The sequence below is a fragment of the Acidovorax sp. KNOB132 genome, from assembly GCF_057541515.1.
This window is the reverse complement of sequence record NZ_BAAJYT010000017.1, coordinates 1-45794: the sequence shown is the minus strand read 5'-3', so window position 1 is coordinate 45794 and position 45794 is coordinate 1. Positions and strand designations below refer to the sequence as shown.

The following is a 45794-nucleotide window of genomic DNA, read 5'->3' as shown; positions in this document are numbered from 1 at the left end:
CCGCCAGCCCGCGCGGCATCACGCCGCAACGCGCCGCAGCCCTGGCCCGCAGGCTGCCTCCGTTCGTGACGCCGGTGCTGTTGTTCGTGAATGCCAACGCTACAGAAGTGATAGCAGCCTGCACAATGATTCCGTCGGCAACGGTCCAATTCCATGGGGATGAATCGCCACAAGACTGCTGGGCGGCAACTGCGGACGGCGCGCGGCCGTTCCTGCGAGCGGCACGCATTCCCCTTGGCGACGGTGCGGCGCGGTTCGACCTCGTACAATTCGCGGCAACCCACTCCCGCGCCCAGGCCATCCTGCTCGACGCCCATGTCGAAGGTTATGGCGGAGGCGGCAAGGCATTCAATTGGTCACTTCTACCTCCAAGCGTCGGCTCTCACCTCGTTTTGTCTGGTGGACTCACGCCTGCAAACGTGACCGATGGCATCTTGCAGGTGCGGCCGCGCGGCCTGTCGCTCGCGGTTGACGTCAGTTCCGGCGTGGAAGCCGATGGCCCCGACGGCAAGCCGTTGCGGGGCATCAAGGACGCCGGCAAGATCCAACGCTTCATCGCCGCCGTGCAGGCGGCCGATGCGCAATTTGCAAAGATTCATTGATGCTTTCCTACCAGCAACCCGACGCCGCCGGCCATTTCGGCCCCTATGGCGGTAGTTTCGCGAGCGAAACTCTCACCCACGCCCTGACCGAATTGCGCGAGGCCTATGCCCGCTACCAGAACGATCCGGAGTTCCTGGCCGAATTCCATTCGGAGCTGAAGCACTTCGTGGGGCGCCCCTCCCCCGTCTACTACGCGGCACGCATGAGCCGCGAGATGGGCGGCGCGCAGATCTACCTCAAGCGCGAAGACCTCAACCACACCGGCGCCCACAAGATCAACAACGTGATCGGCCAGGCGATGCTCGCCCGGCGCATGGGCAAGCCGCGCATCATCGCCGAGACGGGTGCAGGCCAGCACGGCGTCGCCACGGCCACCATCTGCGCGCGATATGGCCTCGAATGTGTGGTGTACATGGGCTCGGAAGACGTCAAGCGCCAGAGCCCCAACGTGTACCGCATGAAGCTGCTGGGCGCGACCGTCGTGCCCGTCGATTCGGGCAGCAGGACGCTCAAGGACGCGCTGAACGAAGCCATGCGCGACTGGGTGGCCCATGTGGACGACACCTTCTACATCATCGGCACGGTGGCGGGCCCGCACCCCTACCCCATGATGGTGCGCGATTTCCAGAGCGTGATCGGCACCGAGTGCCTGGAACAGATGCCGGCCATGCTGGCCGAGCAGAAGGCCAGCACCCAGCAGCCCGACGCGGTGATCGCCTGCGTGGGCGGCGGCAGCAATGCCATGGGCATCTTCCACCCCTACATTCCCTATGAGAAGACACGCCTGATCGGCGTGGAAGCCGCCGGTGAGGGACTGGACAGCGGCAAGCACTCCGCCTCGCTGCAGCGCGGCAGCTCGGGCGTCTTGCACGGCAACCGCACGTTCATCCTGCAGGACGAGAACGGCCAAATCACCGAAACGCACAGCATCAGCGCGGGCCTGGACTACCCGGGCGTCGGGCCCGAGCACGCGTGGCTGCAGGAAATCGGCCGTGCCGAATACGTCGGGATCACCGATGCCGAGGCGCTGGCCGCCTTCCATTACCTGTGCCGCACCGAAGGCATCATTCCGGCGCTGGAATCCAGCCATGCCGTGGCCTACGCCATGAAACTCGCCAAGACCATGCCAGCCGACCAGTCCATCCTGGTGAACCTGTCGGGCCGTGGGGACAAGGACATCGGCACGGTCGCCGACCTGTCGGGGGCCGATGTGTACGACCGGCCCTCCATGCGCGGCCTCGGGGTCAAGGGAGGGCCTGCCGCATGAGCTCGCCGCGCAACCGCATCGCGAACACCTTCGCAGAACTGCAGGCCAAGGGGCGCAAGGCGCTCATTCCCTATGTGACCGCCGGCTTTCCGTTCGCCGACATCACGCCCGCGCTCATGCATGGCATGGTCGAAGCCGGGGCCGACGTGATCGAACTGGGCGTGCCCTTCTCCGACCCCATGGCCGACGGCCCGGTGATCCAGAAGGCCGGGGAAAAGGCGCTCTCGCTGGGCGTGGGCATGGTGCAGGTCCTGGGCCATGTGCGCGATTTCCGCCAGCGCAACGACAAGACGCCCGTCGTGCTGATGGGCTACGCCAACCCGGTGGAGCGCTACGACCAGATCCATGGCGCAGGCGCCTTCGTGCGCGATTCCGCCGAGGCGGGCGTGGACGGCGTGCTCATCGTCGACTACCCGCCCGAGGAAAGCGAAGCGTTCGCGGCCAGCCTGCGCGAACACGGCATGGACCTGATCTTCCTGCTGGCGCCCACCAGCACGGAACAGCGCATGCAGCAGGTCGCGCGCGTGGCCAGCGGCTACGTGTACTACGTGTCCCTCAAGGGCGTGACCGGCTCGGGCGCTCTCGATACGACCGCCGTCGAGGCCATGCTGCCCGTCATCCGGCGGCATGTGCACATTCCCGTGGGCGTGGGCTTCGGCATCCGCGACGCGGCCACGGCCCAGGCGATCGGGCGCGTGGCCGATGCCGTGGTCATCGGCAGCCGCATCATCCAGTTGCTGGAAGACCAGCCGCACGAGAAGGTGGTGCCCGTCACCATCGACTTCCTGCGGGGGGTGCGCAAGGCGCTGGACGCATAATTGCAGCCCGCGCGCCCGGTCCGTGGCGCACCGGCTGAGACTTGAAGCGAAGAGGAAACCGATATGTCCTGGCTCGAAAAACTCCTGCCCTCCAAAATCCAGCAGACCGATCCGACCGAGCGCCGCCAGGTGCCGGAAGGCCTGTGGATCAAGTGCCCGAGCTGCGAGACGGTGCTGTACAAGACCGATCTGGAGCAAAACCAGAACGTCTGCCCGCACTGCAGCCACCACCACCGCATCAATGCCCGCCCCCGCCTGAACGCGTTCCTGGACGCCGAAGGCCGCTATGAAATCGGCCAGGAAGTGCTACCGGTCGATGCGCTGAAGTTCAAGGACAGCCGCAAGTACCCCGACCGCCTGAAGGAAGCCCTGGAAAACACCGGGGAAACCGATGCGCTCATCGTGATGGGCGGCTCGGTGCGCAGCATCAACATCGTGGTGGCGTGCTTCGAGTTCGACTTCATGGGCGGCAGCATGGGCAGCGTGGTGGGCGAGCGCTTCGTGCGCGGCGTGGAAACCGCCATCGAGCAGAAGGTACCCTTCCTGTGCTTCACCGCCACAGGCGGCGCGCGCATGCAGGAAGGCCTGCTCTCGCTGATGCAGATGGCCAAGACCAACGCGGCCCTCACCCGGCTGGCCAAGAAGGGCCTGCCCTACATCAGCGTGCTGACCGACCCGACCATGGGCGGCGTCTCGGCCGGCTTTGCCTTCGTGGGCGACATCGTGATCGCCGAGCCCAAGGCACTGATCGGCTTTGCCGGACCGCGCGTGATCGAATCGACCGTGCGCGTGACGCTGCCAGAAGGCTTCCAGCGCGCTGAATTCCTGCAGACCAAGGGCGCCGTGGACTTCATCTGCGACCGCCGCGAACTGCGCGGCACCGTGGCCAAGAGCCTGGCGATGCTGCAGCGCCTGCCGGTAGACTCAGTGGCCTGATCGCTCACACGCTTCGGCCGATACCAAAACAATAGCCGCCACCACTGACTGGCTCAGCGGTGGCGGCTATTTTTTATGGTTGGGCGAATTCCGCTGCCGGCCCCTACCGCAGCACCCATCCCTGTACGTTGCCCACCACGATCAGGCACACCTGCAGCAACACCAGCACCACCAGCGGCGACAGATCCACCCCGCCGAGGAGCGGCACCACGCGCCGCACGGGGCGCAGCAACGGCTCGCACAAGCGGGCAATCACGTCGGCAAGGGGTGAGCGCGTCTGCACCCACGAGAGCACGGCATAGACGATCAGCAAGCCGATCAGCCCGTAGATCGCCGCGCGCACCAGACCGAACACGGCCAGCCAGAGCAGCAGCACCAGGCCCGGGCCGGCGCCCAGCAGCAGCCACAGCAACAGGTACTGCACCAGCTGGATCACAATCGCCGCTACCAGGCTGGCCCAATCCCAGCGCCCCGTGGCAGGCACGATCCTGCGCAGGGGCAGGACCAGCCAGTCGCTCAGCGCGAAAACCAGTTGCCCGATAGGGTTGCCAAAAGGCACGCGCTGCAGCTGCATGTAAAGCCGCAGCAGGCAAGCCCCGGTAAGCAGGCCGCCCACCACGTCCAGCAGGAAAGAAGCGATCTGGTAAAGCATGAAACCTCGTGATGTGGAGAATCTGGGGCGATGGTGCGAAGGGTTCCGCCGTGGGATGATAGCGGGCCAACCCGCCTGCCCATGACCTTCGTGCCCCCACCTTCCGAGCCGCCATTGCCGCCGCTCACGCTGACCTCCCTGCCGCTCTTTCCGCTGGGGACCGTGCTGTACCCGGGCGGGATGCTCTCGCTTCGCGTCTTCGAGGTGCGCTATCTCGACATGGTGCGCAAATGCCAGCAGGCGGGCGCACCGTTCGGTGTCGTTGCGCTGACGAGCGGCCAGGAAGTGCGCCAGGCAGGTGCAGCGCCCGAGCAGTTCCACGATGCCGGAACGCTCGCGAACATTGCGGAGATCGACACGTCGCACCCTGGCCTCATCGTTCTGCGAGCCGAGGGCTCGGCCCGCTTTCGCATCGTGCGCCGCCACCTGCTGCCGCACGGGCTGTGGCTGGCCGACATCGAGCAGATGCCCCCGGATGTGCCGCTCCCCGTCCCGGAGGACCTGCGCAACACGGCCGCCGCGCTCGAGCAGGTGCTCGCACGCCTGCGCCACCGGGGTGCGGACGACCCCTCCAGCCTCCCCGACCCCACCCCTGAGCAACTGGACGACTGCGGTTGGGTCGCCAATCGCTGGTGCGAACTGCTCCCCGTGCCGCTGGACCTGAAGCAGCAGCTCATGCAACTCGACAGCCCGCTGCTGCGCCTGGAACTCGTGGGAGACGTGCTGGAGCGCACGGGCATCGCGCCGTGAACACGAAGGGCGCAGCGGCCCAGCCTGGCGCGTCCCTGCCGTGAAGGTCCTGCAGGTCATCACCAAGGGCGAGGTCGGGGGCGCGCAGAGCCATGTGCTCACCCTCTGCCGGGAACTTGCCCGCCAGGGCGTTGCGGTCCAGGTGGCCATCGGCGGCGCCGAGCCGCGTCCGCCACTGGCCAATGCCCTGGAGGCTTCGCACCTCGCGGTGCATCGCGTGCCCGCGCTGGGCAATGCGCTCAACCCGGTGCATGTGGTGCGCGCCGCCTGGGCCCTGCGGGGCATCGTGCTCGAACAATCTCCGGATCTGCTCCATGCCCACAGTGCGATGGCCGGCGTCGTAGCCCGGTTGGCCGGTGCACTGACCCGCACCCCCGTGATCTACACCGTGCACGGCTTCGCCTTCAAGGCGGGACATCCCTGGAAGCGCCGCACAGTGGCCCTTGCCATGGAGTGGCTGCTGGCCCCGCTGACCCGGCGCATGATTTGTGTCTCGGACCATGAGCGCCGGCTGGCGCTCGTGTTACCGCTGCCTTCGCGGCGGGTGTCCGTCATCCACAACGGCGTCGAGGATGTGGCAGTCCCAGGCAATAGCGCAGCATCGACCGCCGAAGCGGCGCCGGCGATCGCGATGGTTGCCCGCATGGCACCGCCCAAGCGCCCGGACATCCTGCTGCACGCACTCGCCCAGTTGCGCGGCGCCCTGGGGCACGAAGTCCCCGCCACCTTTTTCGGCGGCGGCCCCGAGCTGGCAGCCCACCGCGCACTGGCCCATCGATTGGGCCTGCAAGCGGTGCGCTTCACCGGCGATGTGGATGATGTTGCGGCCCAACTGGCCCAGCACGCCATCTTCGTGCTGGCATCGGATCACGAAGGCCTGCCCATTTCGCTGATCGAGGCGATGCGTGCGGGCATGGCCATCGTGGCCAGCGATTTGCCGGGCATTCGCGAATTGCTGCCGGAGTCGGCTCATGCGCGCCTGGTGGCACCCGATCCCGCAGCATGGGCCGCGGCGTTGCGGCAACTGATAGAGTCGCCAGCACTGCGCGCCCGCATGGGCGCGGCAGCACGGCAACGCTACGAGCAGCACTACACCGCACAGCGCATGGCTCTGGCCGTGCGCTCGGTCTACGCCGCGGCGACTTCGCGCACCCACTGACGATTCCATGAACAGCATTCCACGCCGCGAACTCGGCTCCTCCACGGCGCACCGACAGGGTGCCGTGCTGCGCTGGGCGCTGGGTGGCACCTTGATTCTGCTGGTGAGCTATCTGGCGGGGCTCGGCCTGGAGCGGTACGACTGGGTGACCTACCAGTTTCCGCAGACGGTGCTGTGGTGCGCCATTCCGTATGCCATGACCGCCCACTGGCTCTACAACGGCGCCTATCTGCCCCAGTTCGAGGGACGCCGCTTTCTCTTCGTGGCGACCGCAGCCCCCTACCTTGCCGCCCCGCTGGGTTTTGCGTTGCTGCAGCAGCCCTATTCCCGCGGCGCCGTTCTTCTCGTGTACCTGCTCTCGTCGGCATGGTTCCTGGTCGGCCATTGGCGCAACCGGCGGCACCAGGTGCTGTCCCTGGCCTATCTGGACGATACCGTGCCCCTGCGCCTTCGGGAGCTGCTGGGCGACATGGCCCAGGCCAGCCAGCAACACATCGCGCTGCTGCCCTGGACGCCCCTGGAAGAGTCAAGCACGGACACCGGCACAACCCACGCCCCCCCCCCAATGGGCCGGCGTGGTGCTGGATCGCCATGCCCCCTCGAGCGCCGCACGCGAGCGATGGATCAGCGATTTGCGTCTGCAGCATGTGCGGCTCTACAGCGTGGAGGCCGTGGCCGAACTGCTGAGCGGCCGCAAAATACTGCCCCACCAGCAGACCCAGGACCTGTGGACCCTGGACGGCAACCCGGCCTACGACACCTTCAAGCGGCTGACCGACCTGCTCCTCACGCTGGCAGGGCTGCCGGTGTGGCTGCCGCTGTGCCTGGCCGCCGGCCTGGCGGTGAAGCTGGATTCGCCAGGGCCCATGCTTTTTTCCCAGATCCGCGTCGGCCGCAATGGCCGTGCGTTCCGCATCTGGAAGCTGCGCAGCATGCGCCATGCCGGCGACGACCGCACAGCGCGCTTTGCCCTGCCCAACGATGACCGGGTGACCTCCGTGGGCCGATTCATCCGCCGCACCCGTCTGGACGAACTGCCCCAACTATGGAACGTGCTGAAGGGCGAGATGAGCCTGATCGGTCCGAGGCCGGAGCAAACGGAGTTCGTGCGCGTGTTCGCCGACCGGATTCCCGCGTACCCCTACCGCCACCTCGTGCGCCCCGGACTGACGGGCTGGGCCCAGGTCCAGCAGGGTTACGCCGACAGCGAGGAGCAGACCGCCATCAAGCTCAGCTATGACCTCTATTACGTGGCGCACTACTCCGTGGCCCTGGACTTGCTGATTGCGTACAAGACGCTGCGCATCGTGGCGGGGGGATTTGGGTCGCGTTAGTTTCGTTCGGCGCTGGCAGTTCCAGAAAACGCGGCGAAGACTTCCGGCCTGCCCCATCCACCGCACCTCCCGCGGCTCATCCCCGCGCTTCGGGCGTTTCGAGGAAAGACCGATAGGTCTGGGCAATCCCGGTATCCAGCGGAATGCGCGCGCTCCAGCCACGGCGCCGCAACATGCCAACGTCCAGCAATTTGCGCAGCGTGCCATCGGGCTTGCTCGGGTCGAAAGCCAGCGTGCCCTCGAAACCGATCACGCCCATGATCCGCCGGGCCAGTTCTTCAATCGTCACGTCAGTTCCCGTGCCGACATTGAACAGGCCGTCCGTGATGTCGAGTTGCTCCATCAGGAACACACAGGCGTCTGCCATGTCGTCCACATGCATGAACTCCCGGCGCGGGCGCCCCGAGCCCCACAGCTTCATCACAGGGTCGCCACGCCGTTTCGCCTCATGGGCCTTGCGCAGCAAAGCAGGCAGCACATGCGAGGTGTTGAGGTCGTAGTTGTCGTTGGGGCCGTAGAGGTTCGTCGGCATCGCGCTCACGTAATGCCGGCCGTACTGACGGTTGAAACTCTCACAGAGCTTGATGCCCGCGATCTTGGCAATGGCATAGGGTTCGTTCGTGGGCTCGAGCGGACCCGTCAGCAAGTACTCCTCCTTGATCGGCTGTGGGCAGTCGCGCGGGTAAATGCAACTCGATCCCAGGAACAGCATCCGCTGCACATCGGCGGCATGCGCGGCATGGATCACGTTGGCCTCGATCATGAGGTTCTGATAAATGAAGTCTGCCCGCGACACGTTGTTGGCCTGTATGCCACCCACCTTGGCAGCGGCAAGGAACACGTAGTCGGGCTTTTCATGCGCCATGAAGGCATGTACCGCAGACTGATCCAGCAGGTCCAGTTCGGCATGCGTGCGCGTCACCAGGTTTTCGTAACCGCGCTCGGACAACTTGCGCACCAGGGCCGAGCCCACCATGCCACGGTGGCCTGCCACGTAGATCTTGGCTTTCCTGTCCATGTCCACCCTCGTCAACGTTGCCGTCATTCGTTGTAGTCGTAGGCAGAAAAACCGTACTTCTTGACCAGTTCGTCGCGCTGGGCACTTTTCAGATCCTCGCGCACCATCTCGGCCACGAGTTCGCCAAATCCAATGCGCGGCGTCCAGCCGAGCTTCTCGCGCGCCTTGGTAGGATCGCCGAGCAACGACTCGACCTCCGTGGGTCGGAAGTATCTCGGGTCCACCTTGACAATGGTACGGCCCTGGGCGTCCCGGCCAACCTCGTCCACACCATGGCCCGACCATTCGATCTGCATGCCGAGCTCATGCGCCGCCGCCGAAACAAAGTCTCGCACGCTGTGCTGCACGCCCGTCGCGATGACGAAGTCTTCGGCCACCTCCTGCTGCATCATGAGCCACTGCATTTCCACGTAGTCCTTCGCGTGGCCCCAATCGCGCAGTGCATCGAGATTGCCAAGGTACAGGCAATCCTGCAGGCCCAGGTGGATGCGCGCCATGGCGCGCGTGATCTTGCGCGTCACGAAGGTCTCGCCGCGCACGGGGCTTTCGTGGTTGAACAGGATGCCGTTGCAGGCATACATGCCGTAAGCCTCCCGATAGTTGACCGTGATCCAGTAGGCATAGAGCTTGGCCACGGCGTAGGGGCTGCGCGGGTAGAACGGCGTGCTTTCCTTCTGCGGCACTTCCTGCACCAGCCCGTAGAGTTCGGAAGTGCTGGCCTGGTAGAAGCGCGTCTTGCGCTCCATGCCCAGGATGCGGATCGCTTCCAGGATGCGCAGCGTGCCAATACCGTCGACATTGGCCGTGTATTCGGGCGTCTCGAAGCTGACAGCCACGTGGCTCATGGCCGCGAGGTTGTAGATTTCATCGGGCTGTGATTGCTGGATGATGCGAATCAGGTTCGTGCTGTCGGCCAGATCACCATAATGCAGGATCAAATGGCGGTCAGTAATGTGGGGATCTTGATAGAGATGGTCGATGCGATCGGTATTGAACAACGATGCCCGGCGTTTTATGCCGTGCACGATGTAACCCTTGCCCAGCAGGAATTCGGCCAGATAGGCCCCGTCCTGGCCCGTGATGCCGGTGATAAGCGCGACTTTTTGCATGTATAGAGGTCAGGAAGACGACCCAATCATAGGCGCTGCGCTCTTTCATGTCCCTTAAGCGCAACATTCTGGCGAACTACGTCGGCTCGGGCGCGGTCGCGCTTGCGCCCATCCTCGCCCTGCCCTGGTATCTCGCTGCGCTGGGCCCCCTGCAATTCGGCTTCGTGGGCTTCGTCACGACGCTGCAGGCCGTACTCAACCTGCTCGACGCAGGCATGAGCCAGGCCTTGGTGCGCGAGATCTCGTTGCGTGCCGCCGGCGAAGGGGCGGCCAAGCCGCGCACAGCCGCACTGCTGTACGGCTTCGAGCGCATTTACTGGGCGCTTGCACTGCTGATCGGCCTCGGGCTGGTCCTGCTCGCAGCCCCGATCGCACGCCACTGGCTCCATCTGGATGAGGCCGCGAAGGCCAGCGGCCAGGCCGCGGTGATCGGAGCGGCCGCCATTTTCGCAACGATGTTCCCGGGGTCGCTTTACCGTAGCCTTCTTGTCGGCACGGAACATCAGGTGGCACTGAACAAGATCCTGTTCGCTGCCACGCTGCTCCGCCATGGGGGCGCTGTTCTCGCCGTGACCACCTGGCCATCGCTGACCACCTATCTGGCCTGGCACGTCGCAGCAGGCCTGTTCGAAACCGCTCTACGTGCCCACGTTGCCTGGTCTGCAACCGGAACGCATCGTGGCGACGCACGGTGGCAAGGTGACGTGGTCCGCCAAGCCTGGCCGGCGATCGCCGGTCTCGCTGCCGCTTCGGGCCTGGGCGCGCTCACGATGCAGCTGGACAAGGTGCTGCTCAGCAACCTGATACCGATCGCGGACTTTGGCTACTATGTAATCGCCTCTTCCGCAGCGGCGGGCGTGCTGCAGTTGGTGTACCCGCTGATGCAGGCAGTCCTGCCCCGCGCACTTCGCCTCAAGGACGACCCAGCCGCCCTTCGCCATCTGTACGGACGGCTCTTCGGACTGATCGCATTGGCCGCAGCCATCGGCATCGCCGTCTATGCCGTCGGAGGGGAACGGCTATTGGAGTGGTGGCTGAAGGACGGGCATGCCGTTTCGGTGGTCTACCCGCTGCTCGGCTGGCTGCTGTTCGGTGCCATCATCAACGCGTTCTACAACGTGGGCTACGCCCACTGGCTGGTGCGTGGAAAAATCCAGCGCATCCTGCAAGTCAACCTGCTGGCCGGGGTGCTGTGTCTGCTGGTCATTCCTCCCATGGTGTCGCGTTTCGGCATGGTTGGCGCGACATCGGGTTGGCTCGTCATCAATTTCATCGGCTTTATCGCCAGTCTGCCCGGGCTCCTCAAGATCGACCATGAACGCTAAGCTGAAGAAGTTTTACTGGATCCTCTCGGAGCAGTTCGGCATCGACCCGCGTCGACTGCTGCGCTCGCTGCGCGGCACGCCGCGCTACCTGCGCGACCTTTTGCGCTTCCGACGCCAGTACCAAGGACGGCTCGAGCTCATGCCCTGCCTCCATGACTGGTACGAAGAGGGCGGTACGACCAAAAGCGAGTATTTCCTGCAGGATCTGCACGTGGCGCAGCAGATCCACCGGCATGGGCCGGAGCGCCATGTCGATATCGGGTCCCGTGTCGATGGTTTCGTGGCGCATATCGCCAGCTTTCGTGACATCGAAGTCTTCGATATCCGCGCCATCACCACGGAGCTGCCGAGCATCCGCTTCAAGCAGGCCGATCTGATGAACCCAGCCCCAGAACTGGCGAACTACTGCGATTCGCTGTCCTGCCTGCATGCCCTGGAGCATTTTGGACTTGGCCGCTATGGCGATGTGCTTGATCCCGCAGGCAGCGCCACAGGCCTGCGAAACATGGCCCATATCGTGCGTCCGGGTGGTCGGCTCTACCTTTCGGTGCCCGTCGGCATCGAACGCGTGCTGTTCAACGCCCACCGCGTTTTCTCGCCACGCAGCATCGTCCGAATGGCCGAAGCGGAAGGCCTTTCGCTGCGCCAGTTCGCGGCGGTTGGTGCCGAACGGCGCGTGATCGACTATCCGCATTGGGAAGCCGAACTGGACCGAATTGAGCAGCAGGACTACGCCCTCGGCATCTTCACCTTCGAGCGCATGCCCCCGCACACCGGCGATCCCATATGACGACCATACGTGTTTTTCTGCGCGGCGGGCTCGGCAATCAGTTCTTCGAATGGCTGCACGCGCTGACGCTGGCCGAGTCGGGAGCCGATGTTGCACTCGACACCAGCTTCCTGCGCAAAGTACCAGGCAACCAGGCCATCGGCGCGCTGGAATTGGCCAAGGTGTTCACTGACCTGCGATTGCCGACTCGCCGCACGGAAGGGCTGTGGCGTGCCGAGCGGGTGCTCGTACGTGCAGCCCGGTTGCTGGGCCAACTCCACAATGATGCAACCCCTGCCCACGGCGATTGGCGTGCACGCTATCACTACGGCTACTACCAGCATCCCCGCCACCACAGCGAGCGCGCGCTGCGACAGGCACGCGAACTGCTGCGCCCGATGTTTCGCGACGCCCCCCCGGGCCTGTCACGCTATGCAGCCCTGCACGTGCGAGGGGGCGATTACGCTGCCTCGCGTTACAACCGCGAACAGATCGGACCGCTCGGCGCAGGCTACTACTGCGGCGTGCTGCAGGCACTGGAGCGCAATTGGCCCGAACTGCAGTGGCTCGTCATTTCCGACGACTATGCCCATGCGCGGGCCATGCTTTCGCCGTTGGTGGCACCGGACCGCTGCCTGTTCCTCGACACCCACCTCGGCGGCAGGGAAACAGCCGACCAGGCATTGCAGGCCTTGATCAACGCCGACGTGCTGGCCTGTGCCAACAGTTCGTTCAGTGCGCTGGCTGGCTATGTGGGCCGTGCTCACACCGTGTTCGCGCCCACGCCGTGGTTCCGCGGCCTCGCGCTCACCTCGACCGACCCTTCATTGCCCTTGTGGCATCGGCTCGACGCTGACTTCGCCATGGAACCATGAGCCTGCCGCGCGTCTCCGTTGTCATCCCCGTCTACAACGCCGAAGCGACCTTGCGGCGCGCTCTGGACTCGATCCGCAACCAGACCTTGCCACCATTCGAGGTGATCTGCGTGGATGACGGCTCGCTCGACGGATCCGTCTCCTTGGCGGAGCACTATGACACCGCAGGCGCCTTCGTGCTGCGTGTGGTGAAGCAGCCGTGCAACGCAGGCGCTGCAGCCGCGCGCAACCGCGGCCTGGACCTGGCTGCCGGCGAGGTCGTCGCCTTTCTGGACGCAGACGACATCTGGTCGCCCGACAAACTCGGGCGCCAACTACACGCCATGCACAACCAAGGCCTGGACCTGATCGGGGGCCACTCCGGGGTGATCGCACAGAAAATACCGGCCTTCGTGCTGGAGAGTGCGTCTCAACCGCTGACTACCCGCGTTGTCGGCCTGGTCCCTGCCATGCTGTCGAATCCGTTTCACACGTCCTCCGTGCTGGTGCGGCGCGATGCGCGCGTGCGCTTTCCCGACAATGGCCAACTCAGCGAAGACTACGCACTGTGGCTGCAGCTGATCGCGGCCGGCTGGCGCTGTGCACACCACTCCCAGCAGCTGTCGTTCATGTACAAGCCTGCCTTCGGCAGCTCCGGCCTGAGCGCACAGCTATGGCGCATGCAGCGCGGTGAGCTGGCTGCGCTCGGCGCCGTCGGCCGACGCGGGCATCGGGGCGCGCTGGCGCTGGCGCTGCCGGTCTCTTGCTTGAAGTTCGGCGTTAGGCTGTTACGCACTTGGCTGCGCTAGGGCCGCTGGTTTGACTTGGCTCTTAAAATGGCCGGTTTCGTCGCGCGACGCCTCTCTTCGCCATCATTTCAATCTATGTCCGACAATCCCACCCCTGCCATTGACCACAACCAGCTCATCGCCGAGCGCCGCGAAAAGCTCAAGGCCCTGCGGGAGGCCCAGGCAGCAGGCAAGGGCGTGGCGTTTCCCAACGATTTCAAGCCCGCGCACCATGTGGCGGACCTGCAGGCGCAGTACGCCGAAAGCGTGGCCGATGCACTCGAGGCGAGCCCTGTCACCGTGAGCGTCGCTGGCCGGATGATGCTCAAGCGCGTGATGGGCAAGGCCAGCTTCGCCACCGTGCAGGACGGCTCGCTGGGCACGACGGGGGGTCGCCTGCAGCTGTACGTCACGCGCGATGCGCTGGGTGAAGAGCTGTACGCCGCCTTCAAACACTGGGACCTGGGCGACATCGTGGGTGCGGAAGGCACGCTCATGAAGACCAAGACCGGCGAGCTGTCGATCAAGGTCACCACGCTGCGCCTGCTCACCAAGAGCCTGCGGCCCATGCCGGACAAGTTCCACGGCGTGGCCGACCAGGAGGTGAAATACCGCCAGCGCTACGTGGACCTGATGACCGATGAAACCGCGCGCAGCCGTTTCATCGCCCGCAGCAAGGCCGTGAGTGGCCTGCGCGAGTTCATGGTGCAGCACGGCTTCCTGGAAGTGGAAACGCCCATGCTGCACCCGATTCCCGGCGGCGCGAATGCAAAGCCGTTCGTCACCCACCACAACGCGCTGGAGCAGGAGATGTACCTGCGCATCGCGCCCGAGCTGTATCTGAAGCGCCTGGTGGTGGGCGGCTTCGAGCGGGTGTTCGAGATCAACCGCAACTTCCGCAACGAAGGCATCTCGGTGCGCCACAACCCCGAGTTCACCATGATGGAGTTCTACGCGGCCTACTGGAACTACCGCGACCTGATGGACTTCACCGAGCAGCTGGTGCGCGATGCGGCCATGAAGGCGGCCGGCACGCTGCAGCTGACCTACGGCGGCCGCGAGGTGGACCTTTCCCAGCCTTTCCAGCGGCTGACCATCCGCGAGGCGATCTTCCAGTACACCGAAGCCGGCGCCCATGTGGACGATGCCGCCTGGCTCGTCAGCGCCCTCAAGAAGCTGGGGCTGAGCGAAGAGAAGAACCAGCTGTCCAAGCGCACGCTGGCCAGCCTGCAGGTGCTGTACTTCGAAGAAACGGTGGAAGACAAGCTCTGGCAGCCCACCTTCATCATGGAGCACCCGACCGAGATCAGCCCCCTGGCCCGGGCCAACGACACGCGCCCTGAAGTGACCGAGCGTTTCGAGCTCTACATCACCGGCCGCGAGTTCGGCAACGGCTTTTCCGAGTTGAACGACGCCGAGGACCAGGCCGCGCGCTTTCAGGCGCAGGTCGCGGCCAAGGATGGCGGCGACGATGAGGCCATGTTCTTCGACCACGACTTCGTGAGGGCGCTCGAGTACGGCATGCCTCCCACCGGCGGTTGCGGTATCGGCATCGATCGGTTGATGATGTTGCTCACCGACAGCCCCAGCATCCGCGACGTGATCCTGTTCCCCGCCCTGCGCCGCGAACATTGATCGGCTGGGGACTGCGGCCTTTGCGGCCGAAAGGCCTGCACCTGCCTTCAGGAAAGGGACCGTGATGACCACCACCCATCCCACCCCACTGCCCCCCGGTGGGGGCCGCATCGAGGACACCATGCCCTTCACCGTGCTGGTCGTGGAGGATCAGGCCTCCCTGCGCGCAGTGCTGGTGGCGGAACTGCGCAATGCCGGCGTCGTCGATGTGCTGGAGGCTGCGTCGGGCGACAAGGCGCTCGACCTGTTCCAGTTGCACCGGCCGGACCTGGTGCTTCTGGACATCCGCCTGTCCGACCACAACGACGGCTATTGGGTCGCGCAGCAGATGCGCGAGGCCGAACCCGGGGGCTGGACGCCCATCATCTTTCTCTCCGGCCTGGACGGCGACCTGGACGTATGGCGCGGCATCGAGTCGGGCGGCGACGACTACCTGGTCAAACCGGTCAAGCCGATCGTCCTCGTTGCCAAGCTTCGCGCCATGCGGCGTCTGCTGGACATGCGCCGCCGGCTGGTGTCGCTGTCGCAGGAGCTGCACCTGGCCAACCAGCGGCTCAATGAGATGGTCGAGGTGGATGCCCTGACCGGGCTGGTGAACCGCCGCGGCCTGGACCGCATCCTGCACAACGAGATCGCCGCGGCGCGGCGGGAGGGCGAGCCGCTCACCCTGATGCTGTGCGACCTGGACCACTTCAAGCGCTACAACGATTCCGCCGGCCACCTGCAGGGCGATGCCTGCCTGAAGGACGTGAGCCGCCTGCTGCGCGACGTGTGCACGCGCCCGCGCGATGTGGCGGCGCGCTACGGAGGCGAGGAGTTCGCCCTCATCCTGCCCGGCACGCCCCGCTCCGGCGCGATGACCTTTGCACGGGCGCTGGGCAAGCTGCTGTCCGTGCGCGCCCTGCCCCACCCCAATTCGCCGCTCGGCCCGACGCTCACGCTGTCCGGCGGCATCACCACCTGCGTCCCTGACGAAGGCACCAGCGCGGAGGCCATGCTGATGCGCGCGGACCAGGCGCTGTATGCCGCCAAGGCCCAGGGACGCGCCCGCTTTTTCAGCTTCGAGATGCAGATGGACACCGTCGAGCAGTTGCGTGGCTGACAGGAGACCTTTTGCCGAACGACTGGACCTTCATGCTGCGCCTGCAACCTTACCTGCCCGACTGGATCCGGGACTGGCTCGACATCATCGTGCCGGGCCTGCAGATCCTCCTGATCCTGATCGTCGCCGTGGTGCTGCAGCGCACGCTGCGAAGGCTGGTAGGGCGTGCCGGCCACCATTACCAGTGGCCCATCGAGATGATGGTGCCGATCAACGGCCTGCTGCGCTGGATCATCATGGGCAGCGCGCTGCTGCTCGTGCTGGAGCGCCTGGGTGTTTCCGCCACCGTGCTGTGGACCGCCTTCACCGGATTCGCCACCGTGGGTGCCGTGGCCTTCTTCGCCGCGTGGAGCGTGCTGTCCAACCTGTTCTGCGCGCTGCTCATCTTCACCGTGGGCCCGTTCCGCCTGGGCGACTACATCGAGGTGCTGGACACGGCGGAAAAACCGGGTGCCAAGGGGCGCGTGATTGACATCAACCTGCTCTACACCACCCTGGAAGACTTCGACACGGGGCCGGACGGCGCACTGCTGCAGATTCCCAATACCCTGATCTTCCAGCGCGTGGTGCGGCGTTGGAAGGGCGGGCCTCCGCGCAGGGCGGATGCCGCGCCGGAAGACGCTGCCTCGGCCGAGGCCTCTTCCAGCCTGGAAACGGTCTAACCCTGCCAGGTCTGCTGCCGGCTCACGCAAGGCCGCAGCGATTTTCAGCGTGGCAGGCACCACGTGCCGGCCATTCAGCTTTCGCCGTGCCGGCGCCCTTCGGGCCGGTGGGCCGCTTCCGGCCCATGGCCATGCTGCGCTGGCGCCGGCGAGGCATGGGGCGGCTGCACGGCGACGGGTCGGGGTGCGGCCGGCCCGTGCGGCATCGCAGGCATGGGCCGCTGCATGGTGGGTGGCGGCATGTTGTGCGGGGCACGTTCCGCCGCGCCCTGGGCCTGCCCTTGCGGCGCCATGTGCTGAACATGCTCGGGCCTCGGCAGGGCCCGCTGTGCCTGTGCCTGTGCCTGTGCCTGTGCCTGTGCCTGTGCCTGTGCCTGTGCGCCGGGGCCGGCCCCCATCTGTACGCGCGGACTCTCCCGGTGGGGCTCCCGGCTCGAAGCGCCCGGCACCACCCCTGGTGCGGTCAGCGCGTGCGGCGCCATCCCTTCCGGTCTGTTGGACGGCAACGCCACCTCGCGGTGCGGCTGTGCTGCCCCGGGCACTGCCCGCGGGTCTGCAGCAGCATGGGCCTGCATTGGGGGTTGGCCAGGAACGCTGGGCAGCGCTGCCCGCGGGGCATGCACCCGCTCCTCCGCGCGCCCGGCGTTCTGGAATTCACGCGCCCCCTGGGGTCGCTGCGGAGGCACCATGGCCTGAACCTGCGGCGATGGCACCACGGCAGACTGGCCTGGCGGCACAAGATGCCGGTCCTGGCCCGGAGCGTGCGGCAGCATGGCCGCCTGCGCCATGGCGTGGTGGTCGCGGTCTGGCGGGACACGCGATGCCATCGGATTCATGGCCGGCATCGGAGCGGCCGGCGCTGCCGGCATCGCGGCCGCCACGCCCGCAGGACGGCCGCCGTCCGGTGCACGCTCGTAGATGTTGTTCACGGTGACGCGGTTGTGGATGTTCTCCACCACCGTGCGGGACTGCGAGATGTAGGTGTTGCCCCGGTACACCACGGCGGGACGCACCACCGGCGGCGGTGGCAAGGGCGCGCCCTGGACCCAGGCCGCGCGCTCCGGTGGCCGACCCCAGTTGACGCCCCAGGCATCCCAGCCCCAATGGTGGTGGTGCGATGCGACCGCGCCCACCAGCACGCCGGCGCCGAAGGCCAGCGCGCCCACGGCCACGGGGTCGGGCCCCACGGCCACCCCCGACGAATAGACGGGTGCGGGCGCGGCCCAGCGATAGCTTGAGTACAGCGGCACCGGCGTGCCGTAGACCACCTGCGGGTCATAGCGCGGCACGTACACCGCCTGGACGTCGGCCGGTTCGATGGAGATGTAGGTGGGCGGCGGCACCACCACCGTGGGCCCGCTATAGACGGCCACGGGTTGCTGCAGGTCCGCCGGTGGCGGTGGGCTCGGCGGCGCGGCCGTGACGGTGGCCACGCGCAGGTGCGGCGAGCTTTTGAGCGTGCCCGCCTTGCTGGCGCGCGAGCGCATGACCTGGATGGCATTCATCACGTCCGTCGGGTCGTTGTAGTAGGCCTTGCCCAGCGCCACCGTCCAGGGCAGGTTGGAGGCCATCTGCTCCAGCACGTTCGGGAAGGCGGTCAGCGATTTGATGCTCGGGTCCCACGGTTGCTGGTCCACCGCATCCGTCAGCGCGGCAGCCTTCAGCGACGGGTTTTGCCCCAGCCAGGCTTCCGCGGCCGTGACCTGGTCGGGGTAGGTCGCACCGGCCAACACCTGCGCCACCAGCTTGTCCGGATACAGCGCGATGGGAGCAACCATCTGGTAGAGCGCATCCGCGCTGGGAGGCGTGTAGCGGACGGCGACGGGTGTGGCCTCCGGAGCCGGTGCAGCCGCGGGCGCTGCAGCGGCGGATGGTGCGGGCGGCGGCACCCGCGGAGAAGAGTTCTGGCGATTGCAGGCGGTCAGGGCGCAAACGGCGATGAGCGACAGCGCCATGCCGCGCGATGCGCGCCGCAGGCCTGCAGTGCGAAGGGATCTGGGTGCGGTCGCCGCCGGTTGGAGCGGCAAGGCGGCGTGGGTTTGGGAAGCACGGGGGTCTGCAAGGGGCGCCATGGTTTTTCTCCTGAACCATCCACCGTGGGCCGGTGCGAAAACCCGGTCCGGCGTGCGTCGGCACTTCGTCGGCAGATGGTTTCTTCAGAACGGCACGTTATGCCTCGCGTTGACCGCCAGTTGTAGGCCAATGTTCGTCACGCGCTGTCGGCCCTCGCCCCGGTGCCAGTCACTGCGAAGGCTGGAAGCAGCGTTTTTCGCGGTTAATGGCAGTGCGGGAGGCGACTTTTCCCTTTGAAGGCACCAGCCAGCCACCGGACGCAGCGATAGGCCGAACAACGATTGGTTACCAATGCGCCGAGAAAGCCGCCCCGCTCACGGCAACAGTTCGAGCGCCTGCAGGTAGGCGGGCTGCAGCATCAGTTCGTCCCACGGCTGCGGCAGCGTCTCTGGCAGCAGCGCCACGCGGCGGGATTCGCTGTCGGGGCTGGCATGCCAGCGGCCATCGTCACGGGCCTGCTGCAATCCCGCCAGCAGTTCGTCCAGCGCTTCGCCTTGGCGGTCGCCCTCGCCCACGAGGCTCTGGTTGCACAGCAGCACCAGGTCGCAGCCCGCATCGAGCGCCGCCACGGCCGCATCGGTGTAGCTCACCGTCTGGCCCTCGATGCGGCGCGCGCCTTCCATGCTCAGGTCGTCGCTGAAGACCGCCCCGTCGAAACGCAGTTGCTGGCGCAGGATGTCCTGCAGCCAGCGCCGCGAAAAACCCGCCGGCCGGCTGTCCACCTTGGGGTAGATCACGTGAGCAGGCATCACGCTGGTGAGCGTGCTCGACAGCCAGGGGTACGGCGCCGCGTCGTCAGCCAGCAGGGCTTTCAGGCTGCGCGGGTCCACGGGAATGTCCGTGTGCGAATCGGCGCGAACGAAGCCATGCCCCGGAAAGTGCTTGCCGCAATTGGCCATGCCCGCCTGCAGCAGACCGTGCATGAGGCTCTTGGCCAACAGGGCCACCACGCGCGGATCGCGGTGGAAGGCCCGGTCGCCGATCACGCTGCTGCGGGAAACACCGGGCCGCTGCACGCGTCCCGCGCTGCCTCGGGGCGCCTCATCGGACCAGTCGAGGTCCAGCACCGGCGTGAAGCTGAAGTCCACGCCGCACGACCGCAGCTCGCTGCCCAGCACGTAGCCGGCGGCGGTCGCCGCATTGGTGGCGCGCAGCGCGCCGCTGCCCGGCACGGCCTTGGCGCCCCGGCCGTCGCCCTGCATCCACAGCTCGCCGAACGCCCGCATGGGCGGCAGCTGGGTGAAGCCATCGCTGCGAAAGCGCTGCACGCGGCCGCCTTCGTGGTCCACGCAGATCAGCAGATCGTCCCGCACGGCCTTGATGGCGCTGGTGAGCGCCAGCAACTGCGCGCGATCCTGCCAGTTGCGCGTGAACAGGATCACGCCGCCCGTGAGCGGGTGCGCCAGGCGGCGGCGGTCCGTCGCGGTGAGTTCGGTGCCGGCAACGTCGAGGATGAGGGGGGCGTGTTCGAAAGTCATGGCCAGGGGTTCACTCACTTTTTAATAGCAATCCAGGCAATACCGCATTGCGGTGGGGCCTTATTTCTTTTCGACCACGCAAAAGCTCGCCGCGTAGTCGGATTCGTCGGTCACGCTCAGGTGGCACTGCAGGCCCTGGGCCTCGAACCATTCCTTGAGCGCGCCGTGCAGCACGATCACCGGCTGCCCGCTGGGCAGCTTGGCCACCTCGCAGTGCCGCCAGGTCATGGGCATGCGCATCCCCATGCCGATGGCCTTGCTGAAAGCCTCCTTGGCCGAGAACCGGGTGGCGAGGTAGCGCACGCCGCGTTCGGGCCAGCGCGCGCCGCGCTCGCGCCAGGTGGACAGCTCGCCCTCGGCCAGCACCTTCTCGGCGAAGCGGTCGCCGTGGCGCTCCAGGCTGGCGCGGATGCGGCGGATGTCGCAGATATCGGTGCCGATGCCGTAGATCATGTTTCAGGGTCCAATCTGCCTCCAAGGCATGAAAATCGCCGGCATATTGCTATCAAATCAGGAGCATTTGGCAGCCATGCCCTCTTCGATGCAGCGCTGGTAGGCCTGCACCGTGGTGGCATAGCCCAATTCCAGCGCATCGGCGATGAGCGCGTGCCCGATGGACACCTCCAACAATCCGGGCACGCCCTGCACGAAGGCGGCCAGGTTGTCGCGGTTCAGGTCGTGCCCGGCGTTCACGCCCAGGCCGGCATCCAGGGCGGCCTGGGCCGCCGCGCGGTAGCGCTCCAGTTCGGCGGCCTGGCGCCCCGTGCCCCAGGCGGCGGCATAGGGCTCGGTGTACAGCTCCACGCGGTCGGCGCCCACGGCGCGGGCGGCGGCCATCTGGGCGGGCAGCGGGTCCATGAACAGGCTCACGCGCACACCCAGTCGGCGGCATTCGGCGATCAGCGGCGCCAGCCGCTCGGCATCCTGCGGAAAGCTCCAGCCGTGGTCGCTGGTGAACTGGTCTTCGCTGTCGGGCACGAAGGTGGCCTGCTGCGGCCGCACCTCGCGGATGAAATCCATGAGGTTCTGCGACGGGTTGCCCTCGATGTTGAATTCGCGGTCCGGCCAGTCCTTCATCAGCGCGGCCAAGTCGTGCACGTCGCCAGCCCGGATGTGGCGCTCGTCCGGCCGCGGATGCACCGTGATGCCCTGGGCGCCCGCCTGCAGGCACAGCAGCGAAGCGCGCGTGACGCTGGGAATGCCCAGGTGGCGCGTGTTGCGCACCAGGGCCACCTTGTTGACATTGACCGACAGGGCGGTGCGGGCGGGAGCGGCGGAGGAAAGGGTCATAGCGATTGCAGGTCCATCATGAGCTGGCGCGTGCGCAGCACCGGGCTGCCGCAATGGTATTGCAGCAGCGTGCGCAACTGGGGTTTGAGTTCGGCCGCCATCGGCGTGCCGGCCTGGGCGATCACGCGCAGCGTGGCGGTGTAGCTGGCGCCCTCGCCCGCCTCCAGCGCGCGCTGCAGCGCCAGCCATTGCGCGCCGGCCAGCGTGGCCCGGTCGGTGGCCGTCGCGGCGCGCAGCCCGGCCTCGGGCACCAGCGTGTACCGGGTGGGTGGCTGCAAGGGCGACAGCGTGACCGTTTCGGCCCCCAGGCTGGGCAGCAGCCCGATCTCGCGCAGCAGCAGCAGTTCGAAGCTGCGCAGCACGGGTTCGAGCGCATCGCCGTGCTCGCTGCCGAGCACCCGCACCACGCCGGCATAGGCGTCGAACAGGGGCGCATGGGCATCCTCGCGGGCCATCAGGCGCATCAGCAGTTCGTTGAGGTACAGGCCCGACAGCAACGCATCGCCCGTGGGCATGACGTGCCCGCCCACCCACTCCGCGCCCTTGAGCGCATGGATCTCGCCCTGTCCATCGCCCGACAGGGTGTAGTTGACCCGCAGTGGTTGCAGCGGCAGCAGCACGGGGCGAAAGTTGGAGGTGGGCTTCTTGGCGCCCTTGGCGACCAGCGCGACCCGGCCATGGTGCCGCGTGAACACGTCCAGGATCAGGCTGGACTCGCTCCAGTCGTAGCGGTGCAGCACATAGGCGGGTTCGTCGGCAATACGGCGCACAGCCATGAGTTGCTATTCTTTCAATAGCGACCAGTGCTTGATGGACAAGCGCTGGATGAGGGTTTTCTTTGGGTCGGGCACCCGACACACGGGTGCGCCGAGCCCCGGGGTGGCCCACGGCGCCGAGGCCGCCGAAGCAGCGCAGGGTCGATTCACTCGTAGCCGAACGAGCGCACGCGCGCTTCGTCGTCGGCCCAGCCGGAACGCACCTTGACCCAGATCTCGATGAACACCTTGGCATCCATGAGCTTTTCCAGCTCCTGCCGCGCTTCGGTGCCGATGCGCTTGAGGCGCTCGCCCTTCTCCCCGATCACCATGGCCTTGTGGCCGTCGCGCTCCACCACGATGGTGGCGGCGATGCGGATCATGCGGCTCTTGGTCTTGCCCTTTTCTTCCTCGAACTTGTCGATGACGACGGTCGAGGTGTAGGGCAACTCGTCCCCCGTGAAGCGAAACAGCTTCTCGCGCACCGTCTCCGAGGCCAGGAACTTCTCGCTGCGGTCGGTCAGCTCGTCCTCGGCATACCACCAGGCCTGCTCGGGCAGGTACTTGGCGCAGATGCCGAACAGGCGCTCGATATCGCCCTTGTTCTTGGCCGACATGGGCACGAACTCGGCGAACGGATGGCGCTCCTGCATGCCCTTGAGCCACGGCGCGATTTCCGCGCGGCGGTGCACCGTATCGAGCTTGTTGGCGATCAGCAGCGTGGGGATGCCAGGCTTGAACAGCGACAGCACCTTGGCATCGGCCAGCGTGAAGCTGCCGGCCTCGACCACGAAAAGAATCAGGTCCACATCGCCGATGGCGCCCATCACCGTCTTGTTGAGCGACTTGTTGAGCGCCGTGCTGTGCTTGGTCTGGAAGCCCGGCGTGTCGACGAACACGAACTGCGTCTGCTCCATCGTGCGGATGCCGGTGATCCGGTGGCGCGTGGTCTGCGCCTTGCGCGAGGTGATGCTGATCTTTTGCCCCACCAGCGCATTGAGCAGCGTGGACTTGCCCACATTGGGCTTGCCCACGATGGCGATCAGGCCGCAACGCTGGCCGGTGGCATCCACCGGGGCGCTGGCCGGCTTGGCGGCTGCCAGCATCGCTTCCAGGTCATTTTGGCCGTCAGCGCTAGATTCATCTGCGCCACCAGCTACATTTTTTGTAGCATCTTCATTCATGGATTCTTCGCTTTCAATAGGACCAGCATGGCCGCTGCCGCCGCCTGCTCGCCTGCCCGGCGTGAGCCGCCGATGCCGCGCTCGGTCAGGCCCAGTTCGGAGATTTCGCACTCCACATCGAAGGTCTGGCGGTGTGCAGCCCCCACCGTACCCACCACCCGGTACTGCGGCAACTTCATTTTGCGACCCTGCAGCCACTCCTGCAACGCGGTTTTGGGGTCCTTGGCGGCCGCCTCCATCTGCGGGTTGATCTCCACGCCTTGAAAGAGCCGGTGGACCAGGGCCTCGGCCTGCAGGTACCCGGCATCGAGGTACACCGCGCCGATGAGCGCCTCCAGCGCGTCGGCCAGGATGGATGGCCGCAGCTTGCCGCCCGATTTGGCCTCGCCCTCGCCCAGGCGCAGCACGTCGGGCAGCTTCAGGCGCAATGCCAGTTCATGGAGGGTCTCCTGCCGGACCAGATTGGCCCGCACGCGGGACAGATCCCCCTCGGGCAGATCGCGCAGGCGCTGGTACAGCAGGCTGGACACCGCCAGGCTGAGGACGGAATCGCCCAGGAACTCCAGGCGCTCATTGTGGTCGGCGGAAAAGCTGCGGTGCGTGATGGCGCGCTGCAGCAGCGAAGGATCGGAGAAAGCATGCTGCAGGCGGTCCTGCAGTGCGGAAAGGCTGGGTTGCACCGACTACTTGGTCTGTTCTTGGAATCGATAAACGAGATAGGCCGGGCCGGCCAGGGCGATCTCGCGCGAGTAGCTGAAGGACACGACGATCTTCTCGTTGCGCTTGGTCACCTCGAGGTCCTTGCCCTGGACCGAGCTGATGTTGTCGATCGATGCGGCACGGTCGAAGATGGCGCGCACGTCCGGCACTGAACTGCCTTCCCGCGCGGCCTTGTTGGCGGCCTTGCTGATGGCCTGGTACTCCAGGAAGATCGGCACCGACTGCCCGCCGATGGCAAAGGCGGCCACGGCCAGCAGGCCGATGAAAATCAGTCCGATGAACGACAGGCCGCGCTGGCGCGCGCGGCTGGCGGTACGGTGCAATGCCATGGTGATCTACCCCTCTTTGGTATTGGCGGTGGTGAAACGTGCGAAGCCGGTGCTCAGCGGAACGGACCGATGCGCTTGAGGTTGCCGAAGTTCATCCAGACGAAGAAGGCCTTGCCCACGATGTTGGCGTCCGGCACGAAGCCCCAGTAGCGCGAATCGAGGGAGTTATCCCGGTTGTCGCCCATCATGAAATACTGGCCCTCGGGCACCTTGCACACCACCCCCTCGACGCTGTAGCGGCAGTTCTGGCGGTTCGCGAAATCGCTGGCGCCCTGGACGAAGGCCGGCACGTCGGGGTTGTTGATCATGCGGTGGCGGTGGTCGCCCAGCTGCTCTTCGAACTGCTTGAAGTAGCGCATCGTGTCTTCGTCGAAGAAGTCCGGCACGGCGGAGGTTTCCACCACCTGCCCATTCACCGTGAGGCGCTTGTTCAGGTAGGCCACTTCGTCGCCGGGCACGCCCACCACGCGCTTGATGTAGTCCATGCTGGGCTGGGGCGGGTAGCGGAACACCATCACATCGCCGCGCTGGGGCGCATTGCCCTGCGTGAGCTTGGTGTTGATGACGGGCAGGCGGATGCCGTAGGTGAACTTGTTCACCAGGATCAGGTCGCCCACCAGCAGCGTGGGAATCATCGAGCCCGAAGGAATCTTGAACGGCTCGAACAGGAACGAGCGCAGCAGGAACACCACGGCGATCACCGGGAACAGGCCGGCGGTCCAGTCCAGCCACCAGGGCTGCATCAGGATGCGGTCCTTGGCCTCCTGCACGTCGCCGTCCACCTTCTGGATGCCCATGCGGTCCAGTTCGGCGCGCCGATGGGCCGCCGCATCTTCGATCGCCTGGGCCGCCCTGCGGCGGCGCGGCAGGAAGACCAGCCGCTCGGCCAGCCAGTAGGCCCCCGTCACCACGGTCGCCAGGAACAGCAGCAGGGCGAAGTTGCCTTCGATGGCCCCCATGTACCAGGCCCCAACGTAGGCCACGAAAGCGGCGAGGATCACGGAGGTCACGTATTGCATGGCCTGCATCTCAGTCTTCCACCTGCAAAATGGCCAGGAACGCTTCCTGGGGCACTTCCACCGAACCGATCTGCTTCATGCGTTTCTTGCCTGCTTTTTGTTTCTCGAGAAGCTTGCGCTTGCGGCTGATGTCGCCGCCGTAGCATTTTGCCAGCACGTTCTTGCGCAACGCCTTGATGGTTTCGCGCGCGATGATGTTCGCGCCGATCGCCGCCTGGATGGCCACGTCGTACATCTGGCGGCTGATGATCTCGCGCATCTTGGCCACCACGGCACGGCCGCGGTACTGCGACTGCGAGCGGTGCACGATGATGGACAGCGCATCGACCTTCTCGCCGTTGAGCAGGATGTCCACCTTCACCACGTCGGAGGCTCGGTACTCCTTGAATTCGTAGTCCATCGACGCATAGCCGCGCGACACCGACTTGAGCTTGTCGAAGAAGTCCAGCACGATCTCGCCCAGCGGCATCTCGTAGGTCAGCATGACCTGGCGGCCGTGGTAGGCCATGTTCATCTGCACGCCACGCTTCTGGTTGGCCAGCGTCATCACCGGGCCGACGTAGTCTTGCGGCATGTAGAGATGCACCGTCACGATGGGCTCGCGCACCTCCTCCAGTCGGCCCTGGTCGGGCATCTTGGAGGGGTTCTCGACCATCACCACTTCGCCGTCGGCCTTCACCACTTGGTAGACCACGCTGGGCGCGGTCGTGATCAGGTCCTGGTCGAACTCGCGCTCCAGGCGTTCCTGCACGATTTCCATGTGCAGCAGGCCCAGGAAGCCGCAGCGAAAGCCGAAGCCCAGCGCCTGGCTGACTTCGGGCTCGTAGTGCAGCGAGGCATCGTTGAGCTTGAGCTTTTCCAGCGCATCGCGCAGCGAGTCGTACTCGCTCGCTTCGGTCGGGTACAGGCCGGCAAACACCTGGGGCTGGATTTCCTTGAACCCCGGCAGCGCTTCGGTCGCCGGACCGGCATTGTTGGGCAGCTTCTTTTCCAGCGTGATGGTGTCGCCCACCTTGGCGGCCTGCAGTTCCTTGATGCCGGCAATGATGTAGCCCACCTGGCCGGCGTCGAGCGAGTTGCGCGATTCGTTCGCGGGCGTGAACACACCCAGGTTGTCGGCGTTGTACACCGCGCCGCTGGCCATCATCTTGAAGCGCTCGCCCTTCAGCAGGCGGCCATCGACCACACGCACCAGCATCACGACGCCGACGTACGGATCGAACCAACTGTCGATGATCATTGCGCGCAGCGGGCCATCGGCCTGGCCGCGCGGCGCAGGCACCTTGGCCACGATGGCTTCGAGAATCTCATCGATGCCCATGCCCGTCTTGGCAGAGCAGGGAATCGCATCGGTTGCATCGATACCGATCACGTCCTCGACTTCGGCCTTCGCGTTGTCGGGATCCGCGTTCGGCAGGTCCATCTTGTTCAGCACGGGCACCACCTCCACGCCGAGGTCCAGCGCGGTGTAGCAGTTGGCCACGGTCTGGGCTTCCACGCCCTGCGACGCATCGACGACCAGCAGCGCACCTTCGCAGGCCGAAAGCGAGCGCGAGACTTCATACGAGAAGTCCACGTGGCCCGGCGTGTCGATCAGATTGAGGTTGTAGATCTGGCCGTCTTTGGCCTTGTATTGCAGCGCCGCCGTCTGCGCCTTGATGGTTATCCCACGCTCTTTTTCGATGTCCATCGAGTCGAGCACCTGGGCTTCCATATCACGCTCGGCAAGCCCGCCACAGCGCTGAATCAAGCGATCCGCCAAGGTCGATTTGCCATGGTCGATGTGCGCAATGATGGAAAAATTTCTGATGTGGTTCATCAAGGGAAAGCGACAAGTGATTGAATTAAAACGGAGCGCACAAGAAAAAAAGGGCGCGTCAAATGGTGACGCGCCCTGAACCAACAATCATTTGGCAACTGCGATGGTTGGAACTTCATTGTAGGCAAAAAGGCCGAGAGGGAAAGTCCGCCCGACAAGGTTCAGAAGGCGTTGCCGCCTTGCAACGCGCATTTTATACACAGCTTATTCACAAAACGCTTTCCACTTCCGGAATAACTTGTGGGCACACTGTGGATCACCTGTGAATGGTTAACGACCATCCCACATGGTGGCGCAGAGTTGAATCGATATGCATTTAAGCCGTGCAAAGCAGGCGCCATTCTATCGAAAACGATCAATGGAAATGCCGCGCAAAAACGTTGAGGGACCAAACCGGATTTCTGCGCAAAGGCCCCAAACCCCACTTTGGGATGGGGCCTTGTGCGTTCACCGGTCAACGTGCCGGACGGATCAACGCATATTGGGCCCATTCGCCGCGGCGGAACAGCACGTTGATGGGCTTGCTCTTGTCCGCCTTGGCCAGGGCCGCCTCGAAGTCCTTCAGGTTGGCCACTTCGATATTGGCGATGGAAAGAATCACGTCGCCTTCGCGCAGGCCGGCACGCGCGGCCGAATCCGTGGCCGCGTTGACCCGCAGCCCACCCTTGAGCTTCAGCTCCTTTTTCTGGGCTTCAGTCAGCTCTGCAACCGCCAGGCCCAGTTGCTGGGCGGCTGGAGAAGGCTTGGGTTTTGCGCTTTCACGCTCGCCACCTTTGCTCGCCACCGGTTTGTCATCCGGCTCGATCTCGGCCACGGTAATGGAGAGATCTTTGCTCGCACCTCGGCGGAAGACCGTCACGGTGCTCTTGTTGCCCGGTTTGGTATTGCCCACCAGGCGCGGCAGATCGGCGGTTTTTTTCGATGGTCTTGCCGTCGAACTTCGTGATGATGTCACCCGCCTCCACGCCCGCCTTGTCGGCAGGAGACCCCGCCTCCACCCCACTCACGAGCGCCCCCTGGGGCTTGCCCAGACCGATCGACTCGGCCACATCCTTGGTGACCTGGCCGATCTGCACGCCGATGCGCCCGCGCGTCACGCGACCCGTGGCACGCAACTGGTCGCTGACCCGAATGGCCTCATCCATCGGAATGGCGAAGGAGATCCCCATGAAGCCGCCCGAGCGAGAGTAGATCTGGCTGTTGATGCCGACGACCTCGCCACGCATGTTGATCAGCGGTCCGCCGGAGTTGCCCGGGTTGATCGCGACGTCCGTCTGGATGAAGGGCAGGTAATCGCCCGTGTCGCGCTGCTTGGCGCTGACGATGCCCGCGGTCACAGAGTTTTCAAGCCCGAAGGGCGAGCCGATCGCCATGACCCACTCACCGACCCGCAGCCGGTTGAGATCGCCCACCTTGACGGCCGGCAATCCGGTGGCTTCGATCTTGACCACGGCCACATCCGTACGCTTGTCGGCGCCCACGATCTTGGCTTTGAACTCGCGCTTGTCGGTCAGGGTGACGATGACCTCGTCCGCGCCCTCCACCACGTGCGCGTTGGTCATCACATAGCCGTCTTGCGTGAGGATGAAGCCAGAGCCCACGCCGCGTGGCTGCTCTTCCTCGGGCTGTGCACGGGGGCGCTGCTGGCGCTGCGCATTGGGCGGCACGGGCACGCCGAAGCGGCGGAAGAACTCGAGCATCTCCTCGTCCATGGCGTTCGGGCCGGCACGCTCCGCGGCTTTTTCCAGCGTGCGGATGTTGACCACCGACGGCCCGACCTGATCCACCAGGTCCGTGAAATCCGGCAGGCCCCGGACCGTGGGTGGCGGCGTTTGCGCCAACACAGTGACAGGCACAGCCGCAGAGGCAGCGGTCAATGCCATCGCGACGGCCACCGCGCACGATTGCAGATTTTTCCAGTTCGTCGTCATCGGCATCATCGTTCTTTCAAAATTCAGAGGAGACATCGGGAGCAGCAAAAGGACTTCGTATTGCAAGGTTCACATTTGGTTCCCGCCACACTACAGTCAGCAGCCCATGCATCCGCCCCGGTGGGACGGCTTGGGCAGCAGCGGCACTGCTCAACGGGCGTATTCCAATTGCTCGGCCACCAGCCGCAAGGTTTCCTGCGGCACCTCACCCACCGCCGTGAGCCACATGTTGCCTGAAACGCGTTGCGCCAGGGTCTGGGTGGCCCCCATGCTGCCCGCGCTCGGGCCGGCAGCATGGCGGGAGGCGTCGTAAGGCTCCAGGAAGAGCGAGACCGTCGCCAGCCCATCCGAGAGCAGGCAATGCAAGGGAAGGCCCGACTGCGCAACAGCCGCATCCTCTTGCTTGTAGCAATCCCCAGGGGTGAATCCACCCACCGGCGCTCTCAGACGCCAGCCTTCGGCTTGCGCGGTGGTCTTGCGCATGGCAACCCTGACCACCCGGAAGTCGCGTATGTCATCCATCATGCCCACGAGGCGCGCAAATGGCACCGCGTTATCCAGCTCCAGCTGAGAAAACGCCGCCTGCTCCAGCACGCGCCCCCGCAGGTCGAGGGTCTGCAGCTTCAAGATCAAACCCGAGGCTTCGGCCACCCACATGCGGTAACCGAATCGCAGCCCATCCCTGGGTCGCAGCCAAGCCACTTCACTTTCGTGGCCCGCAACGCGTTCACGCCCCAAGGTCTGCACCGTGTAGTGCGCATCCAGTCCGCGATCAGCCGTTTCCGGCAGCCGCGGGAACAAGCTGGGCATGTCGCGACGATCCTCACGCACCATGCGCGCCTGGGGCAAGAAGGTGCGGACGAGCCCCTCCCGGCGATAGACCACCCGGGGCGACCCGTTCAATGCCTCAATGCGCTCGATCTGGTCGTTTCCATCGGCCGCATGCCAGATGCGGGAACTCACCATGGCGCCCGATGCAGACAACACCACAAAAGTACCGCTGTAGCTGTGCTCTCGGGAGGCGCGATGAATGCGCTCCAGCCATCCGGAAATGGAGCGTGCGTCGCCAGACACCACCGCACTGGATGCAGCAACGGCGGGCGGCGGCCCGGCGAACGCGTGGCCCGAACCGGCCACGAGCAGCACCCACGCCAGAGCGTGGCGCATTGAAGCCGCCCTATTCAGGTAGCCCGCCAAGGCACGAACACCTCTGACTCGAGGCTGGTGAGCGGCGTACAAGGGGCCTTTCTGGCCTGTCTTCACGATCTCAGCGCGCCGGAGCCTCGAAGGTGGCATTGCGCAGGAAACCCGCCGGCATTTGCAGCGCCGACGTGTTGCCAAACTGTTTGTGCGCGGCCAGCAACTCATCCAGCCGCGGATCGCGGATCATGACCTGCGGTGCGCTTCCTTCCGTTGCGTCTGCCACCGCCACCGCCGCAGGAGCGGCGGTCACTGGCGCAGCGGAAGCCATCTGCGCTCCTTCGGACCCAGCCTGAATCCCCGTCATGGCCGTCCATCCGATTGCACCGACAGCGGCGAGCGAAGCAAAACCCGCAGCCATTTTCCAGCGAAACACGGAGGCATTGGCGGCCACAGCAGGCGTCACGACCTCCGCGACAGCTCCTTGCACGACGGCACTGGCCACCAACGGAGGACGCTGAATGCCCTCCGCTTCGATCTGGCTGCGAAGCCGGTCCACCAGTGAGGAATTCACCGGACGCGCCAACTCGGAAGAGCGAAGCACGTCGCCGATCAGGTGATACATCTGCCACGTTTCAAAGCCGTCCGCATTGCTGCTGGCATAGTCCACGGCTTGACCAAACTCCTGGCCTCGCAGCTGCCCATCCGCAAGGGCAGACAAATGTTCACGCATTTTCAGATCGTCATTCATGGTCGTTCCCCAGCCATCACGTTTTGCTTCACTGCTCTGCCATTCACACCGCGCTACCACCGCTTGCCCGACTGCTTCTCCAACAAAGGGCGGACACGGGCCGATATGGCTTCCCGCGCTCGAAAGATACGGGAACGTACGGTGCCGATGGGGCAATCCATGGCAGCCGCAATCTCCTCGTAGGTCAACCCTTCAATCTCACGCAATGTCACCGCCTGGCGCAAATCTTCAGGCAGCGCATCCATTGCAGCGTTCACCGCCACCGCGATTTCCTGGGCTGCGAGCACGGTCTCGGGCGTCTCGTCGGTGGTTAGTTCATGCCCCAGTCGGGAAGTTTCATCGTCGTCATCACTTCCTCGCAAGGCATTTTCCGAGATGACGGGATTGCGCTTCATGTCGACCAGCGCCTTCTTGGCGGTGTTGACCGCGATCCGATAGAGCCAGGTATAGAACTGCGCCTCTCCCCGGAATTGGTGCAGTGCGCGATACGCCCGGATGAACGTTTCCTGGGCAATGTCCTGTACGAGATCGGAGTCGCGGACCATGCGACCAATGAGCCGTTCGATGCGCCGCTGATACTTGATCACCAGCAGTTCGTACGCCCTCTGGTCACCCGCAACCGTGCGCTCCACAAGCTGAAGGTCACTGTCGGCGGAAGGCGGGGGCATGGAAGCAGTCATGAAAAAAGGGGCTCACGCGTCGCCGCGCCGGACAGAGAACATGCCGTCGGCACGGGGCTCTGGCTTGGGGCGCGAATATACCGCACGGCGCAGCGCCGCCCAGGCCTCCCGCGGCTGGGTACGCTCGAGGCACAACCACTGGGTCTGGCCATCGACTCCATGCAGTTGCACCAAGAGGAAAGACTGGAAATCCGCATGGACAACCAATTCACCTGCAACAGGCATTTCTGCATTTTGATTCAAGGACCAATGCAAACCATCCCAATGCAGGGCACCCACGGGCAGCCGGAACCAAAAGCGCCAAGCCAGGCCGGCAAACGCGCCCCACAAGACGAAGAACACGGTGCCTCGAAGCAGGCCATCCCCAGCAGATTGCGCGATCCACGCGGCAAAGCCCCCAATGCCAGCAAGCAGGGCGCCAGCAATGAACCAGCCCAACCTGCGGCTCCGCGCCACCTCATGGCGGGTCGCTGGGGCATGAAAAGACTTGGCGGAGCGGGTCATTGCCGAGCCCACCCTTCCATCACAGCTGGCCGACCGGCACCGCGCAGCGGTCTGGCCACCCCGTCAAACGCGCTTGAAAACCAGCGTGCCGTTGGTGCCGCCAAAACCAAAATTGTTCTTCACCGCGATGTTCATCTTCATGTCTCGGGCGACGTTGGCGCAGTAGTCCAGATCGCATTCCGGGTCTTGCTCGAAGAGATTGATGGTTGGGGGCGCCTTCTGGTCACGCAACGCCATCACGGTGAACACGCTTTCAATCCCACCCGCACCGCCCAGCAAATGGCCGGTCATCGACTTTGTCGAGCTGATCACCGTCTTTTTGGCATGCTCGCCCAAAGCGGCCTTGATCGCATGGGTTTCGTTCAAATCGCCCAATGGCGTTGAGGTGCCGTGGGCATTGAGGTAATCCACCTCCTCGGCGTTGACGCCGGCATTGCGCAGCGCGGCCTGCATGGCACGGCGAGGGCCGTCCATATTGGGCGCCGTCATGTGCCCCGCATCGGCGCTCATGCCATAGCCGGACAATTCTGCGTATATCTTGGCGCCGCGGGCTTTGGCGTGCTCGTATTCTTCCAGCACCAGCACCCCTGCACCCTCGCCCAATACGAAGCCATCGCGGCCTTTGTCCCATGGGCGGGAGGCAGTCTTTGGATCATCGTTGCGAGTGGACAAGGCGCGCATGGCAGCAAAGCCACCCACACCCAGGGGAGAAACCGTGGCTTCCGTGCCGCCAGCGACCACCACATCGGCGTCGCCATACTCGATCTTGCGTGCTGCCTCACCGATGCAATGCAGGCCCGTAGTACATGCCGTCACCACGGAAAGGTTCGGACCTTTGAAACCAAAGCGCATCGATACATGACCCGCCACCATGTTGATGATGGATGCTGGAACAAAAAAAAGGCGTGATCCGGCGAGGACCCCGGCTTTCCAGTTCTGCATGGGTGTTTTCGATCAACGGCAACCCACCAATCCCAGACCCGATGATGCAGCCGATGCGCGTTGCCAACTCTTCGTCCAACGCCTCGCCGGTCGGAAGGCCGGCATCACGCACCGCCTCATCCGCCGCAGCGATGCCGTAATGGATGAAGGTATCCATCGTGCGTGCATCCTTGGCGCTCATGTAGGCGCCAAGATCGAATCCCTTGACCTCACCCGCGATCTTGCAGGCAAAGTTCGAAGCGTCGAACTTGGTGATGAGGTCAATGCCGGATTGACCGGCCAGGATGTTGGCCCAGGCATCTGCCACCGTGTTTCCGACGGGGGTGATGCAACCCAGGCCGGTCACGACGACGCGACGACGGCTCATGCGCTAAGACTTTCTACGAATCTGTCTGAACTGAAGGCGCTCAGGCCTTCTGATGGGTATTGGCGTAGTCGATGGCGTTTTGCACCGTGGTGATCTTCTCTGCGTCTTCGTCAGGAATCTCGATGCCGAACTCGTCTTCCAGCGCCATCACCAGCTCCACCGTGTCCAGCGAGTCAGCGCCCAGGTCGGCCACAAAAGCCTTTTCATTGGTGACTTGCGATTCTTCAACGCCGAGTTGTTCGGCAATGATCTTTTTGACACGTGCTTCGATATCGCTCATGGTTTCCCTTTGAGGGTTGTGAATGAATCCGCGATTCTAGCTGCTTCGGGATCAGTCCCCTACCAGCCCGCCGTCGCGATGAATCGGCGCTAACTTTGCTCAATTACATGTACATGCCGCCATTGACATGCAACTCCTGACCCGTGACATAACCAGCCTCTGCCGATGCCAGATAGGCAACCGCATGGGCAATGTCTTCTGGGCGGCCCATGTGGCCCATTGGAATCTGCGATTGCAGCGATTGCTGCTGCTCGGCAGGGAGTTGCGCGGTCATGTCGGTCGCAATGAAGCCAGGGGCCACGCAGTTCACGGTAATGCCCCGGCTGGCCAGTTCACGGGCAAGGGCACGCGCCATGCCTGCCACGCCCGCCTTCGCTGCCACATAGTTGGCTTGGCCGGGATTGCCTGCCGACCCCACCACGCTGGTGATGTTGATGATGCGACCGAAGCGCTGTTTCATCATGGGTCGAATGACGGCGCGGCTCACCTGGAACACGGCCTTCAGATTGGTGTCGATGACCGCATCCCAGTCGTCGTCCTTCATGCGCATGGACAACGTGTCGCGGGTGATGCCAGCATTGTTCACCAGCACATGCAAACCACCGTGCTGCTTCACGATGGTGTCGATCAACGCGTCGACAGCCGCCACATCCGTGACGTTCAGATTCACACCGTGGCCGCCGCCGGACGACAGTGCCTGAGAGATGCGCTGAGCGCCCTCATCCGTCGTCGCGGTACCGATCACCAAATAACCACGGGCCGTCAACACGGCCGCGATGGCAGCGCCGATGCCGCGCGATGCGCCAGTGACCAGCGCTACCTGGGGCTTTTCATTCAACGAAGGGGTATCGCTCATGCCAACAATGCTCGTGTTTCGGCCAGCGTGGCCGGGTCATAAATAGAAGCAGCGACCAGCTCTGGATCGATGCGCTTCGCCAAGCCCGCCAGCACCTTTCCAGGGCCGCACTCCACCAGATGCGTCACGCCGCGGGCTTTGAGCGCCTGCACGCACTCCACCCAGCGCACCGGACCGAAGGCTTGGCGGTAAAGCGCATCGCGGATGGCATCCGCCTCCTGCCGGACCGCGACATCCACGTTGTTGACGACTGGGATCTGCGGGGCCGCCAAGGAAAGCGCCGACAGGGCCTCCCGCAATTTCTCGGCTGCCGGCTTCATTAGGCTGGAGTGAAAAGGAGCGGATACCGGCAAGGGCAACGCACGCTTAGCGCCAGATGCCTTCAACAGTTCGCACGCCTTGTCGACGCCGGCTTTCGTGCCCGCAATCACGGTCTGGATGGGGTCGTTGAAATTCACGGCCTCCACTACTTCACCGCCATCCGCACCGAAAGATGCCGCCGCCGCAGCGCAACCTTCGATCACTTTGTGTGCATCCATGCCCAGAATGGCAGCCATGGCACCCACACCGACGGGAACTGCCTCCTGCATGGCGGCAGCACGCAGACGAACGAGCGGCGCGGCCTGCGCCAGCGTCAGCACCCCTGCCGCCACCAACGCCGAATATTCGCCGAGCGAGTGGCCGGCCACCGCTGCCGGGACATCACCGCCCTCCGAGACCCATGCGCGCCATGCGGCCACGCCAGCGACGAGCATGACCGGCTGGGTATTGGTCGTCAGCGAAAGCGCTTCTTTCGGGCCCTCATGAATCAAGCGTGCGATGTCTTCGCCCAGGGCGTCGGAAGCCTCCTGCAGGGTTTGCGCTACCACAGGGTGGTCGCCCCAGGCATCCAGCATGCCGACCGACTGGGAGCCCTGGCCGGGAAAAACAAATGCAAAAGATTTTTTGGTCGTCATAAACGAATGGTCAAAACCGCCTTCACCGCTTAATTTTTCGGCGTTTCAAGCTACAGTTTCAGGAGCACCGCACCCCATGTAAAACCGCCTCCCACGCCCTCCAGAAGCAACGTCTGTCCGGGCTTGGCCTGGCCGGTGCGAACCGCATGATCGAGTGCCAGGGGAATCGACGCCGCCGAAGTGTTGCCATGCTGGTCTACGGTGACGACCACCTTGTCCATCGACAGGCCCAGCTTCTTCGCCGTACTTTGCATGATGCGGATATTGGCTTGGTGAGGGATCAGCCAGTCCACGTCCGCATCGGTCAGGCCGGCCTTCTCCAGGGCAGCACGGGCTGCCTTTTCCAGCACACCCACAGCCAGCTTGAAAACGGCCTGGCCATCCATCTTGAGCAACGGGTCACCCAGAATCTGCCCGCCATAGACGTTGCCCGGCACGCACAGAATGCCCACATGCCGGCCATCGGCATGCAGATCGCTCGACAGGATGCCAGGAGTTTCCGAAGCTTCCAGTACCACGGCGCCTGCGCCGTCGCCGAACAGCACGCAGGTGGTGCGGTCATCAAAATCGAGGATGCGGCTGAATACCTCCGCACCCACGACAAGGGCGCGGCGGGCGCTGCCGGACTGGATCATGGCGTCTGCCACGGTCAGCGCATACACGAAACCACTGCAGACGGCCTGCACATCGAAAGCCGGGCATCCATTGGCCCCCAACTTGTTTTGCAAGATGCAGGCGGTCGAAGGGAAAACCATGTCCGGCGTGGACGTGGCGACGATGATCAGATCGATGTCCTGCGGCTGAACTCCAGCCGCCTCCAGCGCATTGCGAGAAGCCTCCAGCCCCAGATCGCTGCTGCAGACATCGCGCTCCGCGAAGTGGCGCGCCCGGATGCCGGTGCGCTCGACGATCCACTCGTCCGATGTCTCCACACCGCGCTGAGCCAACTCGGCCACGAGGTCGGCATTGGTCAGACGACGAGGAGGAAGGCTGCTGCCAGTGCCTGTGATGCGGGAGTAGCGTCTCATCAATATGGGGACCCGACGGCGGTGTTGACAGGCTGGGCATCCGAAGGCGCCAGCAAGGGCGCAGCATGCGCCACCCGCGTCCGGACGCGGTCGAGCAGGTTGTTGCGGGCTGCATCATACGCCCGGTTCAAAGCCTGCTCGAAAGCCATGGCGTCCGCCGATCCGTGACTTTTGAACACCAATCCACGCAACCCTAGCAACGCTGCCCCGTTGTAGCGCCGATGATCCATCCGCTTCATGAGAGCAGATAACACCGGATAAGCCACAACTGCCGCCAGTTTGGTAAAGATATTGCGCTTGAACTCCTGCTTGAGCCCTCCGACGATCATGGAGGCTACGCCTTCGCTGGCCTTGAGAGCCACATTCCCCACGAAACCGTCACAAACCACGATATCGACCGTGCCCTTGAAGATATCGTTGCCTTCCACATTGCCAAAAAAACGAAGATCGCCAGAGTTACCTACCGTACGCAACAATTCACCCGCTTTTTTGATGACTTCACTACCCTTGATTGCTTCCTCGCCGATGTTGAGCAAGCCAACGGTGGGCTCCGAACCCTCTTGAAGCGCAGACACTAGGGCCGAGCCCATCACGGCAAATTGGAGTAGATGCTCAGCGGTGCAATCCACATTGGCGCCCAAATCCAGCACGGTCGTGGCACCACCCTTGGCATTGGGTATCTGGGTCGCAATCGCGGGGCGGTCGATTCCGTCCAGGGTTTTCAGGAGGTAGCGGGCGATGGCCATCAAAGCACCCGTATTGCCCGCAGAAATGGCGGCTTGAGCGGTCCCATCCTTGACCTGCTGGATTGCAACGCGCATGGACGAATCCTTTTTGCGGCGCAAGGCAATCTCCACCGGATCATCCATGGTGACGACCTCGCTGGCAGGGGTGACAGCAGCCCGATCGTGCTTGAAATCCTTCAGGCTTTCGGGCTGACCGACAAGGAGCAAACGGGCTTCGGGATGGTTTTCTAAGAACTGGCGGCACGCCGCTAGCGTGACGCGGGGGCCGTGATCGCCCCCCATGCAGTCAACAGCCAGTGTGATCATGGGCGACTTGTCCGACCGCAGAAAACGACCGGAAGTGAAAATACAGCGAACAAAACAAAGGCCCGCGCTACCAATTTCGTAGCAGCGGGCCTCGGCGCGCGAGTTAAATCAGGCTTCAGACTTGTTCTTCAGCACTTGGCGGCCACGGTAGAAACCGTTGGGGCTGATGTGGTGGCGCAGATGGGCTTCGCCGGTAGTGGGCTCGACAGCCGTGCCAGGCACGTTGAGAGCGTTATGCGAACGGTGCATACCGCGCTTGGAAGGGGATTTTTTGTTTTGCTGAACAGCCATGGTGGCTCCTGAGTCTTGAAGGGTTGGTAAAAACGCGATCAGCCCATAAAGACACGAGGGGGATTCGCGCGAAGCCCTCGATTATAGCCCAAACGGTTTTCAGTCTTCCGCCTTGTCTTTTCGCAAGGCTGCCAGTGCCGCAAAAGGGTTGGGCTTTTGCGCACTGGCCTCTTCGAAATCCTCGTCGCTGGATTCCATTGGCACGGGGGCCGGGCATTCGTCTGCCGCGGCACCAGAGGCAATGCCATGAGCAGCTCGTCTTCGATCAACTCTCGCAGATTGAACTCGCGGCTCAAGGCCAGCAGGTCTTCATCGCTCTCGTCGTCCAGCGCTTCCGCCGTGGCTTCATCCGCCACGAAACGGAACTCACGCTGCACCTGAAGCGGCACATCCACCGATCCGAGGCAGCGCTGGCAAGTCATGGGAAGCGCCGCGTTCACTGTGAGCCGCAGCCAGATCTGTCCGCCGATGCCATGCGTGCTGCGCACTTCGCCGTCAACCGCCCAATCCACCATGAGATCCGGGTGCAGGCCCTTGGCTTCCTGGGCCAGGCGTTCGTACTTCAAAAGGGAGTCATGGCCGGACAGGTGACCGCCCGCCTGCGCGAAGGCTTTGACATCGAGGCGCTGAGGGGAGAATTCCTTGGTCATGGCGGCAGTGTAAGAGAATCAGCGCATGCCTCAATCCCCTTCCCTGCCCCGCCGTCTGGTGCTGGGCTCGACCTCCCGCTACCGGGCCGAACTGCTCTCCCGCCTGCGTCTGCCTTTCGATGTCGCAGCGCCCGACGTCGACGAAACACCCCACGCCGGCGAGGCGCCCAGCACCCTCGCCTTGCGGCTGGCCATGGCCAAAGCCCGCGCCGTTTCTGCGGCCCACCCGGACGCCGTAGTGATCGGATCCGATCAAGTGGCGGATTTCTCGGGACAACCGCTGGGCAAGCCCGGCACACACGAGAAAGCGGTCGCCCAGCTGCAACGGATGCGGGGCCACAGCGTCGTGTTCCAGACCGCGGTGGCAGTGGTTTGCGCCGCCACGGGGTTTGAAAAGGTGGAGTTGGCCCCGGTGGAAGTTCGCTTCCGCGACCTGTCCGATGCGGAGATCGAGCGCTACCTGCTCGCCGAGCAACCGTACGACTGCGCCGGCAGCGCCAAAAGCGAAGGATTGGGCATCAGCCTGCTCGACAGCATCCAAAGCGATGACCCGACAGCGCTTATCGGCCTGCCGCTGATCCGGACCTGTCGCATGTTGCGCGCCGCCGGAATGGAACTGCCATGACAGCCGCATCGACCGGCACGCTCTACCTGGTGCCCGCACCGCTCGACTTCGGCTGCGACATCCAAGCCCCCCTGGATCAATCCCTGCCTGCCGCGACATTGCAGGCGGCGTCGCAAATCACCCACTGGATCTGCGAGAACGCCAAGAGTACCCGCGCATACCTCAAGCGCGTCGATGCGTTGTTCCCCCTGAAGCTGCCGCTGCAGTCGCAGCAGATCGACGAGTTGCCGCGCGAAGTGCACAAGAAAGGCGACCATGGTGCAGACGGCCATGTGACCTTCGACGCCCGCACGTTGCTGACGCCCGCTTTGGCGGGCAACGACATGGGCCTGGTGAGCGAGGCAGGCATGCCTGCGGTGGCGGACCCTGGCAGCTCGGTGGTGCGTGCCGCGCACGATTGCGGGCTGAGGGTGGTGCCACTGGTAGGCCCCGTGTCGCTCTTGCTGGCGCTGGCGTCGAGCGGTCTCAATGGACAGGGTTTTGCTTTTGCAGGCTACCTGCCGCAGGATCCGGCCCAGCGCACCCAGCGCATCCGCGAACTGGAAGCCCTGGCGCTCAAGCAGGGACAAACGCAACTGTTCATCGAGACCCCGTACCGCAACGCCGCGCTGTGGCAGGCCTTGGTACAAACCTTGCAGCCCAATACCCGGCTGGCAATTGCCAGCGGGCTCACACTGCCGCAGGCGCGCACGGCAAGCCGGCTCGTGCGCCTATGGCGACAGCAAATGGAAGTGCCCGATAACCGGATACCGGCCGTCTTTGCCATTGGGCGCTAGGCCCGATCAACAGATCTCCGGGATTCCAACCGCGGATCAGGACCGCCGGACACCGAGCCCGGCCCGGCGGCAGGCCCGGATAGCGAGCCCTCAGCGGATGGCCGGTGCGCCCTTGATGGCCTGCACGGCCGTCTGGCCCATGGCAGCGCCGAATTTTTTGACCAGCCGCTCAGCAACGTTGTCGCGGCGGGTGTAGTCGATGATGTCTTCCGCCTTGACGACCTCGCGTGCCACATAGTCGAGGTTGCCCAGGTGGTCGGCCAACCCCATCTCCACCGCCTGCTGGCCGGTCCAGAACAGGCCGCTGAAGGTGTCCGCCGTGGGCTTGAGCCGATCGCCGCGCCCTTCCTTGACCACATGGATGAACTGCTGGTGGATCTGGTCCAGCATGGCCTGCGCATAGGCGCGCTGCTTTTCGGTCTGCGGGCTGAACGGGTCGAGGAATCCCTTGTTCTCGCCCGCCGTCAGCAGGCGACGCTCCACACCCAGCTTTTCCATCGTGCCGGTGAAGCCGAAGCCATCCATCAGCACGCCGATGCTGCCGACGATGCTGGCCTTGTCCACGTAGATCTCGTCGGCGGCGGCGGCGATGTAATAGGCGGCCGATGCGCAGGTTTCCTCCACCACGGCATAGACGGGCTTGTTGTACTTGGCCTTCAGGCGAATGATCTCGTCATTGATGATGCCGGCCTGCACCGGGCTGCCGCCCGGCGAGTTGATGAGCAGCACCACGGCCTGCGATCCGGAGTCTTCGAAGGCACTGCGCATGGCCGCCACCACGAACTCGGCGCTGGCTTCGGCCCCCGCGGCGATCTCACCCTTGATGTCCACCACCGCCGTGTGGGGCGTGCTCTTGCTCGTGCTGGTAGCGTCGCGCGCCAGCAACACCCAGGCCACGGCAATCAGGAAGACCAGCCACGCCAACCGGGTAAAAATGCGCCAGCGGCGTGCGGAGCGCTGCTCGGACAAGGTCGCGAACACCAGCTTTTCCAACACGTCACGCTCCCAGCCTGGCATCTTCGCAGGGTCTTTTGCTTCTTTTTCAGTAGCAGTCTGTGCCCACAGATCGGGCGCTGGCGGGGGAGTCTGCCCAGAACCAAAAGGTTCGGGCCGGGTCGGTTCGGTCATTTGTCAGAATTCGACAGGTTGCAAGTGGGGTTCAGTATGCCAGCGCACTACGCCCTGGCCTTCGGAGAGTTGGATCTTCACCAGGCCACCGCGGCACGGGCCACCCGCGCAAGCGCCCGTATCGGGCCGATAGGCGGCGCCGTGCGTGGCGCACAGCAGCCACTGGCCGGTGTCGTCGAAGAATCGGTCCGCCTGGTAGTCCATTTCCATCGGCACGTGCGTGCAACGGTTCAGGTAGGCATGGGGCCGGCCTTCGAAGCGCACGGCAAAGGCGCGGCAGGCCTGGCCGGCGTATAAAACATCGAAAGCAACGGCCTGCCCGCCGTCCACCAGATCGGCGCTGGGGCACAGGTCGATGGGTTGCAAGGAAGGGGCCATGGCAAGGTACCGACGATGGGCTGGCGGGCGGCTGCAGCGTCAGGCGTGCCGCAAAAGCCAGGCGTGCAGTTCCGGTACGGAATGCATGACGGCCAGGGGTTGGAGGCTGTCGAACTCGCCGGGCTCGTGCGCTCCGTAGCTCACTCCCACGCTGGAGCACCCGGCCGACAGGGCCATCTGCAGGTCGTGGGTGGTGTCGCCGATCATCAACACGCGTTCCGGCGCCACATCGAACTCGGCCATCAACTCCTGGAGCATGAGCGGATGCGGCTTGCCAGCGGTTTCGTCGGCCGTGCGCGAACCATCGAACATGCCCCGCAGCGCCACGGTGTGCAGCACCTCGTCCAGGCCGCGCCGGCTCTTGCCGGTCGCCACGGCCAGCAAGTGCCCTCGTGCACGCAGGTCTTCCAGCATGGGCAGCACGCCGGCAAACAGGCTCAGATCGTCCTGGTGCTTGAGGTAGTGGTAGCGGTAGCGATTGCCCAGTTCGGCGTGTCTTTCCGGCGGCACGTCGGGTGCGGCGTGGGTCAGCGCCTGCATGAGACCCATGCCGATCACCCAGGCCGCGGCCTGATCGGTCGGAACCGTGCCGCCGACGTCGCGCACGGAGTCCTGAATGCAGCGCACGATGATGGCGGTGGAGTCGTACAGGGTGCCGTCCCAATCGAAAGCGATGAGGTCGAAGCGGCGGCGTGGGGTCGTGGGCATGGTGTTCAGGCAGTGGCGGCGGTGAATTGCGCCAGATCAGGCGGCAACTCTGCGCGCAGTTCGATGCGCTCGCCGTGGGAGGGATGAGCGAACTGTAACCGCCACGCATGCAGGAACATGCGCTTGAGGCCGTGCTTGTGCAGCCGCTTGTTGAGTTCGAAGTCGCCGTATTTGTCGTCGCCCGCGATCGCATGGCCCTGGCTGGCCAGGTGCACGCGGATCTGGTGGGTGCGTCCGGTCTTAATGGTGACTTCCAGCAGACTCATGGCCGGCAGCCCCTCGGCCGCGCGCGCCGGCAGGTGGCTGCGCACTTTCACGAGGGTGATGGAGCGCATGCCGTCCGGGTCTTCCGGCGTGGTCACCCGCACCCGCCGCTCGCCATCGGCCTGCAGATACTTGTGCAGGGGCGTGTCGATCACTTTCTTGTTGGCGGCCCAGGTGCCGGGCACCAGGGCCAGGTAGGTCTTGCCGGTTTCCCGCTCCCGGAACTGGTCCTGCAGGTGCGTGAGCGCGGAACGCTTCTTGGCCACGAGGAGGATGCCCGAGGTCTCGCGGTCCAGGCGGTGCACGAGTTCCAGGAACTTTGCCTGGGGACGTGCCTGCCGCAACTGCTCGATGACGCCGAAGCTCACGCCGCTGCCGCCATGCACCGCCACGCCCGCGGGCTTGTCGATGGCGATCAGGTGGTCGTCCTCCAGCAGGATGGGGAATTCGCGGGCCGGCGCCGGGCGCTCGGCCTTCTCAGCCACCTTGTCCGAGATACGCACGGGCGGCAGGCGCACCTGATCGCCCGTGGCGACCCGGGTGTCCGCGCTGGCGCGGCCCTTGTTGATGCGCACTTCGCCGCTGCGGATGATGCGGTACACGTGCGTTTTGGGAACGCCCTTCAGATGGCGTATCAGAAAGTTATCGAGCCTTTGGCCGGCAGAGTCTTCGTCGACTTCGACGATGCGGGCCGCAGCGGGGGCGGGGTTCGGGGCACGGTCCGTCGCCGGTTTGCCCCCTATAATGTGTTTCACCTGCGCGATGTTCTGTAAGTGGTTGATTTGTCTGGAGTTTAGTCCACGCAACCTTGCAAGCCGCGCAGGCAGGTCGATGCCAACGGGTGTCGTGTGCGCAGATTGCAGGCCAGATGCCTGTGGTGGCTCCCACGCCGCGCGGCCGGCTGACAAATTGAAACACCGAAACCGGAATCCCCAGTCCGCAGGCCGCCCAACAGGCAGGTTCTGCGGGCGGATCAAAGCGAAAACATGTGGGCATTGTTGGCATGGATTGTGACCCTTTGGCGAAGGCGCCTGCCTTCGGCATGGGCTCCGCAATCGCCGGCATCGCCCGTGCAGCCCGCGCCATCAGCCAAGTCTTTCATGGCAACGCTGCACACATTTCCCCTCGCCCCCATCCACGCGCCCCCGCCACGACTGCGAAGCTAGTGCTTCGCAGCCGCGTGGCTTTGCGGCAATTCCCTTCGTTTCAACGCGTCGGCCCTGGCATCCATGGCTCCTGAAGAGCCTGTGTCATTGGTTTGAATGGTCGGGACGCGCGCCGATGCAGCTTTTTCGCTGCGCGCCGCCCGGCCGACAACGAAAAGGAATCCCATCATGAAGCGGATGCTCATCAACGCCACGCAGCCCGAAGAACGCCGCCTGGCCATCGTCGACGGCCAGAAGCTGCTGGACTACGAAATCGAGATCGAAGGGCGCGAGCAGCGCAAGGGCAACATCTACAAGGCCGTGGTCACCCGCGTCGAGCCCTCGCTGGAAGCCTGCTTCGTCGACTACGGCGAAGACCGCCACGGCTTCCTGCCCTTCAAGGAAATCTCCCGCCAGTACTTCGCCGAAGGCGTCTCGGTCAGCCAGGCGCGCATCAACGACGTGATCCGCGAAGGCCAGGAACTGCTGGTGCAGGTCGAGAAGGAAGAGCGCGGCAACAAGGGCGCTGCTCTGACCACCTTCGTGTCGCTGGCCGGCCGCTATGTGGTGCTGATGCCCAACAACCCGCGCGGTGGCGGCGTGTCGCGCCGCATCGAGGGCGAAGACCGGGCCGAGCTCAAGGAGGCGATGGACCAGCTCGAGTACCCCAAGGGCATGAGCATCATCGCGCGCACCGCCGGCATCGGCCGCACGGCGCCCGAACTGCAGTGGGACCTGAACTACCTGCTCAAGCTCTGGACCGCCATCGACGGCGCGGCCAAGGGCGGCAAGGGCGCCTTCCTGATCTACCAGGAGTCGAGCCTGGTGATCCGCGCGATCCGTGACTATTTCAACGGCGATATCGGCGACATCCTCATCGACACGGACGACATCTACGAGCAGGCGCACCAGTTCATGGCGCACGTGATGCCCGAGCATGCCGGCAAGGTCAAGCGCTACCGCGACGACGCCGCGCTGTTCAGCCGCTTCCAGATCGAGCACCAGATCGAGTCGGCCTACGCCCGCACCGTGACCCTGCCCTCCGGCGGCGCCATCGTGATCGACCACACCGAAGCGCTGGTGAGCGTGGACGTGAACTCCGCCCGCGCCATCAAGGGCGGCGACATCGAGGAAACCGCCACCCGCACCAACCTGGAGGCCGCCGACGAAGTGGCCCGCCAGATGCGCCTGCGCGACCTGGGCGGCCTGATCGTGATCGACTTCATCGACATGGAAGAGTCGAAGAACCGCCGCGAAGTGGAAAACCGGCTGCGCGACGCCCTGCGCCAGGACCGCGCCCGCGTGCAGTTCGGCACGATCAGCAAGTTCGGCCTGATGGAGATGAGCCGCCAGCGCCTCAAGCCCGCGCTGAGCGAAGGCTCCTCCATCCCCTGCCCCCGTTGCGGCGGCTCGGGCCACATCCGCGACACCGAATCGTCGGCGCTGCAGATCCTGCGGATCATCCAGGAAGAGTCCATGAAGGACAACACGGCCGCCGTGCACTGCCAGGTGCCAGTGGAAGTGGCCTCGTTCCTGCTCAACGAAAAGCGCCCCGAGATCGCCAAGATCGAACTCAAGCAGCGCGTGACCGTGCTGATGGTGCCCAACAAGACCCTGGAGACGCCGAACTACAAGCTCGAGCGCCTCAAGCACGACGACCCGCGCCTGGACCACATCGACGCCAGTTACAAGCTCGTCGAAGAAGTGGAAGACCCCACCGCCGTCACGCGCCGCTCGCAGGAGCCCACCAACAAGCAGACCCCGGTGATCAAGGGCGTGCTGCCCGACGCGCCGGCGCCGATCGCCGAGCCCCGTCCGGAAAGCGCGGCCCGCAACCCGTCGCACAGCCGACCCGCGGCAGCGGCCGCCGCTTGCGGCTGCGGCGGCCACCCCG

At 64.8% G+C, this 45794-nt stretch carries 45 protein-coding genes and 3 pseudogenes; 17 read left to right on the top strand and 31 right to left on the bottom strand.

The window, feature by feature from the left end; translation table 11 throughout:
- From AC27IO_RS05080 to accD, 4 genes are all read left to right on the top strand, one after another.
- Positions 1-602: phosphoribosylanthranilate isomerase (locus AC27IO_RS05080; RefSeq protein WP_487089506.1), on the top strand; the 602-nt coding region annotated here is incomplete at its 5' end.
- On the top strand, positions 602-1870 hold the full coding sequence (gene trpB / locus AC27IO_RS05075; RefSeq protein ID WP_498737646.1) for a tryptophan synthase subunit beta: 1269 nt from the start codon (positions 602-604) through the stop codon (positions 1868-1870). The genes AC27IO_RS05080 and trpB, both read left to right, overlap by 1 nt.
- The gene (gene trpA, locus AC27IO_RS05070; RefSeq protein WP_284424282.1) at positions 1867-2688 is read left to right on the top strand and encodes a tryptophan synthase subunit alpha; all 822 of its coding nucleotides are present in this window, start codon (positions 1867-1869) and stop codon (positions 2686-2688) included. Before trpB ends, trpA begins: the two co-directional genes overlap by 4 nt.
- A 63-nt stretch (positions 2689-2751) precedes the next feature.
- Positions 2752-3624: an acetyl-CoA carboxylase, carboxyltransferase subunit beta gene (gene accD / locus AC27IO_RS05065; RefSeq protein ID WP_498737644.1), complete on the top strand. Its 873-nt coding sequence runs from the start codon at positions 2752-2754 to the stop codon at positions 3622-3624.
- A gap of 103 nt (positions 3625-3727) precedes the next feature.
- Here accD and AC27IO_RS05060 read toward each other — a convergent pair whose 3' ends face one another.
- On the bottom strand, positions 3728-4276 hold the full coding sequence (locus AC27IO_RS05060) for a YggT family protein (protein ID WP_498737642.1): 549 nt from the start codon (positions 4274-4276) through the stop codon (positions 3728-3730).
- An 81-nt stretch (positions 4277-4357) separates the two neighbouring features.
- On the opposite strand from AC27IO_RS05060, the gene AC27IO_RS05055 reads away from it, so the two are divergent.
- From AC27IO_RS05055 to AC27IO_RS05045, 3 genes are all read left to right on the top strand, one after another.
- Positions 4358-5026: an LON peptidase substrate-binding domain-containing protein gene (locus tag AC27IO_RS05055; protein WP_284407034.1), complete on the top strand. Its 669-nt coding sequence runs from the start codon at positions 4358-4360 to the stop codon at positions 5024-5026.
- Positions 5027-5066: 40 nt separating this feature from the next.
- Positions 5067-6185, top strand: coding sequence for a glycosyltransferase (locus AC27IO_RS05050; protein WP_498737640.1), 1119 nt, complete (start codon positions 5067-5069; stop codon positions 6183-6185).
- A gap of 632 nt (positions 6186-6817) precedes the next feature.
- Positions 6818-7519 (top strand): sugar transferase, encoded by a 702-nt coding sequence (locus tag AC27IO_RS05045; RefSeq protein WP_498737638.1) that lies wholly within the window; start codon positions 6818-6820, stop codon positions 7517-7519.
- 76 nt (positions 7520-7595) lie between these two features.
- On the opposite strand, the gene AC27IO_RS05040 is transcribed toward AC27IO_RS05045, so the two are convergent.
- Both AC27IO_RS05040 and gmd read right to left on the bottom strand, forming a co-directional pair.
- Positions 7596-8537, bottom strand: a complete 942-nt coding sequence (locus tag AC27IO_RS05040) for a GDP-L-fucose synthase family protein (RefSeq protein WP_317359270.1) — start codon at positions 8535-8537, stop codon at positions 7596-7598.
- Between the two features lie 23 nt (positions 8538-8560).
- Positions 8561-9646: a GDP-mannose 4,6-dehydratase gene (gene gmd / locus AC27IO_RS05035; protein WP_498737636.1), complete on the bottom strand. Its 1086-nt coding sequence runs from the start codon at positions 9644-9646 to the stop codon at positions 8561-8563.
- Positions 9647-9693: 47 nt separating this feature from the next.
- Between gmd and AC27IO_RS05030 the strand changes: the two genes are divergently transcribed.
- The 7 genes from AC27IO_RS05030 (at position 9694) to AC27IO_RS05000 (ending at position 16781) form a co-directional block, all read left to right on the top strand.
- Positions 9694-10971, top strand: a complete 1278-nt coding sequence (locus AC27IO_RS05030) for a lipopolysaccharide biosynthesis protein (RefSeq protein ID WP_498737634.1) — start codon at positions 9694-9696, stop codon at positions 10969-10971.
- Positions 10961-11761, top strand: a complete 801-nt coding sequence (locus AC27IO_RS05025) for a DUF268 domain-containing protein (RefSeq protein WP_284430063.1) — start codon at positions 10961-10963, stop codon at positions 11759-11761. Before AC27IO_RS05030 ends, AC27IO_RS05025 begins: the two co-directional genes overlap by 11 nt.
- Complete coding sequence (locus AC27IO_RS05020) at positions 11758-12615, top strand: O-fucosyltransferase family protein (protein WP_498737632.1); 858 nt, start codon at positions 11758-11760, stop codon at positions 12613-12615. Before AC27IO_RS05025 ends, AC27IO_RS05020 begins: the two co-directional genes overlap by 4 nt.
- Positions 12612-13403 (top strand): glycosyltransferase family 2 protein, encoded by a 792-nt coding sequence (locus tag AC27IO_RS05015; protein WP_284430061.1) that lies wholly within the window; start codon positions 12612-12614, stop codon positions 13401-13403. The genes AC27IO_RS05020 and AC27IO_RS05015 overlap by 4 nt, the downstream gene beginning before the upstream one ends.
- Positions 13404-13478: 75 nt before the next feature.
- Positions 13479-15017 carry a lysine--tRNA ligase gene (gene lysS / locus AC27IO_RS05010; RefSeq protein WP_284430060.1) on the top strand — a complete coding sequence of 513 codons (1539 nt, stop codon included), beginning with the start codon at positions 13479-13481 and terminating at the stop codon, positions 15015-15017.
- A gap of 64 nt (positions 15018-15081) precedes the next feature.
- Positions 15082-16119 (top strand): GGDEF domain-containing response regulator, encoded by a 1038-nt coding sequence (locus AC27IO_RS05005; RefSeq protein WP_372588250.1) that lies wholly within the window; start codon positions 15082-15084, stop codon positions 16117-16119.
- Between the two features lie 32 nt (positions 16120-16151).
- Positions 16152-16781, top strand: coding sequence for a mechanosensitive ion channel family protein (locus AC27IO_RS05000; RefSeq protein ID WP_284430246.1), 630 nt, complete (start codon positions 16152-16154; stop codon positions 16779-16781).
- A 74-nt stretch (positions 16782-16855) separates the two neighbouring features.
- Here the strand turns inward: AC27IO_RS05000 and AC27IO_RS04995 are convergent, their stop codons facing one another.
- From AC27IO_RS04995 to AC27IO_RS04885, 23 genes and pseudogenes are all read right to left on the bottom strand, one after another.
- On the bottom strand, positions 16856-18736 hold the full coding sequence (locus AC27IO_RS04995) for a DUF3300 domain-containing protein (RefSeq protein WP_498737629.1): 1881 nt from the start codon (positions 18734-18736) through the stop codon (positions 16856-16858).
- Between the two features lie 432 nt (positions 18737-19168).
- On the bottom strand, positions 19169-20332 hold the full coding sequence (gene nagZ / locus AC27IO_RS04990) for a beta-N-acetylhexosaminidase (protein ID WP_498737627.1): 1164 nt from the start codon (positions 20330-20332) through the stop codon (positions 19169-19171).
- Positions 20333-20392: 60 nt separating this feature from the next.
- Positions 20393-20785 (bottom strand): holo-ACP synthase, encoded by a 393-nt coding sequence (acpS, locus tag AC27IO_RS04985; RefSeq protein ID WP_284407044.1) that lies wholly within the window; start codon positions 20783-20785, stop codon positions 20393-20395.
- A gap of 57 nt (positions 20786-20842) precedes the next feature.
- Positions 20843-21622, bottom strand: a complete 780-nt coding sequence (locus AC27IO_RS04980; RefSeq protein ID WP_317359247.1) for a pyridoxine 5'-phosphate synthase — start codon at positions 21620-21622, stop codon at positions 20843-20845.
- Positions 21619-22398: a DNA repair protein RecO gene (gene recO, locus AC27IO_RS04975; RefSeq protein WP_272567883.1), complete on the bottom strand. Its 780-nt coding sequence runs from the start codon at positions 22396-22398 to the stop codon at positions 21619-21621. The genes AC27IO_RS04980 and recO overlap by 4 nt, the downstream gene beginning before the upstream one ends.
- 146 nt (positions 22399-22544) lie before the next feature.
- Positions 22545-23561 carry a GTPase Era gene (gene era / locus AC27IO_RS04970; protein ID WP_498737624.1) on the bottom strand — a complete coding sequence of 339 codons (1017 nt, stop codon included), beginning with the start codon at positions 23559-23561 and terminating at the stop codon, positions 22545-22547.
- The gene (rnc, locus tag AC27IO_RS04965; protein ID WP_284407047.1) at positions 23558-24241 is read right to left on the bottom strand and encodes a ribonuclease III; all 684 of its coding nucleotides are present in this window, start codon (positions 24239-24241) and stop codon (positions 23558-23560) included. Before rnc ends, era begins: the two co-directional genes overlap by 4 nt.
- 3 nt (positions 24242-24244) lie before the next feature.
- Positions 24245-24610 carry a DUF4845 domain-containing protein gene (locus tag AC27IO_RS04960; RefSeq protein ID WP_284395952.1) on the bottom strand — a complete coding sequence of 122 codons (366 nt, stop codon included), beginning with the start codon at positions 24608-24610 and terminating at the stop codon, positions 24245-24247.
- A 53-nt stretch (positions 24611-24663) separates the two neighbouring features.
- The gene (gene lepB / locus AC27IO_RS04955) at positions 24664-25638 is read right to left on the bottom strand and encodes a signal peptidase I (RefSeq protein WP_487089087.1); all 975 of its coding nucleotides are present in this window, start codon (positions 25636-25638) and stop codon (positions 24664-24666) included.
- A gap of 1 nt (position 25639) precedes the next feature.
- Positions 25640-27448, bottom strand: a complete 1809-nt coding sequence (gene lepA, locus AC27IO_RS04950; RefSeq protein WP_272567874.1) for a translation elongation factor 4 — start codon at positions 27446-27448, stop codon at positions 25640-25642.
- 454 nt (positions 27449-27902) lie between these two features.
- A pseudogene (locus AC27IO_RS04945) lies at positions 27903-29388 on the bottom strand (DegQ family serine endoprotease).
- Positions 29389-29529: 141 nt separating this feature from the next.
- Positions 29530-30546: a MucB/RseB C-terminal domain-containing protein gene (locus AC27IO_RS04940; protein ID WP_498737621.1), complete on the bottom strand. Its 1017-nt coding sequence runs from the start codon at positions 30544-30546 to the stop codon at positions 29530-29532.
- Between the two features lie 100 nt (positions 30547-30646).
- Positions 30647-31270 (bottom strand): sigma-E factor negative regulatory protein, encoded by a 624-nt coding sequence (locus AC27IO_RS04935; RefSeq protein WP_317359235.1) that lies wholly within the window; start codon positions 31268-31270, stop codon positions 30647-30649.
- Positions 31271-31323: 53 nt separating this feature from the next.
- Positions 31324-31950 carry an RNA polymerase sigma factor RpoE gene (rpoE, locus tag AC27IO_RS04930; protein WP_284430051.1) on the bottom strand — a complete coding sequence of 209 codons (627 nt, stop codon included), beginning with the start codon at positions 31948-31950 and terminating at the stop codon, positions 31324-31326.
- A 12-nt stretch (positions 31951-31962) separates the two neighbouring features.
- Positions 31963-32454, bottom strand: coding sequence for a hypothetical protein (locus AC27IO_RS04925; RefSeq protein WP_498737618.1), 492 nt, complete (start codon positions 32452-32454; stop codon positions 31963-31965).
- Positions 32455-32517: 63 nt separating this feature from the next.
- A pseudogene (fabF, locus tag AC27IO_RS04920) lies at positions 32518-33763 on the bottom strand (beta-ketoacyl-ACP synthase II).
- 40 nt (positions 33764-33803) lie between these two features.
- Positions 33804-34043 carry an acyl carrier protein gene (acpP, locus tag AC27IO_RS04915; RefSeq protein ID WP_003058049.1) on the bottom strand — a complete coding sequence of 80 codons (240 nt, stop codon included), beginning with the start codon at positions 34041-34043 and terminating at the stop codon, positions 33804-33806.
- A 103-nt stretch (positions 34044-34146) separates the two neighbouring features.
- Positions 34147-34899, bottom strand: a complete 753-nt coding sequence (fabG, locus tag AC27IO_RS04910) for a 3-oxoacyl-ACP reductase FabG (protein WP_487089081.1) — start codon at positions 34897-34899, stop codon at positions 34147-34149.
- On the bottom strand, positions 34896-35855 hold the full coding sequence (gene fabD / locus AC27IO_RS04905) for an ACP S-malonyltransferase (protein ID WP_487089080.1): 960 nt from the start codon (positions 35853-35855) through the stop codon (positions 34896-34898). Before fabD ends, fabG begins: the two co-directional genes overlap by 4 nt.
- 50 nt (positions 35856-35905) lie before the next feature.
- The gene (locus AC27IO_RS04900; RefSeq protein ID WP_272567863.1) at positions 35906-36883 is read right to left on the bottom strand and encodes a beta-ketoacyl-ACP synthase III; all 978 of its coding nucleotides are present in this window, start codon (positions 36881-36883) and stop codon (positions 35906-35908) included.
- Entirely contained in the window at positions 36883-37935 is a 1053-nt protein-coding gene (plsX, locus tag AC27IO_RS04895) for a phosphate acyltransferase PlsX (RefSeq protein WP_284430046.1), read from the bottom strand. The genes AC27IO_RS04900 and plsX overlap by 1 nt, the downstream gene beginning before the upstream one ends.
- Positions 37936-38043: 108 nt before the next feature.
- Positions 38044-38226 carry a 50S ribosomal protein L32 gene (gene rpmF, locus AC27IO_RS04890; RefSeq protein WP_092744121.1) on the bottom strand — a complete coding sequence of 61 codons (183 nt, stop codon included), beginning with the start codon at positions 38224-38226 and terminating at the stop codon, positions 38044-38046.
- Between the two features lie 99 nt (positions 38227-38325).
- Positions 38326-38876 (bottom strand): annotated as a pseudogene (locus AC27IO_RS04885) (YceD family protein).
- A gap of 25 nt (positions 38877-38901) precedes the next feature.
- On the opposite strand from AC27IO_RS04885, the gene AC27IO_RS04880 reads away from it, so the two are divergent.
- On the top strand, positions 38902-39501 hold the full coding sequence (locus AC27IO_RS04880) for a Maf family nucleotide pyrophosphatase (protein ID WP_498737615.1): 600 nt from the start codon (positions 38902-38904) through the stop codon (positions 39499-39501).
- Entirely contained in the window at positions 39498-40277 is a 780-nt protein-coding gene (locus AC27IO_RS04875) for an SAM-dependent methyltransferase (RefSeq protein WP_487113229.1), read from the top strand. The genes AC27IO_RS04880 and AC27IO_RS04875 overlap by 4 nt, the downstream gene beginning before the upstream one ends.
- Before the next feature lie 90 nt (positions 40278-40367).
- Here AC27IO_RS04875 and AC27IO_RS04870 read toward each other — a convergent pair whose 3' ends face one another.
- The 5 genes from AC27IO_RS04870 to AC27IO_RS04850 all read right to left on the bottom strand — a co-directional run bounded on the left by AC27IO_RS04870 (position 40368) and on the right by AC27IO_RS04850 (position 44106).
- Complete coding sequence (locus AC27IO_RS04870; protein ID WP_284407055.1) at positions 40368-41405, bottom strand: S49 family peptidase; 1038 nt, start codon at positions 41403-41405, stop codon at positions 40368-40370.
- Between the two features lie 3 nt (positions 41406-41408).
- Positions 41409-41783 (bottom strand): Rieske (2Fe-2S) protein, encoded by a 375-nt coding sequence (locus AC27IO_RS04865; RefSeq protein WP_284430042.1) that lies wholly within the window; start codon positions 41781-41783, stop codon positions 41409-41411.
- 39 nt (positions 41784-41822) lie between these two features.
- A complete protein-coding gene (locus AC27IO_RS04860) occupies positions 41823-42491 on the bottom strand; it encodes an HAD family hydrolase (protein ID WP_284430041.1) in 669 nt (222 codons plus the stop codon).
- Positions 42492-42496: 5 nt separating this feature from the next.
- Positions 42497-43510 carry an RluA family pseudouridine synthase gene (locus tag AC27IO_RS04855; protein ID WP_284430040.1) on the bottom strand — a complete coding sequence of 338 codons (1014 nt, stop codon included), beginning with the start codon at positions 43508-43510 and terminating at the stop codon, positions 42497-42499.
- Positions 43511-43917: 407 nt separating this feature from the next.
- Entirely contained in the window at positions 43918-44106 is a 189-nt protein-coding gene (locus AC27IO_RS04850; RefSeq protein WP_272567848.1) for a hypothetical protein, read from the bottom strand.
- Here AC27IO_RS04850 and AC27IO_RS04845 point away from each other — a divergent pair.
- On the top strand, positions 44090-45794 hold a 1705-nt coding region (locus AC27IO_RS04845), incomplete at its 3' end, for an Rne/Rng family ribonuclease (protein ID WP_498737612.1). The two genes, AC27IO_RS04850 and AC27IO_RS04845, sit on opposite strands and share 17 nt — an antisense overlap.

Excerpts from the sequence above, each read along its gene's own strand:
- trpB (WP_498737646.1), top strand. The coding sequence starts at position 602 with ATGCTTTCCTACCAGCAACCCGACGCCGCCGGCCATTTCGGCCCCTAT.
- trpA (WP_284424282.1), top strand. The coding sequence starts at position 1,867 with ATGAGCTCGCCGCGCAACCGCATCGCGAACACCTTCGCAGAACTGCAG.
- accD (WP_498737644.1), top strand. The coding sequence starts at position 2,752 with ATGTCCTGGCTCGAAAAACTCCTGCCCTCCAAAATCCAGCAGACCGAT.
- AC27IO_RS05060 (WP_498737642.1), bottom strand. The coding sequence starts at position 4,276 with ATGCTTTACCAGATCGCTTCTTTCCTGCTGGACGTGGTGGGCGGCCTG.
- AC27IO_RS05055 (WP_284407034.1), top strand. The coding sequence starts at position 4,358 with ATGACCTTCGTGCCCCCACCTTCCGAGCCGCCATTGCCGCCGCTCACG.
- AC27IO_RS05040 (WP_317359270.1), bottom strand. The coding sequence starts at position 8,537 with ATGGACAGGAAAGCCAAGATCTACGTGGCAGGCCACCGTGGCATGGTG.
- gmd (WP_498737636.1), bottom strand. The coding sequence starts at position 9,646 with ATGCAAAAAGTCGCGCTTATCACCGGCATCACGGGCCAGGACGGGGCC.
- AC27IO_RS05030 (WP_498737634.1), top strand. The coding sequence starts at position 9,694 with ATGTCCCTTAAGCGCAACATTCTGGCGAACTACGTCGGCTCGGGCGCG.
- AC27IO_RS05025 (WP_284430063.1), top strand. The coding sequence starts at position 10,961 with ATGAACGCTAAGCTGAAGAAGTTTTACTGGATCCTCTCGGAGCAGTTC.
- AC27IO_RS05020 (WP_498737632.1), top strand. The coding sequence starts at position 11,758 with ATGACGACCATACGTGTTTTTCTGCGCGGCGGGCTCGGCAATCAGTTC.
- AC27IO_RS05015 (WP_284430061.1), top strand. The coding sequence starts at position 12,612 with ATGAGCCTGCCGCGCGTCTCCGTTGTCATCCCCGTCTACAACGCCGAA.
- lysS (WP_284430060.1), top strand. The coding sequence starts at position 13,479 with ATGTCCGACAATCCCACCCCTGCCATTGACCACAACCAGCTCATCGCC.
- AC27IO_RS05005 (WP_372588250.1), top strand. The coding sequence starts at position 15,082 with ATGACCACCACCCATCCCACCCCACTGCCCCCCGGTGGGGGCCGCATC.
- AC27IO_RS05000 (WP_284430246.1), top strand. The coding sequence starts at position 16,152 with ATGCTGCGCCTGCAACCTTACCTGCCCGACTGGATCCGGGACTGGCTC.
- AC27IO_RS04995 (WP_498737629.1), bottom strand. The coding sequence starts at position 18,736 with ATGGCGCTGTCGCTCATCGCCGTTTGCGCCCTGACCGCCTGCAATCGC.
- nagZ (WP_498737627.1), bottom strand. The coding sequence starts at position 20,332 with ATGACTTTCGAACACGCCCCCCTCATCCTCGACGTTGCCGGCACCGAA.
- acpS (WP_284407044.1), bottom strand. The coding sequence starts at position 20,785 with ATGATCTACGGCATCGGCACCGATATCTGCGACATCCGCCGCATCCGC.
- AC27IO_RS04980 (WP_317359247.1), bottom strand. The coding sequence starts at position 21,622 with ATGACCCTTTCCTCCGCCGCTCCCGCCCGCACCGCCCTGTCGGTCAAT.
- recO (WP_272567883.1), bottom strand. The coding sequence starts at position 22,398 with ATGGCTGTGCGCCGTATTGCCGACGAACCCGCCTATGTGCTGCACCGC.
- era (WP_498737624.1), bottom strand. The coding sequence starts at position 23,561 with ATGAATGAAGATGCTACAAAAAATGTAGCTGGTGGCGCAGATGAATCT.
- AC27IO_RS04960 (WP_284395952.1), bottom strand. The coding sequence starts at position 24,610 with ATGGCATTGCACCGTACCGCCAGCCGCGCGCGCCAGCGCGGCCTGTCG.
- lepB (WP_487089087.1), bottom strand. The coding sequence starts at position 25,638 with ATGCAGGCCATGCAATACGTGACCTCCGTGATCCTCGCCGCTTTCGTG.
- lepA (WP_272567874.1), bottom strand. The coding sequence starts at position 27,448 with ATGAACCACATCAGAAATTTTTCCATCATTGCGCACATCGACCATGGC.
- AC27IO_RS04940 (WP_498737621.1), bottom strand. The coding sequence starts at position 30,546 with ATGCGCCACGCTCTGGCGTGGGTGCTGCTCGTGGCCGGTTCGGGCCAC.
- AC27IO_RS04935 (WP_317359235.1), bottom strand. The coding sequence starts at position 31,270 with ATGAATGACGATCTGAAAATGCGTGAACATTTGTCTGCCCTTGCGGAT.
- rpoE (WP_284430051.1), bottom strand. The coding sequence starts at position 31,950 with ATGACTGCTTCCATGCCCCCGCCTTCCGCCGACAGTGACCTTCAGCTT.
- AC27IO_RS04925 (WP_498737618.1), bottom strand. The coding sequence starts at position 32,454 with ATGACCCGCTCCGCCAAGTCTTTTCATGCCCCAGCGACCCGCCATGAG.
- acpP (WP_003058049.1), bottom strand. The coding sequence starts at position 34,043 with ATGAGCGATATCGAAGCACGTGTCAAAAAGATCATTGCCGAACAACTC.
- fabG (WP_487089081.1), bottom strand. The coding sequence starts at position 34,899 with ATGAGCGATACCCCTTCGTTGAATGAAAAGCCCCAGGTAGCGCTGGTC.
- fabD (WP_487089080.1), bottom strand. The coding sequence starts at position 35,855 with ATGACGACCAAAAAATCTTTTGCATTTGTTTTTCCCGGCCAGGGCTCC.
- AC27IO_RS04900 (WP_272567863.1), bottom strand. The coding sequence starts at position 36,883 with ATGAGACGCTACTCCCGCATCACAGGCACTGGCAGCAGCCTTCCTCCT.
- plsX (WP_284430046.1), bottom strand. The coding sequence starts at position 37,935 with ATGATCACACTGGCTGTTGACTGCATGGGGGGCGATCACGGCCCCCGC.
- rpmF (WP_092744121.1), bottom strand. The coding sequence starts at position 38,226 with ATGGCTGTTCAGCAAAACAAAAAATCCCCTTCCAAGCGCGGTATGCAC.
- AC27IO_RS04880 (WP_498737615.1), top strand. The coding sequence starts at position 38,902 with ATGCCTCAATCCCCTTCCCTGCCCCGCCGTCTGGTGCTGGGCTCGACC.
- AC27IO_RS04875 (WP_487113229.1), top strand. The coding sequence starts at position 39,498 with ATGACAGCCGCATCGACCGGCACGCTCTACCTGGTGCCCGCACCGCTC.
- AC27IO_RS04870 (WP_284407055.1), bottom strand. The coding sequence starts at position 41,405 with ATGACCGAACCGACCCGGCCCGAACCTTTTGGTTCTGGGCAGACTCCC.
- AC27IO_RS04865 (WP_284430042.1), bottom strand. The coding sequence starts at position 41,783 with ATGGCCCCTTCCTTGCAACCCATCGACCTGTGCCCCAGCGCCGATCTG.
- AC27IO_RS04860 (WP_284430041.1), bottom strand. The coding sequence starts at position 42,491 with ATGCCCACGACCCCACGCCGCCGCTTCGACCTCATCGCTTTCGATTGG.
- AC27IO_RS04850 (WP_272567848.1), bottom strand. The coding sequence starts at position 44,106 with ATGAGCATCCGCTTCATGATGGGATTCCTTTTCGTTGTCGGCCGGGCG.